This is a genomic window from Allosphingosinicella sp. (genome assembly GCF_036402135.1).
Classification (GTDB): domain Bacteria; phylum Pseudomonadota; class Alphaproteobacteria; order Sphingomonadales; family Sphingomonadaceae; genus Allosphingosinicella.
Genome location: NZ_DASWTN010000018.1, coordinates 1 through 53,520 on the forward strand (window position 1 = coordinate 1; position 53,520 = coordinate 53,520).

At 63.7% G+C, this 53,520-nt stretch carries 62 protein-coding genes and 1 pseudogene (1 of these 63 only partly in view); 24 read left to right on the forward strand and 39 right to left on the reverse strand.

All coding sequences use genetic code 11. The features are described 5' to 3' along the window. Together VGD10_RS04870 and VGD10_RS04875 are read right to left on the reverse strand one after the other, a co-directional pair. Positions 1-594 (reverse strand): Na+/H+ antiporter NhaA (locus tag VGD10_RS04870; RefSeq protein WP_331039677.1); only part of this gene is annotated, 594 nt, incomplete at its 3' end. Positions 595-633: 39 nt separating this feature from the next. After that, positions 634-819: a PspC domain-containing protein gene (locus VGD10_RS04875; protein ID WP_331039678.1), complete on the reverse strand. Its 186-nt coding sequence runs from the start codon at positions 817-819 to the stop codon at positions 634-636. A gap of 389 nt (positions 820-1,208) precedes the next feature. Between VGD10_RS04875 and VGD10_RS04880 the strand changes: the two genes are divergently transcribed. Continuing rightward, positions 1,209-1,487: a zf-TFIIB domain-containing protein gene (locus VGD10_RS04880; RefSeq protein ID WP_331039679.1), complete on the forward strand. Its 279-nt coding sequence runs from the start codon at positions 1,209-1,211 to the stop codon at positions 1,485-1,487. A 4-nt stretch (positions 1,488-1,491) separates the two neighbouring features. Then, positions 1,492-1,929, forward strand: coding sequence for a DUF488 domain-containing protein (locus tag VGD10_RS04885; RefSeq protein ID WP_331039680.1), 438 nt, complete (start codon positions 1,492-1,494; stop codon positions 1,927-1,929). Here VGD10_RS04885 and VGD10_RS04890 read toward each other — a convergent pair. The 5 genes from VGD10_RS04890 to VGD10_RS04910 form a co-directional block, all read right to left on the reverse strand. Continuing rightward, a complete protein-coding gene (locus VGD10_RS04890) occupies positions 1,926-2,672 on the reverse strand; it encodes a Crp/Fnr family transcriptional regulator (protein ID WP_331039681.1) in 747 nt (248 codons plus the stop codon). The two genes, VGD10_RS04885 and VGD10_RS04890, sit on opposite strands and share 4 nt — an antisense overlap. Continuing rightward, a complete protein-coding gene (locus VGD10_RS04895; protein WP_331039682.1) occupies positions 2,662-3,021 on the reverse strand; it encodes a DUF962 domain-containing protein in 360 nt (119 codons plus the stop codon). Before VGD10_RS04895 ends, VGD10_RS04890 begins: the two co-directional genes overlap by 11 nt. Next, positions 3,008-3,442 carry a hypothetical protein gene (locus tag VGD10_RS04900; RefSeq protein ID WP_331039683.1) on the reverse strand — a complete coding sequence of 145 codons (435 nt, stop codon included), beginning with the start codon at positions 3,440-3,442 and terminating at the stop codon, positions 3,008-3,010. Before VGD10_RS04900 ends, VGD10_RS04895 begins: the two co-directional genes overlap by 14 nt. 64 nt (positions 3,443-3,506) lie before the next feature. Then, positions 3,507-4,364 (reverse strand): SDR family oxidoreductase, encoded by an 858-nt coding sequence (locus tag VGD10_RS04905; RefSeq protein WP_331039684.1) that lies wholly within the window; start codon positions 4,362-4,364, stop codon positions 3,507-3,509. 5 nt (positions 4,365-4,369) lie between these two features. Beyond that, positions 4,370-4,588 (reverse strand): hypothetical protein, encoded by a 219-nt coding sequence (locus VGD10_RS04910; protein WP_331039685.1) that lies wholly within the window; start codon positions 4,586-4,588, stop codon positions 4,370-4,372. A gap of 184 nt (positions 4,589-4,772) precedes the next feature. Here VGD10_RS04910 and VGD10_RS04915 point away from each other — a divergent pair, with 184 nt between their 5' ends. After that, positions 4,773-6,878 carry a TonB-dependent receptor gene (locus VGD10_RS04915; protein WP_331039686.1) on the forward strand — a complete coding sequence of 702 codons (2,106 nt, stop codon included), beginning with the start codon at positions 4,773-4,775 and terminating at the stop codon, positions 6,876-6,878. On the opposite strand, the gene VGD10_RS04920 is transcribed toward VGD10_RS04915, so the two are convergent. Then, a complete protein-coding gene (locus VGD10_RS04920) occupies positions 6,875-7,138 on the reverse strand; it encodes a hypothetical protein (protein ID WP_331039687.1) in 264 nt (87 codons plus the stop codon). The two genes, VGD10_RS04915 and VGD10_RS04920, sit on opposite strands and share 4 nt — an antisense overlap. A 104-nt stretch (positions 7,139-7,242) precedes the next feature. Here VGD10_RS04920 and VGD10_RS04925 point away from each other — a divergent pair, with 104 nt between their 5' ends. Then, positions 7,243-9,054, forward strand: a complete 1,812-nt coding sequence (locus tag VGD10_RS04925) for an ABC transporter ATP-binding protein/permease (RefSeq protein WP_331039688.1) — start codon at positions 7,243-7,245, stop codon at positions 9,052-9,054. Position 9,055: 1 nt separating this feature from the next. Here the strand turns inward: VGD10_RS04925 and VGD10_RS04930 are convergent, their stop codons facing one another. After that, positions 9,056-10,018 carry an esterase-like activity of phytase family protein gene (locus VGD10_RS04930; RefSeq protein ID WP_331039689.1) on the reverse strand — a complete coding sequence of 321 codons (963 nt, stop codon included), beginning with the start codon at positions 10,016-10,018 and terminating at the stop codon, positions 9,056-9,058. A gap of 45 nt (positions 10,019-10,063) precedes the next feature. On the opposite strand from VGD10_RS04930, the gene recQ reads away from it, so the two are divergent. Together recQ and VGD10_RS04940 are read left to right on the forward strand one after the other, a co-directional pair. Then, positions 10,064-11,827, forward strand: a complete 1,764-nt coding sequence (gene recQ / locus VGD10_RS04935; RefSeq protein WP_331039690.1) for a DNA helicase RecQ — start codon at positions 10,064-10,066, stop codon at positions 11,825-11,827. Continuing rightward, positions 11,824-12,228, forward strand: coding sequence for a TIGR01244 family sulfur transferase (locus tag VGD10_RS04940; RefSeq protein WP_331039691.1), 405 nt, complete (start codon positions 11,824-11,826; stop codon positions 12,226-12,228). The genes recQ and VGD10_RS04940 overlap by 4 nt, the downstream gene beginning before the upstream one ends. Here VGD10_RS04940 and VGD10_RS04945 read toward each other — a convergent pair. The 4 genes from VGD10_RS04945 to VGD10_RS04960 form a co-directional block, all read right to left on the reverse strand. Continuing rightward, on the reverse strand, positions 12,225-12,416 hold the full coding sequence (locus VGD10_RS04945) for a DUF2007 domain-containing protein (protein ID WP_414639499.1): 192 nt from the start codon (positions 12,414-12,416) through the stop codon (positions 12,225-12,227). The genes VGD10_RS04940 and VGD10_RS04945 overlap by 4 nt on opposite strands. Before the next feature lie 8 nt (positions 12,417-12,424). After that, positions 12,425-12,964, reverse strand: coding sequence for a DUF924 family protein (locus VGD10_RS04950; RefSeq protein ID WP_331039692.1), 540 nt, complete (start codon positions 12,962-12,964; stop codon positions 12,425-12,427). After that, positions 12,964-14,394 (reverse strand): metalloprotease TldD, encoded by a 1,431-nt coding sequence (gene tldD, locus VGD10_RS04955; protein ID WP_331039693.1) that lies wholly within the window; start codon positions 14,392-14,394, stop codon positions 12,964-12,966. Before tldD ends, VGD10_RS04950 begins: the two co-directional genes overlap by 1 nt. Positions 14,395-14,709: 315 nt before the next feature. Continuing rightward, the gene (locus VGD10_RS04960; protein WP_331039694.1) at positions 14,710-14,997 is read right to left on the reverse strand and encodes a hypothetical protein; all 288 of its coding nucleotides are present in this window, start codon (positions 14,995-14,997) and stop codon (positions 14,710-14,712) included. 310 nt (positions 14,998-15,307) lie between these two features. Between VGD10_RS04960 and VGD10_RS04965 the strand changes: the two genes are divergently transcribed. Further along, on the forward strand, positions 15,308-15,577 hold the full coding sequence (locus tag VGD10_RS04965) for a hypothetical protein (protein WP_331039695.1): 270 nt from the start codon (positions 15,308-15,310) through the stop codon (positions 15,575-15,577). 292 nt (positions 15,578-15,869) lie between these two features. Here the strand turns inward: VGD10_RS04965 and VGD10_RS04970 are convergent, their stop codons facing one another. From VGD10_RS04970 to VGD10_RS04985, 4 genes are all read right to left on the reverse strand, one after another. Continuing rightward, on the reverse strand, positions 15,870-16,802 hold the full coding sequence (locus VGD10_RS04970) for a peptidylprolyl isomerase (RefSeq protein ID WP_331039696.1): 933 nt from the start codon (positions 16,800-16,802) through the stop codon (positions 15,870-15,872). A gap of 61 nt (positions 16,803-16,863) precedes the next feature. Further along, positions 16,864-17,625 (reverse strand): sulfite exporter TauE/SafE family protein, encoded by a 762-nt coding sequence (locus VGD10_RS04975; protein ID WP_331039697.1) that lies wholly within the window; start codon positions 17,623-17,625, stop codon positions 16,864-16,866. A gap of 79 nt (positions 17,626-17,704) precedes the next feature. Further along, on the reverse strand, positions 17,705-19,186 hold the full coding sequence (locus VGD10_RS04980) for a PH domain-containing protein (protein ID WP_331039698.1): 1,482 nt from the start codon (positions 19,184-19,186) through the stop codon (positions 17,705-17,707). After that, complete coding sequence (locus tag VGD10_RS04985) at positions 19,183-19,611, reverse strand: PH domain-containing protein (protein ID WP_331039699.1); 429 nt, start codon at positions 19,609-19,611, stop codon at positions 19,183-19,185. The genes VGD10_RS04980 and VGD10_RS04985 overlap by 4 nt, the downstream gene beginning before the upstream one ends. A 129-nt stretch (positions 19,612-19,740) precedes the next feature. On the opposite strand from VGD10_RS04985, the gene VGD10_RS04990 reads away from it, so the two are divergent. Both VGD10_RS04990 and VGD10_RS04995 read left to right on the forward strand, forming a co-directional pair. Continuing rightward, on the forward strand, positions 19,741-20,001 hold the full coding sequence (locus VGD10_RS04990; RefSeq protein WP_331039700.1) for a hypothetical protein: 261 nt from the start codon (positions 19,741-19,743) through the stop codon (positions 19,999-20,001). A 255-nt stretch (positions 20,002-20,256) separates the two neighbouring features. Beyond that, positions 20,257-21,621, forward strand: coding sequence for an amino acid permease (locus tag VGD10_RS04995; RefSeq protein ID WP_331039701.1), 1,365 nt, complete (start codon positions 20,257-20,259; stop codon positions 21,619-21,621). Here the strand turns inward: VGD10_RS04995 and VGD10_RS05000 are convergent. Continuing rightward, positions 21,560-22,735 (reverse strand): aromatic ring-hydroxylating dioxygenase subunit alpha, encoded by a 1,176-nt coding sequence (locus VGD10_RS05000; protein WP_331039702.1) that lies wholly within the window; start codon positions 22,733-22,735, stop codon positions 21,560-21,562. The genes VGD10_RS04995 and VGD10_RS05000 overlap by 62 nt on opposite strands. Positions 22,736-22,837: 102 nt before the next feature. On the opposite strand from VGD10_RS05000, the gene VGD10_RS05005 reads away from it, so the two are divergent. Then, complete coding sequence (locus tag VGD10_RS05005) at positions 22,838-24,931, forward strand: PBP1A family penicillin-binding protein (protein ID WP_331039703.1); 2,094 nt, start codon at positions 22,838-22,840, stop codon at positions 24,929-24,931. A 16-nt stretch (positions 24,932-24,947) separates the two neighbouring features. After that, a complete protein-coding gene (locus VGD10_RS05010) occupies positions 24,948-25,529 on the forward strand; it encodes a GNAT family protein (RefSeq protein ID WP_331039704.1) in 582 nt (193 codons plus the stop codon). Here the strand turns inward: VGD10_RS05010 and VGD10_RS05015 are convergent. From VGD10_RS05015 to VGD10_RS05025, 3 genes are read right to left on the reverse strand one after another with little or no spacing between them, the layout of a single operon-like run. Continuing rightward, positions 25,526-26,233: a SprT family zinc-dependent metalloprotease gene (locus VGD10_RS05015; protein WP_331039705.1), complete on the reverse strand. Its 708-nt coding sequence runs from the start codon at positions 26,231-26,233 to the stop codon at positions 25,526-25,528. The genes VGD10_RS05010 and VGD10_RS05015 overlap by 4 nt on opposite strands. Further along, positions 26,223-26,654 (reverse strand): YcgN family cysteine cluster protein, encoded by a 432-nt coding sequence (locus VGD10_RS05020; protein ID WP_331039706.1) that lies wholly within the window; start codon positions 26,652-26,654, stop codon positions 26,223-26,225. Before VGD10_RS05020 ends, VGD10_RS05015 begins: the two co-directional genes overlap by 11 nt. Beyond that, positions 26,651-27,253, reverse strand: a complete 603-nt coding sequence (locus VGD10_RS05025) for an SCO family protein (RefSeq protein WP_331039707.1) — start codon at positions 27,251-27,253, stop codon at positions 26,651-26,653. Before VGD10_RS05025 ends, VGD10_RS05020 begins: the two co-directional genes overlap by 4 nt. Positions 27,254-27,315: 62 nt before the next feature. Here VGD10_RS05025 and VGD10_RS05030 point away from each other — a divergent pair, with 62 nt between their 5' ends. Then, a complete protein-coding gene (locus tag VGD10_RS05030; RefSeq protein ID WP_331039708.1) occupies positions 27,316-27,915 on the forward strand; it encodes an ankyrin repeat domain-containing protein in 600 nt (199 codons plus the stop codon). On the opposite strand, the gene VGD10_RS05035 is transcribed toward VGD10_RS05030, so the two are convergent. Beyond that, positions 27,912-28,409, reverse strand: coding sequence for an MmcB family DNA repair protein (locus tag VGD10_RS05035; RefSeq protein WP_331039709.1), 498 nt, complete (start codon positions 28,407-28,409; stop codon positions 27,912-27,914). The two genes, VGD10_RS05030 and VGD10_RS05035, sit on opposite strands and share 4 nt — an antisense overlap. Positions 28,410-28,501: 92 nt before the next feature. Here VGD10_RS05035 and VGD10_RS05040 point away from each other — a divergent pair, with 92 nt between their 5' ends. Next, positions 28,502-29,653, forward strand: a complete 1,152-nt coding sequence (locus VGD10_RS05040; protein WP_331039710.1) for a M23 family metallopeptidase — start codon at positions 28,502-28,504, stop codon at positions 29,651-29,653. A 3-nt stretch (positions 29,654-29,656) separates the two neighbouring features. Here the strand turns inward: VGD10_RS05040 and VGD10_RS05045 are convergent, their stop codons facing one another. The 10 genes and pseudogenes from VGD10_RS05045 to VGD10_RS05090 form a co-directional block, all read right to left on the reverse strand. After that, on the reverse strand, positions 29,657-30,337 hold the full coding sequence (locus tag VGD10_RS05045; RefSeq protein WP_331039711.1) for a cell wall hydrolase: 681 nt from the start codon (positions 30,335-30,337) through the stop codon (positions 29,657-29,659). Between the two features lie 154 nt (positions 30,338-30,491). Continuing rightward, entirely contained in the window at positions 30,492-30,833 is a 342-nt protein-coding gene (locus VGD10_RS05050; protein WP_331039712.1) for a DUF1491 family protein, read from the reverse strand. Further along, complete coding sequence (locus VGD10_RS05055) at positions 30,833-31,300, reverse strand: PaaI family thioesterase (RefSeq protein WP_331039713.1); 468 nt, start codon at positions 31,298-31,300, stop codon at positions 30,833-30,835. The genes VGD10_RS05050 and VGD10_RS05055 overlap by 1 nt, the downstream gene beginning before the upstream one ends. Continuing rightward, a complete protein-coding gene (locus VGD10_RS05060; RefSeq protein ID WP_331039714.1) occupies positions 31,290-31,757 on the reverse strand; it encodes a PTS sugar transporter subunit IIA in 468 nt (155 codons plus the stop codon). Before VGD10_RS05060 ends, VGD10_RS05055 begins: the two co-directional genes overlap by 11 nt. A 106-nt stretch (positions 31,758-31,863) precedes the next feature. After that, positions 31,864-32,172 (reverse strand): annotated as a pseudogene (gene hpf, locus VGD10_RS05065) (ribosome hibernation-promoting factor, HPF/YfiA family); the annotation flags it as partial. 29 nt (positions 32,173-32,201) lie between these two features. Beyond that, entirely contained in the window at positions 32,202-32,933 is a 732-nt protein-coding gene (dnaQ, locus tag VGD10_RS05070) for a DNA polymerase III subunit epsilon (protein WP_331039715.1), read from the reverse strand. A 7-nt stretch (positions 32,934-32,940) separates the two neighbouring features. Beyond that, a complete protein-coding gene (gene coaE, locus VGD10_RS05075) occupies positions 32,941-33,534 on the reverse strand; it encodes a dephospho-CoA kinase (RefSeq protein ID WP_331039716.1) in 594 nt (197 codons plus the stop codon). Beyond that, positions 33,531-34,346 carry a shikimate dehydrogenase gene (locus VGD10_RS05080; RefSeq protein ID WP_331039717.1) on the reverse strand — a complete coding sequence of 272 codons (816 nt, stop codon included), beginning with the start codon at positions 34,344-34,346 and terminating at the stop codon, positions 33,531-33,533. The genes coaE and VGD10_RS05080 overlap by 4 nt, the downstream gene beginning before the upstream one ends. Beyond that, the gene (locus VGD10_RS05085; protein WP_414639500.1) at positions 34,346-34,885 is read right to left on the reverse strand and encodes a Maf family protein; all 540 of its coding nucleotides are present in this window, start codon (positions 34,883-34,885) and stop codon (positions 34,346-34,348) included. The genes VGD10_RS05080 and VGD10_RS05085 overlap by 1 nt, the downstream gene beginning before the upstream one ends. A gap of 19 nt (positions 34,886-34,904) precedes the next feature. Then, a complete protein-coding gene (locus VGD10_RS05090; RefSeq protein WP_331039718.1) occupies positions 34,905-35,735 on the reverse strand; it encodes a pyruvate, water dikinase regulatory protein in 831 nt (276 codons plus the stop codon). Positions 35,736-36,108: 373 nt separating this feature from the next. On the opposite strand from VGD10_RS05090, the gene hemE reads away from it, so the two are divergent. Both hemE and VGD10_RS05100 read left to right on the forward strand, forming a co-directional pair. Then, positions 36,109-37,134: a uroporphyrinogen decarboxylase gene (gene hemE, locus VGD10_RS05095; protein WP_331039719.1), complete on the forward strand. Its 1,026-nt coding sequence runs from the start codon at positions 36,109-36,111 to the stop codon at positions 37,132-37,134. Continuing rightward, positions 37,131-37,589: a CopD family protein gene (locus VGD10_RS05100; protein ID WP_331039720.1), complete on the forward strand. Its 459-nt coding sequence runs from the start codon at positions 37,131-37,133 to the stop codon at positions 37,587-37,589. Before hemE ends, VGD10_RS05100 begins: the two co-directional genes overlap by 4 nt. Positions 37,590-37,591: 2 nt before the next feature. Here VGD10_RS05100 and VGD10_RS05105 read toward each other — a convergent pair whose 3' ends face one another. Continuing rightward, positions 37,592-38,716 carry a vWA domain-containing protein gene (locus tag VGD10_RS05105; protein ID WP_331039721.1) on the reverse strand — a complete coding sequence of 375 codons (1,125 nt, stop codon included), beginning with the start codon at positions 38,714-38,716 and terminating at the stop codon, positions 37,592-37,594. Positions 38,717-39,015: 299 nt separating this feature from the next. Between VGD10_RS05105 and rho the strand changes: the two genes are divergently transcribed. Next, complete coding sequence (gene rho / locus VGD10_RS05110; protein WP_331039722.1) at positions 39,016-40,272, forward strand: transcription termination factor Rho; 1,257 nt, start codon at positions 39,016-39,018, stop codon at positions 40,270-40,272. Between the two features lie 27 nt (positions 40,273-40,299). Then, on the forward strand, positions 40,300-41,025 hold the full coding sequence (locus VGD10_RS05115; RefSeq protein ID WP_331039723.1) for a TerC family protein: 726 nt from the start codon (positions 40,300-40,302) through the stop codon (positions 41,023-41,025). On the opposite strand, the gene VGD10_RS05120 is transcribed toward VGD10_RS05115, so the two are convergent. Beyond that, positions 41,022-41,714, reverse strand: coding sequence for a dienelactone hydrolase family protein (locus VGD10_RS05120; protein ID WP_331039724.1), 693 nt, complete (start codon positions 41,712-41,714; stop codon positions 41,022-41,024). The two genes, VGD10_RS05115 and VGD10_RS05120, sit on opposite strands and share 4 nt — an antisense overlap. A gap of 79 nt (positions 41,715-41,793) precedes the next feature. Between VGD10_RS05120 and VGD10_RS05125 the strand changes: the two genes are divergently transcribed. The 6 genes from VGD10_RS05125 to VGD10_RS05150 are packed head-to-tail and all read left to right on the forward strand — an operon-like array spanning position 41,794 to position 47,515. Then, positions 41,794-42,024: a DUF6489 family protein gene (locus VGD10_RS05125; protein ID WP_331039725.1), complete on the forward strand. Its 231-nt coding sequence runs from the start codon at positions 41,794-41,796 to the stop codon at positions 42,022-42,024. After that, positions 42,021-43,301, forward strand: a complete 1,281-nt coding sequence (mnmE, locus tag VGD10_RS05130) for a tRNA uridine-5-carboxymethylaminomethyl(34) synthesis GTPase MnmE (protein WP_331039726.1) — start codon at positions 42,021-42,023, stop codon at positions 43,299-43,301. Before VGD10_RS05125 ends, mnmE begins: the two co-directional genes overlap by 4 nt. A gap of 55 nt (positions 43,302-43,356) precedes the next feature. Further along, positions 43,357-45,207 (forward strand): tRNA uridine-5-carboxymethylaminomethyl(34) synthesis enzyme MnmG, encoded by a 1,851-nt coding sequence (gene mnmG, locus VGD10_RS05135; protein WP_331039727.1) that lies wholly within the window; start codon positions 43,357-43,359, stop codon positions 45,205-45,207. Next, a complete protein-coding gene (gene rsmG / locus VGD10_RS05140; RefSeq protein WP_331039728.1) occupies positions 45,208-45,858 on the forward strand; it encodes a 16S rRNA (guanine(527)-N(7))-methyltransferase RsmG in 651 nt (216 codons plus the stop codon). Continuing rightward, entirely contained in the window at positions 45,855-46,637 is a 783-nt protein-coding gene (locus VGD10_RS05145; RefSeq protein WP_331039729.1) for a ParA family protein, read from the forward strand. The genes rsmG and VGD10_RS05145 overlap by 4 nt, the downstream gene beginning before the upstream one ends. After that, positions 46,634-47,515 (forward strand): ParB/RepB/Spo0J family partition protein, encoded by an 882-nt coding sequence (locus VGD10_RS05150; protein ID WP_331039730.1) that lies wholly within the window; start codon positions 46,634-46,636, stop codon positions 47,513-47,515. The genes VGD10_RS05145 and VGD10_RS05150 overlap by 4 nt, the downstream gene beginning before the upstream one ends. Before the next feature lie 43 nt (positions 47,516-47,558). Here the strand turns inward: VGD10_RS05150 and holA are convergent, their stop codons facing one another. Genes holA through VGD10_RS05170 form a run of 4 tightly spaced genes read right to left on the reverse strand, consistent with a single transcriptional unit; the run spans position 47,559 to position 52,085 of the window. Further along, positions 47,559-48,581, reverse strand: a complete 1,023-nt coding sequence (gene holA / locus VGD10_RS05155) for a DNA polymerase III subunit delta (protein WP_331039731.1) — start codon at positions 48,579-48,581, stop codon at positions 47,559-47,561. Continuing rightward, positions 48,578-49,075, reverse strand: coding sequence for an LPS assembly lipoprotein LptE (gene lptE / locus VGD10_RS05160; RefSeq protein ID WP_331039732.1), 498 nt, complete (start codon positions 49,073-49,075; stop codon positions 48,578-48,580). Before lptE ends, holA begins: the two co-directional genes overlap by 4 nt. Continuing rightward, positions 49,072-51,591, reverse strand: coding sequence for a leucine--tRNA ligase (gene leuS, locus VGD10_RS05165; protein WP_331039733.1), 2,520 nt, complete (start codon positions 51,589-51,591; stop codon positions 49,072-49,074). The genes lptE and leuS overlap by 4 nt, the downstream gene beginning before the upstream one ends. Positions 51,592-51,605: 14 nt before the next feature. Continuing rightward, complete coding sequence (locus tag VGD10_RS05170) at positions 51,606-52,085, reverse strand: DUF3576 domain-containing protein (RefSeq protein ID WP_331039734.1); 480 nt, start codon at positions 52,083-52,085, stop codon at positions 51,606-51,608. A 237-nt stretch (positions 52,086-52,322) separates the two neighbouring features. On the opposite strand from VGD10_RS05170, the gene VGD10_RS05175 reads away from it, so the two are divergent. Further along, positions 52,323-53,033, forward strand: a complete 711-nt coding sequence (locus tag VGD10_RS05175) for a porin (RefSeq protein WP_331039735.1) — start codon at positions 52,323-52,325, stop codon at positions 53,031-53,033. Here the strand turns inward: VGD10_RS05175 and VGD10_RS05180 are convergent. Further along, positions 53,030-53,520, reverse strand: partial view of a thiamine phosphate synthase gene (locus VGD10_RS05180; RefSeq protein ID WP_331039736.1) — the 3' portion only. 52 nt of this gene lie beyond the right edge of the window; only the last 491 of its 543 coding nucleotides appear in the window; its start codon lies beyond the right edge, outside the window — the gene reads right to left on this strand; it ends in the stop codon at positions 53,030-53,032. The genes VGD10_RS05175 and VGD10_RS05180 overlap by 4 nt on opposite strands.

Genomic DNA, 53,520 nt, shown 5'->3' on the forward strand with positions numbered 1-53,520 from the left:
CGCCGCGATGCCGAGCGCGAGCGTGTTGATGGAGGCCGTGTAGGCGACCGCAATGATTGCGACCGCACCCATATCATCGACGATGGCGACTGTGGTGAGGAAGAGCTTCAGCGATGTCGGCGCACGTTTCCCGAGCAGCGCGAGAACGCCGATGGCAAAGGCGATGTCGGTGGCGGCCGGAATGGCCCAGCCGTTTACGAGCTCTGCATCGTCCCAGACGATTGCGAGATAAATCGCCGCCGGCACTGCCATGCCGGTTGCCGCCGCGATGAAGGGGAGGCGCCGCTGGTTCCAGCTCGACAAGCGCCCGTCAACGAACTCGCGCTTGATCTCCAGCCCGACGAGCAGGAAGAAGATCGCCATCAGTCCGTCGTTGATCCAGAGGTGCGCGGTCATCGGCCCGAGCTTCGGCGTCAGCTCCGGCCCGATCTCCGCATGAAGGATGTGGTGGTAGGTTTCATAGAGGCCGCTATTGGCGACGATCATCGCCAGCGCCGCCGCTGCCATCAGCAGGATGCCGCCCGCGGCTTCGCTGCTGAGGAACTTGCGGAGGGCGGAATCCCTTTTCGGGCCTTGGCTGGGGGGCGGGGCCATGCCCTGCCCTAGACTCTGCCTCGCCCGATTGGAACCGCCTCAGCGGCTGTTGGCGATCAGTCCGGTGATGAAATAGGCGAGCAAAGTCACTGGCCCCAGCACGAAGAGTGCCAGAACGGCCAGAAGGCGCACGCCCAGCGGGTCCATCCCGAAATGATTGGCGATACCCGCGCAGACGCCGGCAATCTTGGCATTGGGCTTATCGAGAGCGAAGCGGCCGTCCATTTGTCTGTCCTTGGATTTGAGTGGCGGGCACCGGTCAGATGAGCTGACCGGCGGGTCCGACGGCGGCGGAAACGAACAGTGCGCTGGTGACGAGCGCAGCGACGATCGAGACTGCAAGCTGCTGCAGATTACCGAGATTGTAGGTCATCATTCTTACTCCCTGCTTCCGGGTGTCCGGCCGATCCGGCCCCGATGTCAGAGGTATTGCAGAGGGCGTGCCAATTGCCTGAAGTGGCGCAAATCTGCCGTTCTCGGGGAGCGAGAGGCAGCGAGTGGGCCATTTCCATCAGCGCCATTCCCAATTGTTGGCAGGAAGATTGGGATTTTGCGCCAGCTTGAAGAGCGGTGGCGGCCACCTAGATCGATTAGCAGAGAGAGGAGCCCCTGCGATGGCCAATGAAATGCTCTGCCCAGTCGACCGCACCCCGCTCGTGATGAGCGAGCGGCAGAATATTGAGATCGATTATTGCCCGACCTGCCGTGGTGTCTGGCTGGACCGGGGCGAACTCGACAAGATCATCGAGCGCAGCGCCTCGACCACGGCTCCGGCCCCGCAGGCGCCGCCGCCCAGCCAGTCCATGGGTCATGCGCCGCAGCCCTTCGGCCAGTCTTACGGCTACTCGCACAAGAAAAGGCGGAAGAGCTTCCTCGAGGAACTATTCGACTAAGGCGATGCCACGGCCGCTCTTCACCATCGGCTATGAAGGCAAGACCGTCGACGAGTTCCTCGGCGAGCTAGCCGCGGCCGAGGTCGACACGGTGATTGATGTTCGTGCGGTCGCGGCCTCCCGCCGTCCCGGCTTCTCCAAGACCGCCCTTTCAAATGCGCTGACGGAGCGGGGCATAGGCTATATTCACCTCCGCCCGCTCGGCACGCCTGCTGCCGGGCGAGAGGCGGCGCGGAAGGGCCGCACTGCCGAGATGCGGAAAATCTACGCGGTGCAGCTGGAGACGCCGGAGGCGCAACTCGCCATAGAGCAAGCGCTCGATGTCGCGGACGACAGCCGTGCAGCCCTGCTCTGCTACGAAGCCGATGCGGCGGGATGCCATCGGACGATGCTTGCCGAACGGCTGCTCGAGCGGCGGGCGTTCGATATCCGCAATCTTTAGCGGGGACGGCGTTCCAGATACAGGAAGGCGGCGCTGAATTCGGCCAGCCGCTGAAGCTGATCCCAATCGTGGATGATGACTTCGCCGTTGCGGAAGGTGAGCAATTGCTGGTCGCGAAGCTGCTTCAGCATGCGGTTCACGTGCACTGACGTAAGGCCGCTGGCGTCGGCGATGTCGGCCTGCGTAACCGGCAGCAGATAGCGGTGACCGCTGGCCAGGCCGACGATCTCCAGCCGCAGGTAAAGCTCGCAAAGCAGGTGCGCGATACGCGCCAAAGCCGACCGGCGCCCGATCGAAAGGATGCGCTCGCGGTGGATTGCGGCGTCTAGCAGGGTCGAGAACCAGAGCAGGCGCGCAAGATGCGGGTGGTTCTCCGTGATGTCGCGGATGCGGTCGTGCGGCACCAGTGCCAGGCTGATCGGCGTCAGCGATCCGACATTATGCTCCAGCTGCTTCAGGAGGAAGCTGTGGAGGTCGAGGAAGTCGCCCGGAACGTGCAGTTCCATGATCTGGCGTTGTCCGTCGGCAAGGTCCTTGTAGCGGCAGACGAAGCCCTGGACGAGCAATGTGCAGACGCTGAGCGTTACGCCCGCTTTCACGATCACCTTGCCTGCGGGAAGCGCCTTCTCCTCCGCGACCGCATCTCGGAGCACCGCCTCTTCTTCGTCGGATACGACGTCACGGGCGCGGAGCTTCATCAGCAAGGTGGCGACGGGATCGCCGACTTTGCCCTCACTCGCCAACGGGCCGCTCCACTGTTCCGTCGGGCCTGACCCCCGCCTCCCGAAGCGCGGGATCGATCCGGCCGGTCAGCCACAGCCACCACATCTTGAAATCGGCGGCGAGCGACCAGCCCGGATAGGTGAAGGTCGCCGGCCGGTTGCGCTCGATGGCGGCATGGCTTGCCCAGGCGAAAGCATAACCCGCCACGGGCATGACGATCAGCAGCCACCACTTGCCGGTGACGAGCGCGGCAAGGGCGATCGCCACGACCAAGGTCGTGCCCGCATAGTGAAGGGCGCGGGTGCCCGGCTTCGCGTGCTCGCGAAGATAGAAGGGGAAGAAGTCCGAAAAGCTCTTATAGGTCCGCATCTGCCGCCGTTTCGGCCCTATGCGCGTCGGTTGCCCGTTCGGCGACCAGCCGGTTGGCGATGAAGCCGCCGACGATCGGGAGCACGAGGGCCAGGATCCGCATGTAGAGCGGCATCGGCAGGAGGGCGACGCTCAGCAGTTGATAGAGGGTGATGAGCACCGCCACCGTCCAGGCGGCCCAGGAGCGGCCGGCAATCCGCTTCGCGACATAGGCGCCGACGAGGGCGCCGATGCCCCAGGCGACTATCCCGAGGAGCTGTGGCCCGACGCCGAGGGATGCATAGCTTTCACGGATCGTATCGGCATTAGACATGTCGACGCCGGTCGGAACGCCGACGATCAGCCCGCCGAGGAACGACACCAGCATCGCGGCCAGAACCGCGCTGACGAACCCGGCCAGAACCCCCAAAAATCCCTTCACGAGCATTCCCCCTTTTTTGTGTATCAGCCGTTCCTTAGCATAAATCCTTCGGACACAAACCTGCTCAGCTGCCGACGATGGTTCCCCCGTTCGGATGGAGCACCTGACCTGACATGTAGCTTGAATCCTCGCAGGCGAGGAACAGGAAGCTCGGCGCCACTTCGTTCGGCTGGCCGGGACGACCCATCGGCACGTCCTTGCCGAAATCGGGAATCTTCTCGGGCGGCTGACCGCCGAACGGGTTCAGCGGGGTCCAGATCGGGCCCGGCGCGACGGCATTCACACGGATGCCCTTCTCGATCAGGCTCTCCGACAGAGAGCGGGTGAAGGCGACGATCGCGCCCTTCGTCGATGCATAATCGAGCAGGATCGGCGCGCCTTTATAGTGAGTCACCGACGTGCAGTTGATGATCGCCGCGCCTTCCTTCAGATGCGGCCGCGCGGCCTGCGCCATGAAGAAATAGCCGAACATGTTGGTCTGAAAGGTGCGCTTCAGCTGCTCTTCGGTGATCTCGGTGATCTCCTCGTCCGGATGCTGCTCGGCGGCATTGTTGACGAGGATGTCGAGCTTGCCGAGTTTATCGACCGCGTCCTTCACCGCCCGCTCGCAGAAATCCTTGTCGCCGACGTCGCCGGCGATGGTGATCGCCTTCCGGCCCTCGGCCTCGACAATCTCCTTGGTTTTCTGCGCATCGTCATGCTCGCACAGGTACAGGATCGCCACGTCGGCGCCTTCGCGGGCGAACAGGGCCGCCACAGCGCGGCCGATGCCGCTGTCGGCGCCGGTGATGAGCGCCACCTTGCCCTTGAGGCGGTCCGAGCCGGGATAGCGCGGCTCCCAGTCCGGTTTCGGCTCCAGCTGGCTTTCATGGCCGGGAAGCTGGTCCTCATGGACCATCTCTATGGTTTGGGTGTCGCTCATGATCCTTACTCCTTGGCTGCGATGCCAGCGCCCTCTTCGCCAAAGGCTTCGATCGTGGATTGGTCCTGTTCGTCCTGCGGCGGCTTCTTCTCTGCAGGCGAGCTGCCGTCCTTGCCGGTGGTGAAGCTGTTCCGGCTGCCGTCGGCGGGATCGTCCGACATCTGATTGTTCTGGGTAAGCGGCCGCTCGTTCTGGTCCGGGTTGTGAAGATTTTGTTTGCCCATGGTCATTCTCCTGATTTGCAAGGAGAACCGATGCGCTCCGCCCCAGTTCCGCGTCCCGGCATGCCGCAGCGGCAGCAGATCGTTAGGCTGGCGTTCAGCTTCAGGGGTGCTACATATGTTGCAGCATTGCCGTTGCACGACAGTGGGGCGGCCGTGCAGAAGAACAGAAAAAGGGGAGATGCGGATGCCGAAGGGGATGCGGGCGAGCCGTTGCAGGAAGATGTGGTGGCTCGGTTCGGTGGCGGCCGTAGCCGTGGCGGCACCGGCGGGTGCGCAGGAGACAGGCGATGCACCGCCGCCCATTCCGACCCTTCCCGCGGCGGTCGAGGGTGCCAAAAGCTATACGCCGCAGGATTTCGTCCGCTTCGCGCCGAAGAACGCCTACGACATGCTGCAGCAGGTGCCGGGCTTCATCATCGTCGAAGGCAGCGAGCAGCGCGGCCTCGGCCAAGCTCGGGCCAACATCCTGATCAACGGCGAACGCTTCTCCGGCAAGTCGAACAGCGTCGTCACCGAACTCCAGCGGATCGCCGCGGGGGACGTCGTTCGGATCGACATCGTCGACGGCGCGACGCTCAACGTGCCGGGGCTTTCAGGCCAGGTCGCGAACATCTTCATCAATGCGCGAAAGCAGGTGAGCGGCCAGTTCAAATGGAACCCGCAGGCCCGCTTCAAACGCTTGCCGCCCCGCATGACCAACGGTCAGGCATCGATCAGCGGATCGAGCGGCAACCTCGATTGGACCCTCGGCTTCGTCAACGACAGCTTCGTCAACGGCAATGCCGGGCCGGAATATGTGACGAACGGCAGCGGCGCCGAGGTCGATCTTCGCCAGGAGCGGCTCGACATTTTCGGCGAGCAGCCGAAGATCAGCCTCGGCCTCAAGCATCGCGGAAGCGGCGGCAGCGTCGGCAACTTCAACGCTTCCTATCAAATCTATCATTTCGATGCGGAGGAGATCTCAAACCGCACCTATCCTTTCGGCGTGGATCACCTTCGCCATTTTCGGGAAGGGGAGCGGGAATATAATTACGAACTCGGCGGCGACTATGAGTTCGGCCTCTTCGGCGGCAGGCTGAAGCTGATCGGCCTCAGGCGCTTCGAGCATAGCCCTTACCACCAGCAGATCATCACCTCTTTCAGCGACGGGCGAGCCAATACGGGCTCACGCTTCGAGCAAAAAGCGGACGAAACCGAGACCATCCTCCGCGGCGAATATAGCTGGAACATGGGCGGCGCCGATTGGCAGCTTGCCCTCGAGGGCGCCTATAACGTGCTGGATGTGAAAAGCGGGCTTTTCAATCTTGACGGATCCGGCGTTTTCCAGCCGGTACCGCTTAACAACGCCGTGTCGACCGTGGACGAGAAGCGGGGCGAGGCTATGCTGAGCTACGGCCGACCGCTCAGCCCTGCGCTCACCCTTCAGAGCGCCATTGGCGGCGAATATTCGCAGCTCAGCCAGTCGGGCCCGCATGGGCTCACCCGCAGCTTCTTCCGGCCCAAGGGTTTTGTGTCACTCGCCTGGAAGGCATCGCCCCGGCTCGACGTCAGCGCAAAGATCGAGCGGAAAGTCGGTCAGCTCAACTTTTTCGACTTCGTCGCCTTCGTGAATGTCGGCGGCGGCTTCGGCAATGCCGGCAATCCGGAGATCGTGCCGCAGCAAAGCTGGGAGGGACAGGTCGAGGCCACCCGCAATTTCGGCGAGTGGGGCACTGCCACCGCGCGGTTATACGGCCGGCTCTACCAGGATGTCGTCGACGTCATCCCAATCGGGGAGACGGGGCAGGCACCGGGCAACCTCGATAAGGCGAGCCTCTACGGCTTCTTCTGGTCAAGCACGCTCAACCTCGATCCGATCGGAATCAAGGGTGCGAAGATCGATGTGGAAATGACGCTGCAGGACAGCAGGATCGAGGATCAGCTGACCGGCCGCTTTCGCGACATCAACAATATCACGCTGCGCGATATCGAGATCAACTTCAGGCACGATCTTCCGAACAGCGACTGGGCCTATGGCGGGTACTACAATGAGTTCGAACAGGCGTACGGCTACCGGCTCGATATCCAGGAGCGACCGTTCAACGATCCCGGAGGCCTCGGCGTCTTTGTCGAGCATAAAAACCTGCTTGGCCTCACTGTCAGGACTAGCCTGGACAATTTGCTCGGCACGCAGGAAACGTTTCGCCGAACCTTCTACGACGGCCGCCGGACCAATCCTGTGCTGTTCAGCGAGTATCGGGACCGCGATTACGGGCCGATCCTGACCTTCTCAATCAGCGGCGAGTTCTAGCGGCCGGAAAAGAGCGGCGTGCGCTCCGGATTCGGTAGGCGCACGTCGGAGCCGCGGACGATCTTCGGCGCGTTCGCGGCTTGGCATTGGGCGACGATCACGGGATAATCGGCATCGCCAAAGCGCATCACGGCTTCTTCCGTCGCGGCGGCGCATTGCGCTTGGCTTTCATAGCGGGTCTCAAGCAGGCGAAGCTGTTGGCACGGCCCATCGCTTTCGCCGCAACCCATTATGGCCATTACGAAAATTGCTGCCTGCATGTCCTCGCTCCTCGGCCTGCAAAACCCACATGTGGTGATGCCGTTCCAACTGTTTCGGAGGCGAATTTTGAAAGAAAGATAGGGAACCCTATCTAGGTATTTGAATGCAGATCGAAGAGACTAAGGAGGCGCGCCCAGAAGCGGGCTGGGATGCCCTGAGGCGCTTCCTTCCCTATCTGTGGCCGGCGGGCGAGACGGCGCTCCGAACCCGCGTCGTCATCGCGATGCTGCTCGTCTTCGTCGCCAAGGGTGCGACGCTGGTCATGCCCTTCGCCTACAAGGCCGCAATAGACCGAATGACGCCGGGCATGGAGGCGGCGGCGGGGCTCGCGGTCGCACTCGTCGCCGCCTACGCTGGTGCGCGGTTCGGCGGCGTCCTGTTCGACAATCTTCGCAATGCGATCTTCGAGCGGGTGGGGCAGGATGCGGCGCGCCGGCTCGCCGAAAACGTGTTCCGCCACGTTCATGCGCTGTCGCTCCGCTATCATCTGGAGCGGCGTACAGGCGCGCTCACCAAGATCGTCGAGCGCGGCACAAAAAGCATCGACATGATGCTCTATTTCCTCCTCTTCAACATCGCGCCGACTATCATCGAGCTGATCGCCATCTGCATCATCTTCGGTGTGAAGTTCGGCCCGGGCCTTGTCCTCGCGACGCTAGTTATGGTCGCGGCCTATATCTGGTTCACGCGTGTCGTCACCGACTGGCGCTCGCGGCTTCGCCGTGAACTCAATGATATCGACAATCACGCCATCTCCCGCGCGGTCGATAGCCTCCTCAATTACGAGACGGTCAAATATTTCAACGCCGAGGAGCGGGAGGCGAAGCGCTATGGCGAAGCGATGCGCGCCTTTGCGAACAGCTCGGTGAAGAACGAGACGTCGCTTGCCTGGCTCAACATCGGCCAGTCGCTGATCACCAATCTGATGATGGCGGGCGCGATGGGCTATACCGTCTGGGGCTGGAGCCGCGGCCAGTTCACCACCGGTGACGTGGTGCTGGTGAACACGCTTCTCGCGCAGCTCTTCCGCCCGCTCGACATGCTCGGTTGGGTGTACCGCAACATCCGTCAGGGCCTCATCGACATGGAGCAGATGTTCGGAGTCGTCGACACGCCTCAAGAGGTAAAGGACAAGCCAGGCGCGGCCGCCCTCCATGTCCAGCGCGGCCACGTTCGCTTCGAGGACGTGCATTTCGGCTATGAGCCGGATCGGGATATACTGAAAGGCATCGACCTGGACGTGCCGCCGGGAACGACGCTGGCGGTGGTGGGCCCCTCGGGCGCGGGCAAGTCCACGCTCTCGCGCCTACTCTTCCGCTTCTACGAGCCGACCGCCGGCCGCATCACCGTGGATAGCCAGGATATAAAGAGCGTGACCCAGACCAGCCTTCGCGGCGCAATCGGCATCGTTCCGCAGGACAGCGTCCTCTTCAACGACACGGTCGGCTACAATATCGGCTATGGCCGCGACGGCGCCGCGCAAGCCGAGATCGAGGCGGCGGCCAAGGGCGCGGCAATCCACGATTTCATCATGAGCCTTCCTGAGGGCTACGAAGCCAAGGTTGGCGAACGTGGCCTGAAACTCTCAGGTGGCGAGAAGCAGCGCGTCGCCATCGCCCGCACCCTGCTCAAAGACCCGCCGATCCTGATCCTTGACGAGGCGACCAGCGCCTTGGACAGCCGCACCGAAGCCGCCATCCAGGAGACCCTTAAGTCGGTCGAACGCGGCCGCACCAGCATCGTCATCGCGCATCGGCTCTCGACCATCGTCGACGCCGACCAGATCGTCGTGCTGGACCAGGGCCGCGTCGCCGAGCGCGGCACGCACGCACAGCTCCTCCGCAAGAACGGCCTCTATGCCGAGATGTGGAACCGCCAGCAGAATGAGCGGGAGCAGGCAGAGGCGGCGGAGTAGGTCAGCCGATCAGCTCAAACTTCATCAGCAGGGTGCGCTGCCATGTCTCGGGTTTAGCAGGATCGTTGTAGACGCCGAAATTGTCGTCCGAGATGATGTAGAGAAAGGTGCGGCCATTCTCCTCCCGAAGCGCTAGTCCTTCATAATTATCCACGGTTACCGGAGGAACGAACGTCGCGAGCGTTCGGCGGTCTCCCAAGGGGGAGCGGGTGACGAGTGCGACACGATTGTCGTTCCCGCCGGACCAGCTCCGCATCAGAATATAGAGGGTGCCGTCCGCCGCCCAATCCGCATCGACCGGGTAGGCGGTTTTCGGGTCGAGCCCGGCCGGTGGCGGCAGGTTCACCGGTTCAAACCTTCCCTTCCGCCGGAGATAGCAATTGGGCGCACCGTCCGATGCTAACCGTTCGGCGCAGAGGAAGAGGCTGTCGCCGCGGACGGCAAGCGTTTCGGCGCCCTGGTTCTTCTCCAGCGGCCCGAACAGGGTCTGCGGGTCCAGCATCGGCTCTGCGGGCCCGCCGAGGCTCCTGTACCGAAGAATCTTGTGGTCGTGCTCGAAGCCGACGATCCAACCGCTGCCGTCCCAAACCATCGCTTCGGAATCGCCGGTGGCGGTGCCTTCCAGCAATTGACCGTTGGGACCATGAAGGTCGCCCAGGGCGGCGACGCGAAGTCCCTCCAGCCGCCCCTGCCGCTCGATGGTCCGGAACGTCATCCAGTCACCGACATCGGTGATCGTGTAGAGTCGCCCGTTTCGCCACTTGAGCGAGGAGAAGCCGCCGAAGCGGGGGTCTGCCGAATCCAATTCGACGCCACCGAGATAATGGAGCCGGCCGAGGATTGTCCGGTCGGGAACGGCCCTGTCGAGCGGCACCGGCCGTGCAGAGACGGTCATCGGCTGCGGCGTATCGACGCTGGCGCAGCTGGCCGAAAGCAAAAGAATAAAAGCGGTGAGCAGGCGCATGTGTGGGCGCTAGCATGCGGCAAATGACATGCCTATGACGAAGCCGTGCGCGACCCCGCTTCGATCCTCCACCAGGTGTTCGGCTTTTCCGGCTTTCGCGGCGTTCAGGCCGATGTGATCGGCCGCGTGATGGCGGGCGAGCATAGCCTCGCCGTAATGCCGACGGGTGCGGGAAAGTCGCTCTGCTATCAGGTGCCGGCGCTTGCGCGGGAAGGCACCGGCCTCGTTATTTCGCCGCTCATCGCACTGATGCACGATCAGGTGCGCTCTGCCGCGGCCTTCGGCATCCGCGCCGCAGCGCTGACGTCTGCCGACGAAGGCCGGGAGGAGACGGTCACGAAGCTGAAACGCGGCGAGCTGGACCTCCTCTACGTCGCGCCGGAGCGGGCGAGCGGGGAGAACTTCCGCCGCCTCATCTCTTCGACTCCGCTGGCACTGATCGCCATCGACGAAGCACATTGCGTGTCCGAATGGGGGCACGATTTCCGCCCCGATTATCGGCTGCTCAGACCGCTGCTCGATGCCTTGCCGAATGTGCCGCGGCTGGCGCTGACCGCCACGGCCGACGCCCATACCCGCGCCGACATCCTCGTCCAGCTCGGCATTCCGGCGGAAGGCTTGATCCTAGCCGGTTTCGATAGGCCTAATATCCGCTACCATATCCGCCCCCGCGACGGCATCGGCGCGCAGCTCAAGCACCTTCTTGCCGAGCAGCCCGGCCCCGGCATCGTCTATGCCACGAGCCGCGACGCAACCGAGCGGCTGGCGGAGCAGCTCGCGGCTTCGGGCCGGAAGGTGCTGCCCTATCATGCCGGCCTCGACCCGCGCCTCCGCGCGGCCAACCAGAAGGCGTTCGTCGCGTCGGAAGATATGGTGATGGTTGCGACCATCGCGTTCGGCATGGGTATCGACAAGCCCGATGTCCGCTTCGTCGCCCATGCCGGCCTGCCGAAATCGATCGAAGCCTATTATCAGGAAACCGGCCGGGCTGGCCGCGACGGCGAGCCCGCCGAAGCACATCTGTTCTGGGGGGCGGAGGACTTCTCCCGCGCCCGCCGCCGTATTGCCGCCGAGGTTCCCGAGAACCGGCAGGCGGGCGAGCGCGACCGGCTGAATGCGCTCGGCGCGCTCGTCGAGGCGGCAGGGTGCCGTCGCGCGATCCTGCTCCGCCATTTTGGGGAGGAGCCGCCACAGAGCTGCGGCAATTGTGACAATTGCCTGTCGCCGCCGCAGGCGGTGGACGCGACCGAAGTGGCGCGAAAGCTGCTGTCCGCCGCCTTCCGCACCGAAATGCGCTTCGGCATCGGGCATCTGACGGACGTTCTGGCGGGCAAGGAGACCGACAAAATCCACAGCTTCGGACATCACCGCCTCAGCGTCTTTGGCATCGCCTCGGAGGAGGAACTGCACCTCGTAAAGCCGGTCGCCCGCGCCCTGCTCGCCCGCGATGCCTTGCGGGCCGACGATTATGGCGGCCTTTCCTTCGGCCCCGGCGCGAAGCCGATCCTGAAAGGGGGGGAGGCGGTGCCGGTGGTGATTCCGCCGAAGCGGCAGCGCCGCCGCAAGGGCGACACGCGCGACTATCCGCACGACCCCTTGTTCGACCTGCTCCGCGCCCGCCGCCGCGACCTCGCCACCGAGGCAGGCGTTCCGCCTTACGTCATCTTCCACGACATCACGCTCCGCGACATGGCCCACGCTAAGCCGACCAGCCGCGCCGCCCTTTCTCGGATCAGCGGCGTCGGCGCGGCCAAGCTCGACCGCTATGGCGACGCATTCCTGGAAGTGCTGCAGGCACACGCGGCATGATCCCGCTGGACGAAAAGGTGCTGGTGGCGGGGCAGATCCGGCCGCACGACATTCCCGCCATCGCTGCTGCCGGGGTGACGATGATCGTCAACAACCGCCCGAATGGCGAGGAGCCGGGCCAGCCCTTTGCGGCTGAGGTGGAGGTGGCCGCGCGCGCGGCCGGGCTGCACTATCGCCATGTGCCGGTGAGCGGCGGCCTTTATCCCGATCAGGTGCAGGCGATGGCCGAGGCGCTTGAGGCGACTGAAGGTAAGACGCTCGCTTTCTGCCGTTCGGGGACGCGCTCCATCTATCTATGGGCGCTCGCCCGCGCGAACGCCGGTGACGAAGCGGAAGAAATCGTTCGGAAAGCCGAGGCGGCCGGTTACGATCTGACGCCCATTCGCGCCTATCTCGGCTAGAAGGAGGCGAGCAGCGCTTCCGCCTGCGCCTTATCCTCTTCGTCCACCATCAGCCTGACCGGCGTCAGCGAGCCGATGCCGAGGCTAGCGAGCCCGTCGTCGAACAGCATCGCCGGAATGCCTTCGGAATCGAGACGCCCGCGCACGATCTCGGCGGCAATGCGGCTGTCGAAGCGGGCGACCTGCACCAGCGCCATCACCAGGGAAAGACGTCGCCGGCAGCCACCTCATCGGGACGGGGCGTCCGGCCGAGGATGGCGTTCCGGTGCGGAAAACGGCCGAAGCGTTCGATCACGTCGTGATGCTTTTTGGCGAAGCCCAGCTGGTAATCGTCGCTTAAGGCGGTGAAGAGCGCTACCGAACGCTGCTGATCCTCAAGATCCTCACTGTGCTGGAAGGGCATGTAGAGGAAGCCGCGCCGCGGCTGCTCGAAGGTCTCGTCATAGCCGCGCTCGACCGCCGCCTTCGCGATCTGAAGCGCCAGATGGTCCGTCGCAAACTGGTCGGCATGGTCCCTGAACATGTTGCGCGGAAACTGGTCGAGCAGGATGATCGCCGCGAGCGCTTCTTCCGCCGAGCCGAGGAAGTCCTCCGCCTGCCTGCCGCTCTGCTCCTCCCAAAGGGTGTGGAAGCGCTCACGTACCTCCGCGTCGAGTTCGGGATCGGGCTTCCACCATTGCTCGGGCTCAAGGCCGAACCAATAGTCTAGAACCTTGCTGACACAAGGCTCCGCCATCAGGCCGCGGTGCCGCCGACGGTGAGGCCTTCGATCAGCAGGGTCGGCTGGCCGACGCCCGCTGGCACGGACTGGCCGCCCTTGCCGCAAATGCCGATGCCCTCGTCGAGCGCCATGTCGTTACCGATCGCGGCGACGCGTGTGAGGACGGTGGGGCCGTCGCCGATCAGGGTCGCGCCCTTCAATGGCGCGCCGAGCCTGCCATTCTCGATCTTGTAGGCCTCGGTGCAGCTGAAGACGAACTTGCCGCTGGTGATGTCCACCTGCCCGCCGCCGAAGCTCTTAGCGTAGATGCCGTTCTTCGCTCGGGAGAGGATCTCGCCCGGATCGTCCTTGCCGGCCAGCATGAAGGTGTTGGTCATGCGCGGCATCGGCGCGTGGGCGAAGCTCTCGCGGCGGCCATTGCCGGTCGGCTCGACACCCATGAGCCGCGCATTAAGCCGGTCGTGGATATAGCCCTTGAGGATGCCGTCCTCGATCAAAGTGGTGCACTGGGTCGGCGTGCCTTCGTCGTCGATGGTGAGCGATCCGCGGCGTGCGCCCATCGAGCCGTCGTCCACCACCGTGACGCCTGGCGCGGCGACGCGGTCGCCGATGCGGCCTGAGAAGGCGGAACTCCCCTTGCGGTTGAAATCGCCTTCGAGCCCGTGGCCGATCGCCTCGTGGAGCAGCACGCCCGGCCAGCCGGGACCCACGACAACCGTCATCTCCCCGGCGGGTGCGGCGACGGCGTCGAGGTTCACCAGCGCCTGCGCCAGCGCGATGTCGATCGCGCGGTTCCAAGTCTCGGGCTGGAACAGATCGTCGTAAAGATAGCGGCCGCCAAGGCCATGATAGCCGCTTTCGCGCCTGCCATTCTGCTCGACCACGATCTGGACGTTGAGGCGGACGAGCGGACGCACGTCGTGGGCTACGAAGCCGTCGGCGCGGACGATGTCGATCACGCTCCAGCTTCCGGCAAGCGAGACCGACACCTGAGCGATGCGCGGATCGCGAGCGCGGGCGGCGGCGTCGATCTGCTGGCAGAGCGCGACCTTCTTCGCGAAGGGGATGAGGCTTAAGGGATCGGCGTCGGTATAAAGGCTGGCATTGGTTCGGCGCGGCGGCGCGGCGGGCGGAGACTTAGAAGGATCGAGCACCGCCATCGTCTCGGCGGCGCGGCGGATCGCCCCTTCGGAGATCTCGTTGGCATGGGCAAAGGCGGTGGTTTCGCCGGAAACGCCGCGGAGGCCGAACCCCGCCTGCGTGTTGAAATCTGCCGTCTTCAGCCGGCCGTCATCGAAGGCGAAGCTCTCGCTGGCCGTATACTGAAGATAAAGCTCACCATCGTCGCAGCTTCGAAGCGCTTCGGCGGTGAGCCGCTGCGCCAGATCGGGGTCAAGCCCGTCAGGACGATAGAGGAAGCGGCGGGGATCGGCGGCGATAGTCATCCCGAGGATATAAGGCGCACTGCGTGCGCCGTCGAGGCTGCCAGCCCGACTAAGCCGGATGGCTTACGGTTGTAATTGCATGCTCGTGTTTCACGAGCCAACATCGCGAAATGCTCCGCCTCCTCGCGACGGCGTGTGCGTTCCTCGAACGTCGCGGCGCGATCGGCCCTGTGAAGTAGAGTCACGGCGCGCCGCCGCCGGAAGGTAATATCCGGCTCCATGGAATGTCCCCGCCCCTGTCCGTGCGCCGGGATAGCTCGCGGACTTAAGTAGTTGTGGTGTAGTAGATTTTCCCGAACCGGCTGCTAACCAGGATCAGCGGGGCGCGGCGACCGGATCTCCTACGGAGGGATCGGCGGTGGTCGGGCGCTGGGCGGCGGGGCTGCTCTGGCCGGTCTGACCCGAAGCCGCTGGCGTGCCGCTTTCCTCGTCCTGCGCCTCGGCGATATTCTCCGCCCGCTGCTGCTGCGCCTCCGTCTTGTTAACGGTGGCTTCGATGGCGGCGGCGGGAGCTGCGTTCTCCTTGTCCGGAGTCGGATCGGAGCCACCTCCACACGCCGCGAGCAGGAGTGGAAGGAGGAGGAGGGCATGTGCGAACTTCATCGTCTTTACGCCTTCGAACATGGCCGCGCCCGCGACTCGGGGCCAGCGGCGGTCTTCACCGGTTAGACGCGGGAAATCCGCAGCCGTTCCGAAAACCGGCGGATCCCATGGTTAAGAAATTATTTCCGGCGGTGTGGCTTTTCAGCCCGCCGCATGGTTAACACGGCTCGTCGCTAGGCCCTTCACTCCTTAATCGGCAGGGTAAATGGACCGTTACTGAGCCGTACTGCACCCGTTTACCCAATATTCATGAAACCCTTCACGGGCAGCCTGCGTTATGAGCGCAAAGGTTGTTCTGGAAGGAGCCGTCATGGCCACGAGTATCTTGGAAGCACGGGGCGGATGTATTGTCCCCAAAGCGCATGAGCGCGGCTATCACATCGTTTATCGCGAAGAGCAGACGAACTACTGCCCCGGTTGCGGCAAGACCCACTGGTATATCGGCCGGGCGATGGCGGAATGCGCCTTCTGCTCCACGGCTCTGCCGCTTGAGAATGCGCCGATGATCGGCAGCCAGTCTATGGTCCGCACGATCCGGCGCGTTCCGATGCACGAAGAGGAACATGTGCTCGCCGCCTGAGGCGAGGCATGAGTGAAGCGTAAGCCGGCCGCCCGCCCTTACCCTTTCGGGCGGCGGCCGGACGGGAACCTCAACATAGATCAAGTGTTGAGACCGATGAAGGGCAGCGTACCCGCCCTGCTTTGTTCGAGTATGCGTATAGTGGGCGGCGCCAAAGGGCAGCCGCCGTCGCGCCGGCGCCTTCATTGCCGCCTCTCCCTTTGGCGGCGAAGGGCCGGCGCGTTAGTTTCTTCCAGCAAAGTGGTACTTTGCGGGCGCCCGACGAAAGCGGAAAAAAGGCAAGGCGGCGGCTTCAGCCGCCTTTTTTACGTGCCGGGACCGGGGCGTTGCAGAGGTCGGCGCCGCCGGCCGGGCGCTGAAAGAAGGTGCCGCCGCGATTGGCACGGCCGAGCACGAAAGCCGCGAAGGCGTCGCTGTCGGTGCGCATCACTTCGTAGGACGGGCGTTCGGCGGCGGGAAGATCGGCAGCAAGCCGCACCCGAGCTATGCCCATTTGGTCTTTCGCCTCCTTGATGAAGCCCAAGGCTTCGGTGCCGCGCTGGAGCGCCGTCATATGCTGGAAACCTTCCAGCACCCGGCCGACGGTGGCGATGTTTAGATCAAGGTGGCGCGGGGCGTGGCCGATCACCGCGTAAAGCTCACCGCCGGTGCCGGTGTCGGGCGCGAGATCACGGCCCACGCCTACCATCGCATAGCAATGGGTAAGCCAGGCGCGCCCGCTTTCCGGATCGTAGCCGACCGGCCAGCCGTTGGCGTGCCCCACCATCGGCGCGTAAGCGTCGGGGTAGCCGAGCGGCCGAAGATCGAGGCCGGCAAGGGCGCGGTCATATTCGGCGGGCGGCGCCTTGACGACGCCAGCGGGGAGCGGATTTTCCACGTCGCCATTCCCCCATTGCACCACATAATTGTCCTGCACCCGATAGATGGCGGCGTTGTTCCACCAGCCGGCGCGGGCGAAGGCGCGGATGTTGGCAACGTGGACGGGCGCAAATTCCGGCGCGAGCTCGATCGCGATCCGCGCACCGTTCTTAAGGTCCATGAGAAGGAGGTTTTCAGGTTCGACGTCGCGCCATGCCGAAGCCGGCGCGTTCTTGATCGTTTCCGAAGGCTCGACCGCGCCTGCGACGGGCGTCGGCCGCCAGGCGGGAGCAGGTTCGGGCGGAGCTACCGGCGCGCACGAGGCGAGAAAAGCCGATGTAATACCGATCAGTCCGGATTTGCGCATGTCTTGCCCCTTGCTTTGGCCTTGATCCTCGCTTGCAGCCTAGGCGCGGGTCAAGCGGCTTTCAGAGCGCGCGCCAGATGCCGTAGATGCTAGTCGCGGTGAGGACGATGCCGACCATGATCATCAGCGGGTTGGGCGGCACGCGCTTGGCGAGATAGGCGCCGAGCGGGGCGGCCAGGATGCCGCCGATGAGGAGACCCACAGTCGCCGCGCCGACCGCTTCCCAGCCCAATGTGGCGAGGAACGTCGCAGAGATGGTGACGGTGAGAAAGAATTCGGCCGTGTTGACGGTGCCGATTACCTTTCGCGGATTGGCACCCTGAACGAGCAGGTTCGAGGTTACGATCGCGCCCCAGCCGCCGCCGCCCGCAGCGTCCAGGAACCCGCCGGCGAGGCCAAGCGGCTCGATAATCTTCGGCTTCTTTTCCTCATGTTCGTGGTGAATGCCGCGCCAGAGTAGGTAGAGGCCAATGGCAGCAAGGTAGCCGAGCACGATCGGTCGAGCGGTATCGGCAGGAACCTCAGTCAGCACATAGGCGCCAAGCACGCCGCCGATCACGCCTGGAATGACGATGCGGGCGAAGAGGCGCCAGTCGAGGTTGCGGTGAATGATGTGGCTGATGCCGGACACGCCGGTGGTGAAGACCTCCACCGCATGGACACGCGCCGACGCAACTGCGGGCGGAACGCCAATGCTGATCAGCATCGTGCTGGCGATCGTTCCGAAGGCCATGCCCATGGCCCCGTCGACAAGCTGCGCCGCAAAGCCGATCAGGATGAAGGGGATGAGGTCGGCAAAGGAAAATGCCGAAAAATCGATCAAAGGCCCCTCCCCGGCTGCGCCAATCTGCGCAATCCATACGAGCGAAAGGCGGCAAAGCTCCCGCTCGCCGGAAAAACTGTCACGCGGCCAACTTCAGCCGAGCCCGCGCCGCCTTGTGACGAGTGAGAAGCGCGGCGGCGAGAGCGGCTGCAATCTCCGCGGGCAAGTTTGCGATCACCGGCATGCGAAGGAGCGAGGCGCCGGCTGTGTCGGCAGTGAGGCTGGCCAGCCCGAGGCGGCGCTGGAGCGGGCCCTGGTCCATCGCAAGCGTCTGAATGCGCTCGAAAGGGATGATCCAGAGCCGCCGGGTGAGGAAGCCGTGGCGGACATAGAGAGCATCGGCGGCCACGCAGTAACGATGATGCTTCCACTGGAGCGCGGCGGCGCCTGCAGCGAGGGGAAGGGCGAGTAGAAGCAGCGCCGCAGGCGGAAAGAAGACTGCTGCTGCGGCGATCGGCAGGATTAGGAAGGCGGTCCAGCGGATCGACTGCCGGAGGATGTGGCGCTTGGAGACGCGCACGAACGCACTGTCTTCCGGTAATGGTGCGGGACGGACCTCCCGAAGGACCCTCGTGAGTTCATCCATGCGGCCGAACGGCACCGCCACCTGATTGCCGGCTTGCCCGGCATCGGCGTTCAGCGTCTGGAATTCGAGCCCATGCCAGCCGAACAGCCGCGCCACGGCGCCGGAGCGGATGATCGAGACCTGGACCCGGCGGAGCGGGACGACAGCCTCAGTCAGCGTGAAGAGCCCCCGGCGGCGGCGAAGGCCGGCAGTCGAGCGGGTAAGGCGGAAGCGGAAGTCGCGTGCCAGGGTACGAAGCACGCCGGCAATGAGGCCTAGCACAAGGAGGAAAGCGAGACCGAGGGCAGTCACGCCCCAGGTCGCCTGCGCCGCCAGCGCGCGGGCGGGTTCGATCCATTCCATCTTCAGCGGATCGACGCCGAGGACCGGCTCCGCATATTCGAGCGCGCCGAAGATGACGGCAAGGAAGACGAGCGAGAAATTGAAGAGCCCCGCGAGCAGGACGCGGCCGAGCGGCATGTGGAAGATGAGAGGCTCGTCTTCAGCAGGCAATGCTGCCGCCCCCCAGGGGCCTTCGTGCACCTCGCCACGCGCGCCCCGGCGGAGCAGCTCGCGGAGGCGGTGCGCCTCGTCGAGCGCCACCGAATCGAGATTGCCTTCATCCTTGGCTGAACCGCCCGTCTCGATGCGGACCTTCGCCATCCCGAAGGCGCGGGCAAGCAGCCCTTGTTCGATATCGATGTCCTGGATCCGGTCGAACGGGATGACCCGCCTTTTCCGGTGAAGGATGCCGCTTTCGATCACGATCTCACGCGCGCCGAGGCCGTAGCGGAAGCGGCGCCAGTGGAGCCATGCGCCCGCCGCCGCTGCCAAAATGCCCCCCAAAGCCAGCAGCAGGATGGTGTCCAGACCGCTTTCGGACATGAATCCGACCGCGGCCGGAAGGCCGAGCGCATATTGCGGAAGCTGCTTCAGCGCGCCGGTAAGGAAGGTGGCGGGATGGAGCCGCCGGTCGGCGACCGTTTCCAAAGTCACACCAGATCCTGGCGGATCTGGGCGCGGATTTCATCCCGCATCCGCTCCGCATCGCCGAGCTCGAGCCCCGGCAGGGAAACCGCGCTTCCGCGCGTGCCGGCGGTGTGGAGCGTCAGCGTGCCGAGGCCGTAGCGCCGCTCGACCGGCCCCTGCCCCACGTCGATATGCTGAACGCGGCCGAACGGAACGACCGTGCGGGTCCGGAGCCAGATGCCGCTTTCCACATGAAGCTCATCCTCCGTCACGTCGTAGCCCCAGGAGCGGTAGCGGCGCGGCGGCGCGTAGAGGATCAAAAAGGCGGCGAGGAGCAAAGCTGGGCTCAGTGCGAAGCCGAGTGGCAGTCCGGCATCGCGAATAACCGTCTCGAAGAAAAGCGAAGCGGCAAGGAATGGCAATGCGGCGATGGCGCCCCTGATCCTCAGCACGGACTTCTGCGAAGGCGAGAGAGGCTTCATGGCCAAAGGGCTAATGCGGTTCGTCGCCGCGGGCAATTGTACTCCGCTAACTTATGTGTATTCCTCGGCGCCCCACGAACCGAACAGGGTAGGATATCTATGAAGATGACTGTGAAGGCGCTTCTCGGCGCGAGCCTACTGGCGCTGGCAGCCTGCGGCGGCCAGGGCGACGATGCGGCCGGCGACAATGTCGCGGACGCTGCGGAAAATCAGGCAGATGTGCTTGAGGCGCAGGCCGAGAACACGACCAACGAGGTTCAGGCTGACGCCCTCGAAGATCAGGCCGATGCCGTCGAAGATGCCGGTCAGGCCAAGGAAGAGGCGATCGACGAAGCTGACGTTCAGACGAACGGCCAGTAAGCCGAACTACCTTTTGAGTTTGAAGCCCTGGCCGGAAACGGCCGGGGCTTTTTCTTTGCCTTGAACTAGATGGGTCTTCAAAAACAACGGTTTACGCCTACATCAGCCCTGCCGGTATCCTCCTGCCGGCTAGGTCCTTTGAGACTTGAAAACCATCTCTAGGCCCGAACCCGCCCCGCCGTGTCCCCTTTCACGGCGGGGCACCTTCGTTCTCCCCATTTGATCCTGCAGCCACAGCGCTCTAGGCTGACATTCGTGAGCCGAGAGCCCGCCAACGCACCCGACCGATTGGGCCCGCGCGCGCTTGGCTTCTGGACCTGTCTTGCGCTCGTCATAGGCAATATGATCGGCTCGGGCATCTTCCTGCTGCCGGCCTCGCTCGCGCCTTATGGCTGGAACGCGGTTCTCGGCTGGACCCTCACCATTGCCGGATCCCTCTGCCTCGCCTTTGTCCTCGCGCGTTTGGCGCGGAGCTTCCCGAAAGAAGGTGGACCATATGCCTATAGCCGCCTCGCCTTCGGCGAAGGAGCAGCGTTCGCGCTCTCCTGGAGCTACTGGATTTCGATCTGGGTCACTAACGGGACGCTGGCGATCGCGGCGGTAAGCTATCTCAGCATCTTCGTTCCGGGCCTTGCCGAGGTAACGGCACTCCCGGCGATCGCCGCGATCACGCTCCTCTGGATATTCACTCTGCTGAGCATGGTCAGCATACGCGCGGCGGGCGGATTTCAGCTCGTGACGACCGTCCTGAAGCTGGTGCCGCTGGTCGCCGCGATCCTGATCGCTGCCGCCATCCTCGGGCGGGAAGGAAGCGGAGCGGCGGCGCCGTTCCGGCCGGAAGAGATCAGCCTGCCGGCGATCACCGCCTGCGCCTCTCTTACGCTCTGGGCAATGCTCGGCTTCGAATCCGCGACCGTACCGGCAGCACGCGTGACGGCACCAGAGCGGACGATACCGAGGGCGACGCTTTACGGTACCTTGATTGCAGGGGCGTTCTACCTCCTCGCGAGTTCAAGCGTTTCGCTGCTTCTTCCGGCGGCGGAGGCGGCGCAATCTAATGCGCCTTTCGCGGATTTCACCGGCAGATATCTGGGCGAAGGCGCAGGAATGCTGGTGGCCCTGTTTGCGGCGATCAGCTGCATCGGCGCTCTCAACGGCTGGATATTCCTCCAAGGCGAGATGCCGCTGGCAATGGCGCGGGATGGCGTCTTTCCTGCCTGGTTCGGCAGACTATCTAAGATGGGGACGCCGGTCGGCACCCAGATGCTCTCGAGCACCCTGGCGACGATCCTCGTCATATCGAACTATACCAAGTCGATCGGCCAGCTCTTCACATTCATGGCGCTACTCGCAACGGTCGCGACGCGCGTCATGTATGTGATGTGCGCCCTCGCCGCGTTGCGGCTGATGGGAAAGGGCGCGATGCCGCGAACGGGGGCGCTGACGCTTTCAGCCGTGCTCGGCGGAATTTACGGCCTTTGGACCTTCTACGGCGCCGGCGTCGAGGCGACAGGATGGGGGCTCCTGCTGTTGGCGAGCGGCCTACCCGTTTATCTTCTCATGCGCCGCGCGCGCTCCAGCCGGGCGGCGGCGGACGGTCGAGACGCGCCTCAGGAATAAGACGGCGGAGCTTCGAGGCGAAGCTCCTGAGGCAGACCTCGGTCTTGCCCAACGGACCAGCCTGGTAGCTTTGTGATTCCATCCCGAGCTGCACGCGCTTCACGAGCACGGTGTCCTCGGCGTTGACGCGGCGGTTGATGCGCCAGTTGAGATAGCGGGCGGCCGTCATTTCGCGGCGATCGTCGGGGATCGCATAAGCGATTTCGCGGATCAGCGTCTCGGTGGGGGAGATCGGCAGGAACTGCATGAAGTCGATCTGGTCGGGATAGATGTCGAAGGCGACGTTCGGCCAGAGCTTATAATAGAGCCAGCGTCGCTGCGCCTCTGGAGGCAGATGATCGACGCGGGGGAGCAGCGCCTGATAGGCGCGCTCGGAAGGGTTGGCGGAGGGCTTGTCCAGAAGCTCGCCGGTCATGCGGTCGACATGCGCCTCCGCCTCGATCCGGTAATTGCGGCCGAACAGGCGGGTGAGACCGGGATGGGCGACGTTGATGTGAAGCCCGTCCGAATAATTGTCGGCGATGTTCTTCCAGTTGACATCGCGCGGGCGGAGCGTGACCCGGCCGATCGCGCGCAGATCTTCGAAGCGATAGAGCGCGGCCTCGGCATCATAGGGCGCGATCATCTCAGTGACGGGCGGTCTGCCGCTTTCGAGGCGGACGAAGAGGAAGCCCCGCCACCGGTCAAGCTCGACAGGTTTCAGGCTGAGCTGGTGCAGCCGAAGGTCGGCATAACTGTCTTTGTGCGGAACGCCGATTAGCCGGCCATCGCTATGATAGCTCCAGGCGTGATAGGGACAGACAAGACGCCGCGAGCAGCCTTGGGCGCCGTCCACGAGCCGGGAGCCGCGATGGCGGCAGACATTATGGAACGCTCGAACCTCGCCGTCATCGCCGCGGATGACGATCACGCTTTCGCCGACATAGTCGAGCGTCTGCCAGTCTCCGGGCTGCGGAATATCGCTTTCGTGGCAGACGATCTGCCAGGAGGGGCGGATCACCCGCTCCATCTCGACGCGGAAATATTCCGGATCGTGATAGAGCCAGCCGGGCAGGCTCCAGTCCGCCTGCGGATCGGACGTGTCGAGTGGGAGCGGGACGACCTTGCTCTGCATTGGCGCAGTTTGCCGGAAAATCGGCCGCGGTTGAAGTCCCCGGAGACGGCGGCGCCGCTTGTTCTTGTGAGGTTCACAGACAGGCTCTATCGCTAGGCGCCGATGGCTAAAGCTGAACCGTCGCGTCTCCGGCAGACGCTCTCCACCCTCTTCAAATTTGGCGTTTACGGGACGTTCCTCGCGCTGGTCGCGCTGGGCGTGGCCGTGGCCGTCGCGATGAGCTCGCTGCCGAGCTATTCGGAGCTCGTCCGGCGCGATGACCTCGGGCAGACGATCCGCGTTCGCGGCGCCGACGGAACGATCCTGGTCTCGATGGGGCCGGTGTTCGGCGAGTGGCTCCGCTATGACGAGATCCCGCCGATCATGGTCGACGCGATGGTTGCCGTGGAGGACCGGCGGTTCCGCTACCATCCGGGGGTCGATCCGATCGGCATCGTCCGCGGCATCCAGGTGAGCGTCACCGACGGCGGGCGGGTGCGCGGCGTGTCGACGATCACGCAGCAGCTCGCCCGCAACATCTTCCTCACCAGCAAGAGGAGCTATGGGCGGAAGCTCCGCGAGGCGATCCTTGCGCTCGCCATCGAGGGACGCTTTTCCAAGGACCAGATCCTCGAACTCTATCTGAACCGCGTCTATTTCGGCGGCGGCGCTTATGGGATCGATGCGGCCTCGCGCCGCTTCTTCGGCCATTCCGCCGAGACACTGAACCTTTCGGAAGCAGCGATCATCGCGGGCCTCGTCAAGGCCCCATCCAATTATTCGCCGACCGCGGATGCCGAAGCTGCCCGGGGCCGCGCCAACGTCGTGATCGACCTGATGCGGCGGAACGGCGACATCAGCGCCGCCGAAGCTGCCTCCGCCGAACCGGCGGGCGTCGAGCTCGTCCCGACGCCGAAGCAGAACAGCGTCCGCTATTTCACCGACTGGGTGCTGCCGCAGCTCGACACGTTGATCGACGAGACGGTGGAGCCGATCGACGTCTGGACGACGCTCGATGTCGAAATGCAGAGGGCGGCGGACCAGGCGGTCAACGCTAATACGCCGAAGGGGGCGCAGGGCGCGCTCGTGTCGCTGGACCGGGACGGAGCGGTCCGGGCAATGGTGGGCGGAAGGGATTATGTAAGCTCGCTCTACAACAGGGCGACGCAGGCGCAGCGGCAGCCCGGCTCCGCGTTCAAATTGTTCGTCTATCTGACCGCGCTCGAGAGCGGCTATACGCCCACGACCACCGTAGTCGACGAGCCGGTCAACATTAATGGTTGGCGCCCGCGCAACAATAATCGCAGCCATTCGGGCGCAGTGACGATCCGTCAGGCATTCGCCCAGTCGATCAATACCATTTCGGCAAAGATCGGCGCCGAAGTCGGCTTCCGCACCGTCGCCGACATGGCGCAGCGTTTCGGCATCACGAGCCCCGTCAACACGCATCCGTCGATGGTGCTCGGCACATCGGACGTACGCCTGATCGACATGACCCGCGCCTTTGCCTCCGTGGCCGCAAAGGGCGTGGCGGTGACGCCTTACGGCATCCGCCGGGTGACGACCGCCGACAACCGGCTGCTCTACAATCACGAAGTGAATGAATCGCGGGTGCTTGTGGCGCCCTGGGTGGCGGCGCAGATGACCGACCTCCTCCAGTCGGCGGTGATGACCGGGACCGGCCGGGCCGCAAATATCGGGCGGCCAGTGGCGGGGAAGACGGGCACCACCAGTTCCAACAAGGACGGCTGGTTCATCGGGTTTTCGAGCGGGCTGACGACCGGTGTCTGGATGGGACGGGACGATGCGCGGGCGCTTCCGGGGCTCCAGGGCGGCACTTCGCCGGCGCGCGCGTTCCACGATTATATGGTGAAGGCGGTCGCAAAGCGGCCGGTGGAGCAGTTCGAAACCGAAGTGCCGCTGCCGGACTGGCAGACGGAGGAAGACGGGGTAGAGGAAGAGTATCTGACAAATCCGGACGGAACTCCCGTGCTTGGACCGGACGGCCAGCCGCTGATCCGACAGCCCGACATCCAGTCGGACCTCAGCCCTGAGGAGCGGGACGCGATCGAGCAGGGCGGAAGCGAAGAGCTGAGCCAGGACTGGCTGGACGATGCGATCCGGAGGCCCGCGCCGCCGCCGCGCGATCCGCCGCCGCCGCGACGCCAGCCGGCTCAGCCGACCGCGCAGCCCAGTAACGAACCGAGAGCGATCTGACCTGATGGGCGGGGGAATGCAGATGAAGCCGCGGGTGCTTGAAGGGCGGCATGTGCGGCTGGAGCCAGTGGAAGCGGCCCATGAAGAAGAGATGCGGGAAACGCTGAGCTCCGACCCCGACATCTGGCAGATCTATTCGCAGAGCGGCTATGGCGAGCACTTCCCAGCCTTCTGGCGGAAGATGATCGCTACGCCTGACAGGATCGCCTATGCGGTGCGGCACAAGGAGACAGGACGGCTTGCGGGCACGTCGAGCCTCCTGAAGATCGATCTGGATCACAGGAAGCTCGAGATCGGCTTCACCTTCTTTAGACCGGAGCACCGCGGCACCGCAGTTAATCCCGAAGCCAAGCTGCTTATGCTGGACGAGGCGTTCGGCGCCGGCGCCTACCGAGTGCAGTTCAGCGTCGATATGCTGAACGCGCGCAGCCAGGCGGCGGTGCTGAAGCTGGGTGCGACGCGGGAGGGCACGGTCCGCAGCCACCTCATCACCTGGACCGGCCGGCGGCGCGACACCGCTTTATTCTCGATCCTCGACGAGGAATGGCCGGAGGTCGAGCAGCGGCTGAAAGAGCGCTTGCTGAAGTTCGAGGCTTAAGGCTTTCGGCCCACCCGGTGAAGCGCTGCACCTTCGCGGCGAAGCCAATGGCGGGCGGGCGTGGGATCGCTGCCGAGGAGATCGGCCACCAAGGCATGGAAATGCGGGCCGTGGTTCATGTGGACGCGGTGCGCGACTTCGTGGGCGGCGGTGGCACGGCGCACCCATTCAGGCGCGAGGATAAGGCGCCAGCTGTAGCGGATCGTCCCAGATGAGGAGCAGCTTCCCCAGCGCGACATCGGATCGCCGATGTCGACGCGAGCGACGGTGACCTCGGCCAGCGATGCGAATTCGCGCGTTTCCCGGTCGAGCACCGTTCTTGCCTGCTGCTTAAGCCAGCGGATGATGCGCGCCTCCAGGCTGTCGAGCGGCCCGCCGACGAGCAGCCGTCCCGCTTCGGCGCGGACGAGGCGGGAGCGGTTCTCCGCCCAGTCGATCACGTGGGGCAAGCCCAGATAGGGAACAATGCCGCCCGGCTCGATGGCCGCCGGAGCGGGCACCTTTGAGAGCGCCGCCTCAACCCACGGCCGGTGGCCTTCCACCCATTTCAGTGCCGCCTTCCGGGAAGCGCGCTTCGGCACGGTGAGCAGGACGGCGCCGGTGCGGGGGTCGACGCGGAGCCGCATCACCTTGGCGCGCGGACTTACCTTGATGATGAGCGGCGAGACCAGATTGCCGCTGCGAAAGAGAAGCTCAGAGCTCACGGTCGATCAGGTGATGTTCGTAGCTTCCCGCTTCGTCCTCGGCCACCGTCCAGCCGCGGACGGACATGCCGGCATCGTGCACGCTGTCGCGGTCGCCGCTCTTGAGATAATGCCAGTCGGGAAGGGGCCGGCCTTCGGAGCGCAGGCGGTAGGCGCAGGTAGACGGAAGCCAGGAGAGCTTTCCCACATTGAGACGCGTGAGGCGAACGCAGTCGGGTACGAAGATCTTGCGGTGGCGGTAATCTGAGCAGCGGCAGCTTTCCCGGTCGAGCAAACGGCAGGCTATGTTGGTGGAAAGGACTTCGCCGGTCTCCGCATCCTCCGCCTTGTGAAGGCAGCATTTGCCGCAGCCGTCGCACAGGGCCTCCCATTCCGGCCGCGTCAGCGCGTCCAGAGGAAGCTCCCAGAAATTCTCCCTCATTTCACCCAGCGCTTAAGCTCCTCGGCAATGCCGCCCGCACCCTTTTCATGCGGGACGATGGCGATCGGTTCGCCTCCCGGTCCGAACAGCAAAGTGATGCGACTGTGATCGACCAGATAATCCTTGGCCCCCTCCTGCCCCTGCTTGGCTGAATAGACGCCGAACCTCTTCGTGACGTCCTTGATCTCCGCAGGCGTGCCGGTGAGGCCGATGAGGCGGGGATGAAAGGCGGCGACATATTGCTTTATCACCGCCGGCGTGTCGCGTTCCGGATCGACGCTGATGAATATGGGCTGCACCTTGGCCGCTATATCGGGATCACTCTTCTCGATCTGCCGAAGGCCCTGCCCGATCACCTGCAGGTCGACCGGGCAGACGTCAGGACAATAAGTGAAGCCGAAATAGAAGAGCCGGTACTTGCCCTTGAAGGCGGTGTCGCTCACCCGCCGCCCGTCCTGATCGGTAAGCGTGAAGGGGCCGCCGATGCTGGCCCCCTTCAGCGGCGGATCGCCGGCGCCAGAGGGCGAGCAGGCGGCCAGGAGCAGCGCAAAACCGAATAATAACAGTGAAAGCGGGCGGAAAGACGCGGTTTCATTCATGACTCCGGCAGCCTTGCTTTGCTATAGGGCCGCAATCAAGTGAGACTTACGGGGGCAGTAGGGTGAAACGGAAATTCGGCAGCATCCTGGTCGCGGCGGCTTTGGCGTCACTTGCTGCTCCTGCGGTCTCCCAAAACTTTTCGGACCATTACAGCTTCATCAAAGCCGTCAAGTCGCGCGACGGCGCGAAAGTCACGTCATTCGTGCAGACGCCGGGATCGGTCGTTATCAATGCGCGTGAGGCAGGAACTGGCGACGGCGGGCTCCACATTGTGGCTCGGGGCCGCGACTATACTTGGCTCGGCTTTCTGATTGGCAAGGGTGCCCGCGTCGATCTCCAGAATAATGAGGGGATGACGGCGCTTGCCATTGCTGCACAGCTCGGCTGGGTGGAAGGTGCGCAGTTGCTCCTCAGCCGGCGTGCAAACATCGACCTTGCCAACAGCAAGGGTGAGACGCCGCTGATCCTTGCCGTGCAGAGGCGCGACCTCGAGATGGTGCGCCTCCTCAAGAGCAAGGGCGCCAACCCAAAGAAGGCTGACCGCGTCGCGGGCTATTCTGCGCTCGATTATGCGAAGCGGGATGCGCGCGCGACCGCGATCCTCAAAGAACTGGAAGCGCCGGTGAAGGCGGACAAGCCCGCAATCGGGCCCGGCCTCTAATCCAGCCCCTGAAGCCCCGGATCGAGGCTTCCAACCAATCTGAGAGCAGCACGCCGCGCGAAGCGCAGCGTCTCCGCCTTGCGCCGCGCAGGCGCGAGCTTCCGCATCGGCGCGTCGCGCACCACGGCCGCGTCATAGCGGTCGGCAACGATGAGCCCGCACAGGCCGGGCGCGAACGCCTCCGTCTCGAACGGATCGAGGCTGAAGCCGGATGGCACCGCCCAGAAGAAGCGGTCGCAATAGTCGAGATAGTCGGTCCATTTCTGGTCGCCCATCAGGTCGGCGCGCGAGACCTTTATCTCGACGATCGTCATATGGCCCTTGGAATCGATCGCCATCATGTCGGCGCGCCGTCCATTGGGGAGCGGTACCTCGCAGAGCGCCAGCAGGTCCTGCCGGAAGAAGAGCCGCGTCACACCCCGCGCAACATCTTGCGCCGCAAGCGGAGCACCGTCGAAGCACAGTATTGAGGCGGGACTCGGAGCGGTGGCCATGGGTAGCCAATTAGAATGAAAAGAGAACGCGCGGAAGAGCCTCTTGCTCTTTCGTCTGCAAGGTGTACTGCTCTTGTAACACGGGGAGGATCATGGACAGAGCCTTGCTATTGCGCGCCCTGGCAGCCTGTACTTGGAACCTGACGCAGGCAGCGTTTGCGCAAGTGACATCGGGATCTCCGGCACCTCCAGCAGCTGCACCAGCGAATGTTCTGGTCTCAGTCCAGCCCGACCCCACCTATATTGAAGTGGGAGAGCAACAGCAGCTCAACTTCGAGTTCATCGTCGAGAACCTCTCAAGCGACACTCTCAGGCTCAGTAGCGTCGAGATGGCGATCTTCGACAAAGCCGGAAAACTCGTGCTTCGTCGCGATGTGACTGGAGCGGGCGCCAGCCCGGGCTTACTGACGATAATGCCCGATCGAGCGTTTCAACCCGGCGCGAAAGGGCTTTTCTACAACCCTTTTCACCAGTTGGCTCTTGATATCCCGCTCTACAAGATGCGGTACCGGATCACCTTCGACCGAGGCGGCGGCAAAGAACCTCTCGAGCGCGAAATCATTCTAACCCCGCGAGCGTGGAACCCCGTTGCAAAGCTTGTCCTGCCAAGCTCGAAACGCCTTTGGGTGAAACACGGCCATGACTTTCTGAGTCATCATCGCCGCTGGAATCCTTATCACCCAATTGCGGAGTCGTTTGGCGCCACCGCGATTTTCGCTCGGTACGGACTCGATCTTCTTGTGGTGGACCAGGACGGCAATCCCCGTAAGGGTCTGACGAACAGCAATGACGACTATCATGGCTGGGGTGCAGAACTTCGTGCTCCGGCCGCAGGCACTGTGGTCGCGGCCTACGACGATGATCCAGATGATGATCGGAGCACCGGCAAATCGGCCTTCGACCCGGAGCGCCTCCCGAAAGAGCCGCTTCACTTCTACGGCAACTACGTGATCATCGACCACGGCAATCGGGAGTTCAGCGTCCTCGGTCACCTGCAACAGAACAGCGTACCCGTCCGCGTAGGCGAGAAGGTAAGGAGGGGCCAATTCGTCGGTCGGCTAGGCACGTCTGGTAGCGCCGAATTCGAGCCCCATCTTCATTATGAGTTGCGGACCGGAGCCGGGATGAATGCCGAAGGCTTACCAGCCTACTTCACCGATTTTTCGCTGTTGCGAGGCGCGAGGCGCCAGCCGGTGCGCAGCGGGCCGATCAACTCCGGAGATATCGTCCTTTCGGACCGATAGCCCTCAGCGATAGAAGATGTGGTTGCCGATGCTGGCGACGCGGGTGAGGCGCCAGCGGGGCGAGACGTAGCGGGCGTGGAAGAACAGGGCGTTTTCCGCATCGCTGTCCGCGAGGTCCTTCTTGGCGATGTGCGCGATCGCGACTGCCTTCTTCCAGGCTTCGGAGCTGCGCGGAATGGCCGGGATGCGCCCGCCGCGTACGAAGGAGAACTGGCTTTTCTGGGTAACGACGCCGCAGATTGAGCGCGGATATTTGCCCGAGCTGGCGCGATTCAGGATCACTTCCGCCACCGCAAGCTGGCCGTGAAGCGGCTCGCCCTTCGATTCGAAATAGACGGCACCGGCGAGGCAATCATGCTCCGCATCCGGCGCTTCGGTGCTGGCATAGTCAGCAACCAGATCAGCGAGGGAGCGGCCGTTCTTCGGAGCCTCATCCTCTACAAGCGGCGCCACCACATGTTCAGCGACATCCGGCGTAAGGTTCGGATCGAAGGCCGGCGTCGCGAAGGTTTCGGCAATGCCGGGCTCCGCGCCGGGACCGGCAATGGAATGGTCGATATAGACCGGAGTGACCGGCACCACGGCTTCAGCCTCTTCGGCGAAAGCGGGGCCATCGTAGGTCGCGCCGAACGCAACCATGAGTGATGCCACGGCGTAGGCCGCGGCACGAAACAGACGAGACATTCAAACTCTATGCTATGCGGTTGGCTGATCCACGCCGGCACCCGTAAGAAAGGCTGGGTACCCTGATCGCCCCCCGACTGGCGCGGCCGCTAAAACTGGCGACCCCCCGCTCTCGGATGTGCTGGAGCCGGAATGATTGTGCAGCGCAGCGGAGTCAACGCGCCGAGTTCATTTCAGCGGCGAACCGTTCGGCTGATGCGACGTCCAGTTCTATTAACCATAAATCGGGGTCGAAGCTGCGGCGGCGGGCCAGAAGCGCGGAGATTTCAGCATCATTATCAATATCTTGGCCGATATTATCCTGCCAAAGATACTGTCCGCCGGGCTGCAGCACCCGCTCCAGAATCCGCTGTTTTCTGCCCTTTTCGTTAAGAATTATGAGGATAGCGCCGGCCGTCTCATCACCTTTCGCCAGCACCATGCCGGTGCCTCCTTCCGATTCGGCGCGGCGGATGAGCCCGCTTACAAAGATGGAGGTGGCGAGCCGCGGCTCCATCAGCCAGCGCGGTAGCCCGGCAGGGTGGATAGAGGGATGTGGGAGCGCATGAAGGTGCCGGTGCCGCGCGCCGCTTCCTCGCCGCTGCTGTCGATCAGGCGCGCGTCGGCGACGAAGACGCGGCGGCGGCCGCTCGCCCAGCGCCCCTCCGCAACGACAGGTCCCTCGCGTAGCGGCTTGGTGAAGAGGAGGTTGAAGGCAGTGGTGAGGAGGAAGCGGTCCGTCACCAGGCTGTTGCAGGCGTAGAAGGCGGCGTCGTCCAGCATCTTGAAGTAGAGCGTGCCGTGCGCAGCGCCAGCCGCATGATAGAGATCTGGTGCCACTTCGAAACGGATGCGGGCGAAGCCTTCCTCAAGGATCTCAAGATCGGAGCGGAACAGGCTGTTGATCGGTGCGTGGGCGTAAAGCGTTTCGAGTGCGCGGAAATGCGCCTCCGCACCGATTCCGGCCACGGCCTCAGGCGGCATTCAGTGCTTCCACGCCCGTCAGCAGGGCGAACAGAGCGTCCTTGGACCGGGCGCCGCGCAGTTTGGCCACCGTCTGCCGGTCACGAAGGAGGCGGCTGACGCTGGCAAGCGCCTTGAGATGATCTGCGCCTGCATCGGGCGGCGAAAGGAGCATGAAGACGAGATCGACCGGGAGCCCGTCGACGGCCTGGAAGTCGATGGGGAGCGTCAGGCGCGCGAAATAGCCGACGACCCTGTCCAGCCCCTCCACCTTTCCATGCGGAATGGCGACCCCGAGGCCGAACCCGGTGGAGCCGAGCCGTTCCCGGTCACCCAGCGCAGCCGCGATCTCCCGCGCCTCCATTCCGGTTTTCCGCGCCATGGCGGTGGCAAGCTGCTGGAACAAAGCCTTCTTGTTCGAGACGGTAAGGCCGGCATCGAGCCGGTCTATGGAGAGGATGTCACTAAGTTCGGTCATCGATCTGTACCAGAATGCAGGCGCTGCCTGCCTAACGAATGGAACGGCTTTCGGGCCTGTGAGCCAGCTATTCCCCTCGTCGACCGCCCTCTTCGGCAAGCATGGGCGCCTCGGCATGACGATCCTTGAGGCGCCGCATATGCCTTCGAAGCTGCTTTTCGACATGCTCGGCGGCCTGGTCGAAGGCGGGATGCGCCTCAGCGCCCTTGCCGGAGCCCTTGAAAATCACGCCCTGCATGATGTGGGCGACGATATCGCAGGTGAAGGCGTGGTCGTGCGGCCCTTTCCCAAACGTGACATGGGCCGAAATCGCCCGCTCGAAATATTTGCCGGCGATGCCGCTCATTCGGTCCTGGACGTGCTGCTTAAGGGCTTCGCCGGTATCGACCTGATGTCCAGAGACGCGGATTTCCATCACTCACTCCAGCAGAAATTGCGGCTGGATTAGGCCCCGCTCCGGCTTTCCGTCAACCGATCCGCGTCCAGCTTCGCCCATATGGGATCGGCAATCTCGGCAAGGAAGAGGGCATGCGCCTGAAGCTCCTCCTCGGTCGGCGCATGAGGCCGTGGCGGACGCAGTTTGAGCGTGACCGCCGCCTGCTCCGCAACCAATTCCATAGCATCGGCCACGGCCTTGCCGGTCGAGGAGAGGGAGAGGCCGATCTGCCGGCCGCCGGTCAGTTCAACATAGACCTGCGCCAAGAGCTGGGCGTCGATCAGCGCGCCATGCTTCACGCGAAGGCTGCGGTCGACGCCGAAGCGGGTGCAGAGCGCATCGAGGCTGTGCTTGGCGCCGGGGTGACGCTGCCGCGCCAGGCTGAGCGTATCTACCATCCGGGTCATGCAGACGAGCGGGCGCCCGCAATTGTTGAGCTCGTGATTGAGGAAGCCGAAGTCAAAGCTGGCATTGTGCGCGACGAGCGGCGCATCGCCGATGAATTCCAGCAGCTCTTCGCAAAGCTCATGGAAAGCGGGCTTATCCGACAGGAAGATGTCGGAGAGGCCGTGCACCGCCTCGGCCTCGCTCGGCATTGGTCGGCCGGGATTGAAGTAGGCGTGGAAGGTGCGGCCGGTTTCGACGCGGTTCACCAGCTCGACGCAGCCGATCTCGACCAGCCGGTCGCCGTTCAGCGGGCTGAGCCCCGTAGTCTCGGTGTCGAAGACGATTTCGCGCATGGCATGCTTATGAATCGGTGGCGGGAGACAGACAAGCGACGATGCGGCGAACGGAGGCCTTTGTTTCTTCAATGCTTCCGCCGGTCGGGATGACGAAGTCGGCGCGGGCGCGCTTCTCCGCATCCGGCAACTGGAGCGCGAGGATCTTCTCGAACTTCTGCTTGGTCATTCCAGGCCGGGCGAGCACTCGAGCGCACTGGATATCCGCAGGAGCGGAAACGACGGCGATCTTGTTCACTTGGCTATGCCCGCCCTTTTCGAAGAGGAGCGGGATATCGAGCACGACCAGGGGCGAACCCCGGTTTTGTTCGAGAAAGGCTTGCTTCTCCCTCGCGACGGCCGGGTGGATTAAGGCCTCGAGGCGCTGCAGGGCCTCGTCATCGCCGAGCACGCGTTCAGCCAGGCTGGTCCGGTCGACGCCCTGGTGAGACGTGGTGCCGGGGAAATGCGCCTCGATTTCCTGCACCAATGCCCCTTCCGCGCCCTGCAGCCGGTGCACCGCCGCGTCGGCGTCGAAAACCGGCACGCCTTCTTCCTTGAACATCCGTGCCACGGTCGACTTGCCCATGCCAATCGAGCCGGTGAGGCCGAGGACGATCATCCCTCCAGGAGCCTTCTGAGCTCCGCGTCATACTCGCGCGGGGCGGGAGCGCCGAAGAAGAGCTCGAAGGCAGGAGCCGCCTGGCCGATCAGCATGGTGAGGCCGTCGATCGCTTGCGCGCCTTCCTTCCGCGCGCGCTTCAGCAAAACGGTTTCGACGGGGGCGTAGACCATGTCGAACACGGTGCCGGTGACGGAGTCCAGTACAGATGAAGGCATGTCGGCCGCGCCCGCCATGCCGAGCGGGCTGGCATTGATCAGGAGCGATGCTTCGCCGAGGGGGACGGCAGCTTCGTTGAAGGTTGCAATGCGGACCTGAGGGCCCAGCCGCCGCAACGGTTCTGCCTTGGCCGGATTGCGGACGATGATCGTGATGACGCCCGCCTGCTCTTGAAGAAGGTGGCAGAGAGCCGCTCTGGCCGCGCCGCCGGCGCCGATGAGACAGACTTTTGCGTTCTTGATAGCTACATTCTTCACGGCTTCGGCAATGCCGGCAACATCCGTGTTGGTGCCGATGAGGCAGGTGAGCGGCGTCCGAGTGATACAGTTCACAGCCCCGACGAAGCCGCAGACGGCTGGCGGCGCTCCGACAAAGGCCGCGGCGTGTTCCTTGAGGGGCGCAGTCACGTTGCAGCCGCGCCAGAATGTGTCGCGGCGCCTTTCTTCCAGGTACTTAGGCAGGTTGCGCAGGAGTACCTGTCTCTTCCGGTATTCCCCGGGAAGGCCGAGCTTCTCCAGCCAGAAGCCGTGGATCAGCGGCGACTTGCTGTGATCGATCGGATCGCCGATCACTTCGGCATAGGGGATGGCCATTAGCTGGGCAGCACTCCTCGCGCCCTTAGATAGCCGAGGAGCGGGAGCAAGGGGAGGCCAAGAATGGCAAAATGGCTGCCCTCGATGCGGTCAAAGAGCTGCACGCCCGGACCTTCGATTCGGTAGCCGCCGACACTCCAGCGGATCGCCTCATATTCGGCGTCGAGATAAGAGCCGAGGAAATCATCCGAGAGCGGTCGCATGGTGAGGGAGACGCTTTCGACATGACGCCATATCGCGCCACCACTTTCGGCAATCACCGCAGCGGAGTGGAGTTGGTGCGCGCGACCGCTGAGGGACTTCAGCTGCCGGAAAGCATCTCCGCGGCTGGCGGGTTTGCTCAGCATGGTGCCGTCATCCCTCTCCAACGTCTGGTCGGAGCCCAGGACCAGCCCGTCTCCAGAGGCGGAAAGAGCCTTCCCCTCAGCCAAGGCTAGAGCAAGTTCGGGCGGGCTGAGTTCGCCAAACCGGAGCTTCGCCTGCTCCTCATAATATGGTGCATCCACGACTTCGAACGGAACACCAGCCGCTTCGAGCATTGCGCGACGGGCGGCGCTCTTAGATGCGAGACGTAAGATCACAATCCTCGCGCTCGTTGCAAAGTTTGATGATGGCGAAAGCGGTTTCCTCGATCGAGCGCCGGGTGACGTCGATCACCGGCCAGCCGTTGTCGGAGAATATACGTCGGGCGAAGGCGAGTTCGGCGGCGACCGCTTCGGCATCGACATAATCGGTCTCCGGTGCCTGATTCAGCGACAGGAGTCGGTTGCGGCGAATCTGGATCAGGCGGTCGGACCCAGTGGTGAGGCCGACGACGAGCGGATTTTGTAGCGTAAAAAGCGAAGGCGGAGGCGGCGATTCCGGGACCAGCGGAATATTGGCGACCTTGTAGCCGCGGTTAGCGAGATAGATGGCGGTCGGCGTTTTCGAGGTGCGCGAGACCCCGGCGAGGATGACGTCGGCTTCCTCCCAGTTCTGCGAATTGATGCCGTCATCATGGGCGATGGTGAACTGGATCGCGTCGACGCGGGCGAAGTAGGCTGCGTCCAGGACGTGCTGCCGTCCAGGACGGGCCTTCGCCTCCTGCCCAAGGAAGGCAGAAAGCGCGTCCACCACCGGATCTAGCGCTGAAACGGCGTGGATGCCGCGGCGCCGGCACTTCTGCTCGAGTTCGCGGCGGATATTGTTGTTCGCCAGCGTGTAGAGAACGAGGCCCGGCCGCCGCTCGATATCATCCAGCACCCGATCGAGATGGCCTTCGGACCGCACCATCGGCCAGAAATGCTTCAGCGCCTCGACCTCATCGAATTGAGAGAGGCAGGCCTTGGCGATCAGCTCGAGCGTTTCGCCCGTCGAATCCGACAGGAGGTGGATATGGACTTCGCTCAAGCCCCAAGCGCTTTCAGCAAAAGTGGGTACCGGTCTTGAGGTTCGAAAGCGCGACAAACGCGGGAATCTCGCCTGTGGAAAACCATGTTGAAATCGCTAGCGGAAGCCTGGGCGCGGATTCAAGAAAAGGATTCGTCCCCGGCTTTCCGGATCGATCCACAGTTCCAGCAACATTGGAAAAGTTCCAGGCCAGACCTGTGGATTTCGGGGATAAGAGATGCGAATCCGCGGACGCCCGTGGGGCACCTCAAGTCAAGCTGTTGGCATAATCCGGTGAAGCCAATAAACCCCAGCTTCAGCCTGCCAACTATCTTCAACAGACTCTCTTATAAATAAGACTCTTTTATAGGGGAGGGTGACCGAGCGGAGTTTCATGCCCGATAGCCATAAGCCTTTGCTGACCGTGCTAAAGGGCGGAAAAGCTGACGTTTTGCCCATCTGGCTGATGCGCCAGGCAGGGCGATACCTGCCTGAGTACCGGGCGCTGCGAGCTGAGAAGGGCGGCTTCCTCGACCTCGTCTATGACGCCGATGCTGCGGCCGAAATCACCCTGCAGCCGATCCGCCGGTTCGGCTTCGACGGAGCGATTTTGTTCTCGGACATACTGATCGTGCCCCATGCGCTGGGTCAGGAGCTTCGATTTGAGGCAGGGGAAGGGCCGCGGCTTAGCCCCACCATGCTCGAAGCCGATCTCGGCGCTCTGGAGGCCGTCCCAGCCCGTCTGGAGGCCATTTACCGGACTGTGGAGAAAGTGAAGCGGGCGCTGCCGCCGGAAACCACCTTCTTGGGGTTCGCGGGCAGCCCGTGGACGGTTGCGACTTATATGGTGGCGGGGCAGGGAAGCCGGGAGCAGGCGGAGGCCCGGCGGCTCGCTTACAGCGATCCGGTGCGGTTCGGCGCCATCATCGATGCGATTGCGGACATGACCGTCGATTATCTGTCCGGGCAGGTTCAGGCAGGCGTGGAAGCGGTGCAGCTGTTCGACAGCTGGGCGGGGAGCCTTTCGCCCGCGCAGTTCGAACAATGGGTGATTGCGCCCACCGCGCGGATCGCGGCGGCGTTCAAAGCCCGGCACCCCGATGTTCCGGTGATCGGCTTCCCGAAAGGCGCCGGCGGCAAGCTCCCGGCTTATGCGCGCGAAACCGGCGTGGACGCGCTTGGCCTCGATGAGACTGTCGATCCACGCTGGGCCGCGGCGGGGCTTCCCGAAGGCCTGCCGGTGCAGGGCAATCTCGATCCGCTGGCGCTGATCGCCGGCGGCGAGGCGCTTGAAAAGGCGGTCGCCTCCATCATATCAGCGTTCGAAGGGCGGCCGCACATCTTCAACCTGGGGCATGGCATCTTGCAGGACACGCCGATCGCGCATGTCGAGCAATTGCTGAGACTGGTGCGCCGTTGACCCCTCTCGACTGGGACACAGCGCTGCAATTGTCTTACGAGTGGATCAAGGCCGGCCACGTCATCTTCGTGATCTTCTGGATCGCGGGCCTGTTCATGCTTCCGCGTTATTATGTCTATCATCAGGAAGCGGCGGTCGGCTCGGCCGAAGAGAAGAAGTGGATCGACCGGGAGCGGAAGCTCCGCAATATCATCATCTCACCCGCGATGATCCTCGTATGGGTGTTCGGCCTTACCCTCGCCTACATTACCAATGCCTGGGACCAGACCTGGCTGCAGGTGAAGATTGCCATCGTATTTCTGCTTTCCGGCTATCACGGCTGGATGGTCGGCTACGGCAAGAAGCTTGCCAAGGGTGAGCGGCCGGTGAGCGGCAAAGCGCTCCGCATCATGAACGAGGTGCCCGGCATTGCGACTGCGATCATCGTCATCCTGGTGATTGTCCGTCCCTTCTGACGCTACTGCGTCTTCAGCTGCTCGCTCGTTTTCATGCTTTGGCGAATGGTCTGCTGACCCTGCTTCGCTAGCGCATTCGAGCGCTGGCGAATTGAAGCTCTTGCGGCGTTCCGCTCGGAAAAATGCTGCATGATTTTGCCCCGCATCGCGCCGGCCTCTGCATAGGCTTGCTGGTCGCCTGATTGCCTGAAGCTTTGAGCCTGGCGGTTGATGGCGCTTATCGCGGCATTCTGAAGCCGCCCGTCACAGAGCATCGCTTCATTGTTGCGTTCCATCTCGCAGACCGCGTCCCCCAGGCTCTGCGCCGCCGCGAGGTTCTGCCGTCGGAAATATTCGTCCAGTTCGCGGTGCGTGCGCGCATTGAAATATTCGCCTCCGCCGGCTTCGGCGATCTGACGAAGCGCGGCTGCGTCAGCCGACTGGACATCGAAGCCGACGACGTCCACGCGTACATCGAGACCTTGTGTTTTCAGCTCCCGCGCCACCGCGACCGGGTCTCCTCCGCAGGTTTCGAGGCCGTCAGACACGAGGATGATCCTGTTACCGGCTTTTCCAGCGAAGGCAGTGCGTGCCGCTTTCAAACTGTCGCCGATCGGCGTCCAGCCCCTCGGTTCGAACCGCGCCAGCAGTTGTGGCACGGCTGCCTTGTCGACGGCGCCGATCGGCGCGAGCAGTTCAACGCCAGCGCAGCTTTCCGCCTTGCCTGCCGGCGTGTTGTTGCCGCGGTGGCCGTAGACCATGAAACCGATGCTCGCGGCATTAGGCAGACCCGACATGAAGCTGTTCAAGGATTGCTTGGCGAGGTCGATCTTCGGCCGTCCGCCGAGCCGCGCCGCCATGGAGCCCGAACTGTCGAGGATCAGGAGGATATTGCTCGCAACCTTCAGGCTCGATCCGGCGGCGCCGTTCCCGCAGGCGCCGTTTACCGGGCAATCATCAGCAGTGGGGCTGTAGCCGATCTGCTGTTCGATGAAGTCGGGAATGAAGTTGCGGTCCGCATCGGCATACCATTCAGCTGGAAGGTTACGAGGCGCATCGGACGCCGAGGCTGCAGCACTCCCGTTTCCGGCCGGCTCCTCCTGGGGGCAGGCAGTGAGCAAGGCAGCGCCCCCGAGCAAGAGCAGCATCTTGGCTGTATTAGACGATGTCCGAAGATGGTGCATCAGATCCCCTTTTCCTGCCCAGCGATTGTGCCTCTGGGGCAAGAAATTGCCTGAGCTTGAAAAGTTGCAGGGGCGAAATCACATAATGCCGGTCGGCATCACTTTCTGCCGTTTCGCGGTCAGTCCGCTTGACTTGATTTTTGACGGAGCCTAACCGGCTTCCAAGTCGTTAGCCCGCAGTCCTTGCGGGGACATCCAGCCGCTTCGAAACACTTTCGCGCTTCGGACGACCCACATCCAAAATCCCTCCCGAGTTACTTCCCATGCATCTCAAAGACCTCAAGAAGAAAACCCCCGCCGACCTCGTCGCCATGGCCGAAGAACTCGGCATCGAAGGCGCCTCCACGCTCCGCAAGCAGGAGCTGATGTTCTCAATCCTCAAGGTCCAGGCCGAAAACGGCGAAGAGATCATGGGCATGGGGACGATCGAAGTACTGCCCGATGGCTTCGGCTTCCTCCGTTCGCCCGACGCCAATTACCTCGCCGGACCCGACGACATCTATGTGTCGCCGAACCAGGTTCGGAAGTTCGGCCTTCGTACCGGCGATACGGTCGAAGGTGAGATCCGTGGGCCTAAGGATGGCGAGCGCTATTTCGCGCTGACCCGCCTCACCCAGGTCAATTTCGATAATCCTGATGCCGTCCGTCACCGTGTCAATTTCGACAATCTGACGCCGCTCTATCCGACCGAGAAGCTGCGGCTCGACACGCTAGATCCTACGGTCAAGGACAAGTCGGCGCGCGTCATCGACATCATCTCCCCGCAGGGCAAGGGTCAGCGCGCTCTGATCGTCGCACCGCCGCGTACGGGTAAGACCGTGCTCCTCCAGAACATCGCCAAGGCGATCACCGACAATCATCCGGAAGTCTATCTGCTTGTCCTCCTGATCGACGAGCGGCCGGAAGAAGTCACCGACATGCAGCGTTCGGTGCAGGGCGAGGTCATCTCCTCGACCTTCGACGAACCCGCATCGCGCCACGTCCAGGTCGCTGAGATGGTGATCGAGAAGGCGAAGCGCCTCGTCGAGCATAAGAAGGACGTCGTCATCCTGCTCGACTCGATCACCCGCCTCGGCCGCGCCTACAACACGGTCGTGCCGAGCTCCGGCAAGGTGCTGACCGGCGGTGTCGACGCCAATGCGCTGCAGCGGCCGAAGCGCTTCTTCGGCGCTGCGCGCAACATCGAGGAAGGCGGCTCACTTTCGATCATCGCCACCGCGCTGATCGACACGGGATCCAAGATGGACGAGGTGATCTTCGAAGAGTTCAAGGGCACCGGCAACTCGGAAATCGTGCTCGACCGCAAGGTTTCCGACAAACGCATCTTCCCGTCGCTCGACGTCGGCAAGTCCGGCACCCGCAAGGAAGAGCTGCTGGTCGACCAAGCGACGCTGTCGAAGATGTGGGTGCTCCGCCGCATCCTCATGCAGATGGGCACTGTGGACGCGATGCAGTTCCTTCTCGACAAGATGAAGGACGCCAAGTCGAACGAGGATTTCTTCGCGTCGATGAACCAGTAAGCGGCAGCAGGCGTTCGGGGGCACATCATGATCGACTTCCTGCTGACTATTTCCGCTTCCGCCGGTGCCGTACCCTTGGGGATTGGCGGCATCTGGGACGCCATCGTCACGGATTTTTCGAAGCTCAACACCGCCGATGCTTGGGTCGTCTTCGGCCAGGTGCTGATGATCGACATCATGCTGGCGGGCGACAACGCCATCGTCGTCGGCGCCTTGGCCGCTGGCCTTCCGCCGGAGCAGCGCCGCAAGGTCATCCTTATCGGCATTATCGCGGCTCTGGTGCTCCGCATCGCCTTCGCGCTCGTGGTTACGCAGCTGATGCAGATCGTCGGCCTCACCTTTGCGGGCGGCCTCCTCCTCCTCTGGGTAAGCTGGAAGATGTGGCGCGAGCTGAAGCATTCTGGTCAGTCGGGTGGATCTCCTGAAATCGAAGGCGACGAGGATAGCGGCCTAAAGCCGGCCAAAAGCTTCGCCGCGGCCGCTTGGGCCGTCGCCGTCGCTGACGTTTCGATGAGCCTCGACAATGTTCTGGCCGTGGCCGGCGCGGCGCGCGAGCATCCCGGCATCCTGATCATCGGTCTGCTGCTCGCCGTGGCGCTGATGGGCGTCGCCGCCAACATCCTCGCCAAGTATATCGAGCGCTATCGCTGGATCGCGTGGATCGGCTTGGCCGTGATCGTCTATGTGGCGATCAAGATGGTCTACGAAGGCTACATTGACCCTCAAGTGGGCCTGGGCACACTCTTCGCCTAGCCTAGGTTGCGCTCGAAGAATTCGGCCGTCCGCTGGTCCGCCAGCCGGGCGGCCGCTTCGCTTCTACGCTTGCCCATCTCGGCCGCGAAGCCGTGATTCTCGCCAGGATAATCGTGCAGCGTCACCGCCGGGTGGTCGTCCAGCGCTTCGTGCATCTTTCGCTGCACCTCGGGCGGGACGAAACCGTCGTCGCCAGCAATGTGGAGCATTAGCGGCTTCCTGATCCTCTCCTTCTCATGAAGGATGTTGTCGAGACCGACGGCATAATAGCCGACGCTCGCATCAACATCGGTGCGAGTTGACGTCATGAAGGCAAGCCGACCGCCAAGGCAGTAGCCAACGCAGCCCACTTTTCCGCCATTTACAAGCTGGTGCCGCGCTTCGTTGATCGTGGCTTCGATGTCGCGAACGCCTTGATCCTGGTCGAAGCGGCCCATCAGCTCCAGCGCCTGCTTGAATTCAGGCTCAACGTCTGGATCGAGCTCTACCCCCGGCCCGAGGCGGAAGAAGAGGTCGGGCGCAAGCGCGAGATAGCCTGCCTCCGCCCATTTGTCGCACTTCTGCCGGATGCCGGCGTTGACGCCAAAGATCTCCTGGATGACGACAATGGCGGCGCGGGGCCTGCCTTTCGGCTCGGCCATATAGGCGTTGAAACGTGCACCGCCTTCCAGCGTCTCGACTTCGATCATCCTCTCTCTCCCTCTCCGGCTTGCAGCCTTGCGCATCTATAAACATAACGCGGGCGAGCAAGCCAAGGAGCCTCGCCCCATGAAAGTCACCGTCGATATAGACTGCACGCCCGAAGAAGCGCGGCGCTTCATGGGCCTCCCCGATCTTAGCAGCGTTCATGACGTCTATGTCGAGAAGATGAAGGCGATGATGGCGGACGGTCTTAGCCCCGACGTCATGGGGGAGATGATGAAGAATTGGGCGCCGATGGGGGAGGCGGGAATGAAGATGTGGAGCGACATGCTTGGCCAGATGAGCGGCAAGAGGTGACGCCAGACACAATTTTCGCTCTTTCTTCCGGCAGTCCGCCCGCAGCGATCGCGGTGGTGCGGATCAGCGGCCCACATGCGCGTGAGGCGCTGGTGCGGCTCGGCGGGCGCTTACCGGAGCCGCGGGTGGCAACGCTGCGGACGCTAAAGGAGCCGGATACCGGTGAGATGTTGGACCGGGCGCTCCTGCTCTGGTTTCCTGGACCTGCCAGCGCGACGGGCGAGGATCTGGCGGAATTGCACCTTCATGGCGGTCGCTCCGTCGTTGCCGCGGTGCTGTCGCAACTCTCGGATTTCGAGGAGCTGCGCCAAGCGGAGCCGGGGGAATTCACACGCCGCGCGTTCGAGAATGGGCGGATAGACCTGACGGAGGCGGAGGGTTTGTCCGACCTGCTGATGGCGGAGACGGAGGGGCAGAGGCGTTCGGCGCTCGCCATGGCGGGCGGCGCTCTCAGCCGCAGAATAGAGGAATGGCAGCGCCAGATCCTCGCTTTAGCAGCTCAAGTGGAGGCGGCACTCGACTTTTCGGACGAGGACGATGTGGAAGCGGAGCTCTCCTCCGGGTGGAGGGGTGCGCTCTGCGACCTTGTGGCCGAGATTAGGGCGCTGCTGGAGCGGCCGCCAAGTGAGCGGTTAAGAGAGGGTGTTCGGGTTGTGATCGCCGGGCCTCCCAACGCCGGAAAATCTACTTTACTCAATGCTTTAGCGGGAAGGGAGGCGGCTATTACCTCTCCAGTTGAGGGAACTACGCGCGACGTGGTGGAGGCTCCTACCGCTTTGGGCGGGGTTCCGTTCCTCCTCACCGATACTGCCGGCCTAAGAGAAAGCGGTGATGAGGTGGAGGTGATTGGCGTGGCCCGCGCTCGCGAGAGGCTTGCCGAGGCCGATTTGGTTCTGTGGTTGGGAGACTTGGCGGAAAGGCCCCCGGGGAATGTCATCGCCGTCAAATCCAAGGCTGATCTCGATCAAAATCGCGGACCAGAGGATATTGCCGTTTCTGCTGTCACTGGAGAGGGGCTGGATGAGCTCACCGCCATGCTGCGGCAGAGAGCGGGCGACCTTCTGCCTCAGGAGGGTGAGGTGGCTCTCAATCGCCGGCACCGGCGACAAATCCTTGAGGCTGTGCAGGCGCTTGAAGAGGCACGGGAGGCGCATGATCTTATCGTGACCTCCGAGGCACTGCGGCAGGCGCGGCTGGCGCTCGATCGGATTACCGGCCGCGCCGGGGTTGAGGACATGCTAGACGCGCTATTTGGGACGTTCTGTATCGGGAAGTGAGGTGTTCCACGTGGAACATTTTGACAGCGGCGGCACCCGAGCCTAGCGGACAAACATGAGCGGCAGCTTCGATATCATCGTCGTAGGTGGCGGACATGCGGGCTTGGAAGCGGCTGCCGCGGCAGCACGCATGGGCGCATCGGTGGCCTTGGTCAGCTTCTCCCGTGATGCGATCGGGGCGATGTCCTGCAACCCGGCGATCGGTGGCCTCGGCAAGGGCCATCTGGTGCGGGAGGTGGACGCGTTCGACGGCCTTATCGCTCGCGCTGCGGATCATGCCGCCATCCATTACCGCATGCTCAATGCAAGCAAAGGTGCCGCGGTGCGTGGGCCGCGAGTGCAGGCTGACAGGCGGCGCTTCAAGTCCGCTATTCATGCTCTGATCGACGCGGAGCCGGGTCTCACAATCATCGAGGGAGAGGTTACCTCGCTCCGCCTGAATGGCCGGACGGTCACGGGGGTGGAACTTGGTGACGGGCAGAAGCTGACTTCAGCAGCGGTGGTGCTGGCTACTGGCACGTTCCTCGGCGGAAAGCTCCATTTCGGCATGACGAGCTGCGCCGGCGGGCGCGTGGGCGAGCGCGCTGCGACCGCGTTGGCGGAGCAGCTCAAGGAGCTTGAGCTTCCTCTGGCCCGCCTCAAGACGGGGACGCCGCCGCGGCTGGACGGTCGCACCATCGACTGGGGCGCACTTGAGCGGCAACCATCAGATGACGGCGACTGGACTATGTCGTCGCTCAGCGGCGGACGTGTGGCGCCGCAGCTCTTCTGCGCCATCACCCGTACCAACCAGAATACCCACGAGATCATCCTCGCTTCGCTCGACCGCTCACCGCTTTTTGCGGGGGAGATTAGCGGCGTGGGGCCGCGTTACTGCCCCTCCATCGAGGATAAGGTGCACCGGTTCGGTGATCGGGATGGGCACCAGATCTTCCTGGAGCCGGAGGGGCTGGACGACCGTCTCGTCTATCCCAACGGTATCTCCACCTCCCTGCCGGAAGATGTGCAGCTTGCGATAGTGCGGTCTATGGCCGGTCTCGAGCGGGCGGAAATCGTAAAGCCCGGCTATGCTGTCGAATATGACTATGTCGATCCACGTATTCTTGAGCCGACGCTGCAGGTTCGCGATGTGGAGGGGCTTTATCTAGCCGGCCAGATCAACGGCACAACCGGCTATGAGGAGGCTGCGGCACAAGGACTGGTCGCCGGCGTCAATGCGGCCGCTGCAGTGGCGGGTCGGGCGCCCATCATCTTCGACCGGAGTGACTCCTATATAGGGGTAATGGTGGACGACCTTGTTCTTCAGGGTGTCACCGAACCTTACCGCATGCTGACGGCCCGTGCGGAATATCGGCTGCGTCTTCGCGCGGATAATGCCGATGCGAGGCTGACGCCAAAGGCAATAGATGCCGGCTGCGTTTCCGAGGAGCGGACGCGAGCCTTCGAAGCATCTCGCGCGGAGCGGAAGGCAGTAGAAGACGCTCTCACGAGGCTGGTTACCGCCGCGCAGCTCTCTAACGTCGGGGTCGCAGTTCGTGAAGATGGCGTCAGGCGATCGCTCGCGGAATGGCTGCGTTTCCCGGAACTCGACGCCGAAGGTCTGCTCCGGGTCGCGCCGGAACTGAGGGGGCGCAACTTGCGCGAGCTGGAGGAGGCGATACAGGATCATCGGTACGCACCCTATGTCGCGCGCCAGCAGGCAGAGATTGTGAAACTGCGCGCAGATGAGGCGGTGCGAATTCCCGCTGATCTTGATTATGCAGCAGTGGCGGGTCTCTCAAATGAGATGGTTGAGCGACTCAGTGTAGCGCGCCCCTCAACGCTCGGAGCGGCTAGCCGCATCCGCGGCGTAACTCCGGCGGCGCTTGCGGCAATCCTCGTTCATTCACGTCGCGCCGCTGCCTGAATGGATGAAGCTGCTGCCCGGGAGCGTCTCGTTACCGACTATAATGTTTCACGTGAAACACTTGAGCGGCTGGAGCGATTTGCCGCTCTTTTGGCCCAAGAGAATGAGCGGCAAAACCTTGTTTCACGTGGAACATTAGGCTCGCTTTGGAATCGTCATATACTCGATTCTGCGCAGCTTTTGCGATTTTCGCCCAATCCTGATGCAAGTTGGATAGATCTTGGGACAGGTCCTGGTCTGCCCGGAATAATCGTCGCTCTGTTGCATTCGGGTCATGTAACGTTGGTGGAAGAGCGGAGACGACGAATAGAATTTCTCGAAATGGCCGTTGAAGAGCTCGGCCTTGGCACAACAACGCGGGTCGTGGGGTCCAAAGTCGAGCATATGTCTGCTGAGCCTTTCGACGTGATCAGCGCGCGCGCCTTCGCGCCGCTCGATAAGCTGCTCACCGTCGGAACACGCTTTTCCACAGAAAAGAGTCGGTGGGTGCTGCCGAAGGGACGAAATGCGGCGGCCGAACTGGATGCGGTTCGATCTTCATGGCAGGGTGACTTCCGGCTCGAGCAGAGCCTCACCGACCACGATGCCCAGATCATCGTGGCGGAACGGGTGAGGCCAAAGGGCTCAGGGAAGGGGAGCGGCGCGCGATGATCCGGATAGCAGTTGCCAATCAGAAGGGTGGTGTCGGCAAAACGACGACCGCAATCAATCTTGCCACGGCGCTTGCCGCGACCGGCCTGAAGGTGCTGCTGGTAGACCTCGATCCGCAAGGCAATGCATCGACCGGCTTGGGCGTGGATCAGGCGCAGCGAGTGCGCTCAAGCTACGAGTTGCTTACAGGCGAGTGCAGCCTTGCAGAGGCGGTAATCGCCACCCGAGTGCCGCGGCTCGATCTCGTCGCCTCCACCGTGGATCTTTCCGGAGCCGAAATAGAGCTCGTCGAATATGAGCAACGGACGCACCGGCTCGACAAAGCCCTGAACGAGGGCGCTTCGGCACGCTGGGACGTGTGCCTGATCGATTGTCCGCCCTCACTGGGGCTTCTGACGATCAACGCACTTGCCGCCGCACAGTCCATTCTCGTCCCGCTTCAGGCGGAATTCTTTGCGCTGGAGGGGCTAAGCCAGCTTCTGCAGACGGTGGAGCGGGTCCGCGCCCGCTTCAATCCGGAGCTGTCGATCCTCGGCGTCGCGCTTACCATGTACGACCGGCGCAACAATCTGTCGGCGCAGGTTGCTGAGGATGTGAAGGCCTGCCTCGGCGCGACCGTCTTCAATACGGTCATTCCGCGCAACGTCCGCCTCTCGGAGGCCCCGAGTCACGGCATTCCCGCGCTCATCTACGATATGCGCTGTCCCGGTTCCGAGGCATACATCGCCCTTGCGCGTGAGCTGATCGACCGTCTGCCCAAGCCTGCGGTGGCTGCATGAGCGACGAACAGCGCCGCCGCCCGACAGGTCTCGGCCGCGGCCTTTCTTCACTTCTGGGGGAGGTGGCGCAGGAGGCGCCGCTTTCCGGCAATCCGCGAGGGAGCATCCAGATGCTGCCGGTGGCCAGCCTTGAGCCGCGCCCCGATCAGCCGCGGCGCCACTTCGACGAGGCGGCGCTGACCGAGCTTGCCGGATCGATTCAGTCGCGCGGGCTGATCCAGCCGATCGTCGTCCGGCCGCATAACGGCCGCTACCAGATCGTGGCCGGCGAGCGGCGTTGGCGCGCTGCGCAGAAGGCGCAGCTGCATGAAGTGCCGGTCATCGTCCGTGCGCTCGACGATGTCGAAACGCTCGAGATCGCGATCGTCGAGAATATTCAGCGGCAGGACCTCAACGCGATCGAGGAAGCCGAAGCCTATAAGCGCCTGATCGACGAGTTCGGCCATACGCAGGAAGAGCTTGGCAAGCTTGTCCACAAGTCGCGGAGCCATGTCGCCAACCTGTTGAGGTTGCTTGATCTTCCTCCCGCCGTGCGCGGTCTCGTCGCATCGGGCGATCTCAGCATGGGTCACGCTAGGGCGCTGGTCACCGCCTCCGACCCCGCCGCGCTTGCGGAAGAGGTCGTGAAGCGCGGCCTTTCCGTTCGCGAGACCGAGAAGCTCGCCAAGGATGCGAAGCCGCGCAAGGTGGACGAGCCGCCGATCGAATATAAAGGATCGAGCGCGGACATTGAGGCGCTGGAGCGACAGCTTGGGGATATTCTCGGCCTCAAGGTGAAGATCAGCCATGCACCGACGGGCGGAAGCGTGACGCTGAGCTATTCGACGCTCGACCAGCTCGACATGATCTGTCAGCGCCTCAGCGGCGAGAAGATTTGAAACGGGCGAGCACGGGTGCTCGTCTGTCACAAATCTCTAGCCTCTACCGCAGCCGCGCTGCCTGGCGGCAGATGGCGAACAGCTCCTCGTCCACGGCAACAGCGCCAAGCGCGCCTGACGCCTTCACCTGCCGCTCCGCCTCCAGGAGCCGCCCCATACCCTTTACGAGCAGATCGGAGCGCCAGCGGCTAAGCTGCTGAGAGACAGCATCCTTTTCCTTCCAGAATATGGCTTTGCCCTGTGACGTCATGACGGCAGAAACGCTGTTGCCCCGTTCAACCTCCGCCCGAAGCCTCGCCAGCAATGCCATACGGCGGAGAACCGCGCGGATCAGGGGAATGCCCTCGATGCCCTCGCTCCGGAGCCGCAGAAGCTCCGCCTGAAGCGTCTCGGCATCGCCGCCGCTGACACTGTCCACCAAACGCCCGAGGTCGCCGCCTTCACTTGCCGCGCCGAGCAGGTCGACGACGTCATGATCCAGCTCGCGCGGCCGTTCGGGCGCGGCATCGAGGAAAAGCCCGAATTTGGCGAGCTCCAGCTCGACGACCGCGCGGTTGCCGCCGGCAGCCTCAGCGATGCGGCGGGCGATGTCAGGGCGCATGTTGACGCCTTGGCTGCGCCCCATCTCCAGCACCATCTGGTCGGCCTCGCGCCCTTCGGGGACATAGCTGGCGAAGGCGAGGGCGGAGGGTTCCGCGAGAGCGAGCTTCAGCAGCCTTGACGCCGGCTTTAGCGCACCGGCGATAATTGCGACGGGATTGCTGGCGGCGGGCGCCTCAAGCAGCGCCTCAACCGCTGCAGTGACTTCATCGCCATTGGCGTCGACAAGGATGTAGCGGGCGCCGCCGAACAGGGAGATTGAGGCAGCTTCATCGGCGAGACGCGCAGGATCGCTCTTCAGTTCGGCGCCGCTTAGCTCCACGCGTTCGGCCTCAGCCCCCATGGCGTCACCAAGGATTCTTGCCAGGGCGCGGGAGCCCGCCTCGTCAGGACCGTGAAGCAGGAAGAAGCGGGTATCGGACGGCGAACGGAGCGCCCGCTCGACTTGCTGGCGGCTTGCCTTCACCGCCCGTTCTGGGTGCGCGAGGCGTAAAGCGCGACGCGCGCGACGATCTGGTCGGCAACTTCCTTGGCGAGGCGCTCGAGCGCGGTCTGTTCGGCGGCGACCGTGGCATATTCGGAGCTTACCACGTCGATTCCGGCGTCGGACCCGGCGGTGGCATCAAGAAGCGTGGTGCCGACCTGCGCATCGACGAGGCGATAGCGGGCGCGGAGGGTGCGCCTTTCGCGCGTGACGGCATCGTCGGAGCGGATGCCGAAGCCGCTGATATCGTCGTCCAGTTCGACTTCGAGCCGGTAGCGCGGATCGGCAGGGGTGGCGTCACCGAGCCGGTCCTCTAACGCCGTTCGCACCAGCCAGCCGGCGCGGCCTTCGATGGGTGCCACAGAGACAGATTGGAGCGTCTGCGCCACCGGCCCCGCCGCACCGCCACCGTAGAGCGGGCGTAGGCCGCAGCCGCTCAGGACAAGAAGCAAGGGGAGGAGGGCGGTGCGGATCATGCGACGAGGTTCACCAGTCGGTCCGGCACCACGATGACCTTCCGCGGCGGCTTGCCGTCAAGAACGCGGACGATCTTCTCGGACGCGAGCGCCATTTCCTCCAGAGTTTCCTTCGGAGCGCCCTTGGGGGCAGTGAGCGTGTCGCGGAGCTTGCCGTTTATCTGCACGGCGATGGTGACTTCATCTTCGACCAGCAAGGTGGGATCGACCTCCGGCCAGGCAGCATCGGCGATGAGGTTTTCGCGGCCGAGTGCGGCCCATGCCTGTTCGGCGAGGTGCGGCACCATGGGCGCGACGAGGAGGAGCAGGGTTTCGACCGCTTGACCGCGCGTGGCGGATGGGGGCGCCTTTTCGATGGCGTTCGCCAGTTCGTAGATGTTCGCCACCGCCTTGTTGAAGGCGAGCGATTCTATGTTGGCGGCGACGGCGGCAATGGTCTGGTGGAGCTTCCGGGCAAGCGCCTTATCCTCGCCTTGGCCGCTCTGCTCGTCAGCGGCCATGCGCCACAGGCGCTGCACGAAGCGCCAGGCGCCCTCGATCCCCGCCTCGCTCCAAGGAAGATCGCGCTCGGGCGGGCTGTCGGACAGCATGAACCAGCGCACGGCGTCCGCGCCATATTGGTCGACGATCGGCTCCGGATCGACCGTGTTCTTCTTGGATTTGGACATCTTCTCGACGCGGCCAACCTCGACCGGCTTGCCACTTTCGAAGTGCACCCAATCGTCGCCGTCCCGCTTCACCTCGTCGGGCGAGAGCCAGCTGCCGTCGCCAGCGCGGTAGGTTTCGTGCGTGACCATGCCCTGGGTGAAGAGACCCTTGAACGGCTCCTCGATATCAAGACGGCCGATCCGCTTCAGTGCGCGAGTCCAGAAGCGGGCGTAGAGAAGGTGCAGGATCGCATGCTCGACGCCGCCGATATACTGGCCGACGGGCAGCCATTTTTCCGCATCCGCCTTTTCGAACGGCTGGTGGCCGGGCTGGCTGGCGAAGCGGATGAAGTACCAGCTGGAATCGACGAACGTGTCGAGCGTGTCGGTTTCGCGCACCGCCGCCGCGCCGCAGCGGGGGCAAGATACGTGCTTCCAGCTCGGGTGGCGATCGAGCGGGTTGCCTGGAACGTCGAAGGTCACATCCTCCGGCAGCACCACTGGAAGCTGGTCCTTCGGCACGCCAACTGGGCCGCATGCCTCGCAATGGATGATGGGAATGGGCGTGCCCCAGTAACGCTGGCGGGAGACGCCCCAGTCGCGAAGCCGCCAGACGGTGGTGCCTTTGCCCCAGCCCTCGCTTTCGGCGCGGCGGATCACTTCGGCCTTGGCAGCCTCGACCTCCATTCCATCGAGGAAGCGCGAATTGACGATCACGCCGCCGCCTGTCTCCGCCTCGCTTCCGATCGGCTCGCTCGCCTCCTCGGCCGAGGCTGCGACAACGCGGTTGATCGGCAGACCGTATTTGCTGGCGAATTCGTAGTCGCGCTGGTCGTGCCCGGGCACCCCGAAGACGGCGCCGGTGCCGTAATCCATCAGCACAAAATTCGCGATGTAGAGTGGCAGAGTCCACTCGCTGTCGAGCGGGTGGACGACCTTGATGCCAGTGTCGAAGCCCTTCTTTTCCGCAGTTTCCAGCTCGGCCGCCGTCGTACCGCCTCGCTTGCATTCTGCAATGAATTCGGCCGCGGCCGAATCCCTATCAGCCAGCGCCAGTGCGATCGGGTGATCTGGGGAGACGGCGGCGAAGCTTGCCCCGAAAATGGTGTCGGGGCGGGTGGTGAAGACCTCGAGCTCGCCCATTCCGGCGGCTTCCTGGGTCAGCCTGAAGCGGAAGCGGAGGCCCTGGCTCTTGCCGATCCAGTTTTCCTGCATCAGCCGTACCTTGTCCGGCCACTGATCCAGCGTTCCGAGGCCGTCTAGCAGTTCCTCGGCAAAGTCGGTGATCTTCAGGAACCACTGGCTAAGCTTGCGCCGCTCGACGAGGGCGCCGGAGCGCCAGCCGCGGCCGTCGATCACCTGCTCGTTGGCAAGCACGGTCATGTCGACCGGATCCCAGTTCACCTCGCTCTGCTTGCGGTAGACGAGACCGGCTTCATAGAGGTCGAGGAACAGCGCCTGCTCATGCCCGTAATAATCGGGCTCACAGGTGGCGAGCTCGCGGCTCCAATCTAGCGCAAACCCGAGCCGCTTCAGCTGCCCGCGCATGGTGGCGATATTGGCCCTGGTCCATTCGCCGGGATGGACCTTCTTCTCCATCGCCGCATTCTCGGCCGGCATTCCGAAGGCGTCCCAACCCATCGGGTGGAGCACTTCGAAGCCCTGCATGCGCCGGTAGCGGGCGAGCACGTCGCCCATCGTATAGTTGCGGACGTGGCCCATGTGGATGCGCCCCGAAGGATAGGGGAACATCTCGAGGACGTAGCTTCTGGGCTTGGCGCTGTCGTTGGAGGCGCGGAAGGAGCCCTGCTCCTCCCAGACTTTCTGCCAGTGCGCGTCGGCCTCGAGCGGGTTGAAGCGCGCAGCCATGAAGGAAGGCTCCTTTAGCCGGCGATGGCGGCCCGGCGAAGATCGCGCGCCTTAGTGAGGATGATTTCCTCCAGCTTCTGAACGGTCGCGGCGGCGACCGGGGCCTCGATCCACTGGCCGCCCTGCATCACCTGGCGCGAGGCGGCGACGCGAAGCGCATCGGCGCGAAGATCCTGGTCGAGAATGGTGGCAGTCACCTTCACCCGCTCGCCGGGCGAGCTTGGGTTTGCATACCAGTCGGTGACGATCACGCCGCCGGCCGAATCGGTCTGGGCGAGTGGCGCGAAGGAGAGCGTGTCGAGCGCCGCCTGCCACAGATAGGCGTTGACGCCGATCGTGGTCACGCGGCTGGCGGCAAGGTCCGCCTGCTGGCGCGCATCGCCCTTGCCGCTCAAGGCATTAAGCGACTTGTTGATGTCTTCCTGGATGAACTGGCAGCCGGAAAGGGTGACGGCGGCGGCGAAGGCCAGACCAAGGGAAGCAACACGGGCCATTTGAAATCCTCGAAAAACTGAACGCTAGTCGCCTGCCGTTATAGATTGTCGTGGCGGCGCGGCAAGCAGTCTCTCGCGCGGGACTCGCGGAAAGCCGCCGTTCATGCGGCGCTGCTATCATCCCGCTGTGGGGAACATGCAACATATTCTGGCGATTCGAGCCTTTTGCCTGAACCCCTTCTGGAAGGCGGTGCGTATTAGCACTACATGCCGTTCGTTACGGAGTCGCACGAAGTGATGAAACTGGGGGCAATGGTCGGATTGGGAGGCGTGTCGCTTGTCGCGTTGTCGCTCGCCCTTTCACCTGTGCTCGCCGCCGCTTCCTCACGCGAAAAGGCGCCGAAGCGCGCGCCTCTGTCGATCAGCCGGAACATCGTCAGCTCCTTCACGCCATCCGTTGCTGATCCGCGGCTGGCCGCAGAGTTTGCGCGCCGGGGCTTCTCGACCGGCAGCTTCCGCTTCACGCCGCCTTCCGCCTCGCCGGACAAGAGCAAGGCGGTTCGCGTCGCCGTGCGGACGCGCGGCACGCCGGCCGAGGTCAAGACCAGCGGCGCTTCTGCCGCCGCCGTCACCGCAATCACACCGACTGCCTATAATCTGGGCGTTGCTGTCGGCTGGAAGCGCTTCGCTGTCGCTGGCGACTTCGAGAAGATCGAGAATGGCGTTCTTCCCGGCGCACGCCGCGGCGCCGAGCTTGGCCTCAGCTATTCGGGCAAGAAATTCGGCGGCGGCGTCAAGGTCGCGGCCGAGCGTGCCGAGGGTGCGCAGCGCCTGGTCGGCGCGGATGCGAGCTACTCCCTCGATGTCGGCGGTTCCTATTCGATCGCGCGCAACGTCGATCTGACCGGCGGCGTCCGCTACAAGATCCAGCGCGAGCGGCTCGAGCCGCTCGTCGACGAACGCCGCGACAGCCAGGCCGTCTATATCGGCACCGCGTTCCGCTTCTAAGCTTCGCTCCAGGCGTCGATCGCCGCCCAGCCGTAGATTCCTGTTCCTTCCAGCAGCTTCGCTCGCTCTGCATTCATGCCGCCGAGCGCGATCACGGGCATCTGCGCCTTGGTCGAGAGGCGCGTGAGCTCCTTCATGCCCAGCACTGCCGCTCCGGGGTGGGAGCGCGTTTCGAAAACGGGTGAGACGAACGCCAGATCAGCGCTGAAACGGTTCGCTGTGAGCATTTCTGCTTCGTCATGGACTGACACGCTCCTGAGCAGGCCGGAGGTTGCCGCGCCTTCCCAGCCGTGGCTGCCGTCGGCGCCCCATTCCAACGCCACGGCAGGAGGGGCTGCAAGCAGCATGATGCTGCCCACTTCCCGGGCGATAGTAAAAGCTTCATCGAAAAGCGCCCGCCGCTCCTCCGAAGGCAGGGAATAGTGACGAAAGACGATGCCCGCACCCGGCGGCAGGCGCCGGAGGGCCGGCAGCAGGCTTTCGCCCT

What these genes read in the sequence shown, in the direction of transcription:
- tldD (WP_331039693.1), bottom strand. Translation starts at nt 14,394, where the DNA reads ATGACTATCGCCGCCGATCCCCGCCGCTTCCTCTATCGTCCTGACGGG.
- VGD10_RS04930 (WP_331039689.1), bottom strand. Translation starts at nt 10,018, where the DNA reads ATGCGCCTGCTCACCGCTTTTATTCTTTTGCTTTCGGCCAGCTGCGCC.
- VGD10_RS05060 (WP_331039714.1), bottom strand. Translation starts at nt 31,757, where the DNA reads ATGACCGAACTTAGTGACATCCTCTCCATAGACCGGCTCGATGCCGGC.
- VGD10_RS05045 (WP_331039711.1), bottom strand. Translation starts at nt 30,337, where the DNA reads ATGTCTCGTCTGTTTCGTGCCGCGGCCTACGCCGTGGCATCACTCATG.
- mnmG (WP_331039727.1), top strand. Translation starts at nt 43,357, where the DNA reads ATGAGCGGCAGCTTCGATATCATCGTCGTAGGTGGCGGACATGCGGGC.
- leuS (WP_331039733.1), bottom strand. Translation starts at nt 51,591, where the DNA reads ATGGCTGCGCGCTTCAACCCGCTCGAGGCCGACGCGCACTGGCAGAAA.
- VGD10_RS04965 (WP_331039695.1), top strand. Translation starts at nt 15,308, where the DNA reads ATGGCCACGAGTATCTTGGAAGCACGGGGCGGATGTATTGTCCCCAAA.
- VGD10_RS05105 (WP_331039721.1), bottom strand. Translation starts at nt 38,716, where the DNA reads ATGCTGCTCTTGCTCGGGGGCGCTGCCTTGCTCACTGCCTGCCCCCAG.
- VGD10_RS04905 (WP_331039684.1), bottom strand. Translation starts at nt 4,364, where the DNA reads ATGAGCGACACCCAAACCATAGAGATGGTCCATGAGGACCAGCTTCCC.
- VGD10_RS05020 (WP_331039706.1), bottom strand. Translation starts at nt 26,654, where the DNA reads ATGAGGGAGAATTTCTGGGAGCTTCCTCTGGACGCGCTGACGCGGCCG.
- VGD10_RS05005 (WP_331039703.1), top strand. Translation starts at nt 22,838, where the DNA reads ATGGCTAAAGCTGAACCGTCGCGTCTCCGGCAGACGCTCTCCACCCTC.
- VGD10_RS04925 (WP_331039688.1), top strand. Translation starts at nt 7,243, where the DNA reads ATGCAGATCGAAGAGACTAAGGAGGCGCGCCCAGAAGCGGGCTGGGAT.
- VGD10_RS05050 (WP_331039712.1), bottom strand. Translation starts at nt 30,833, where the DNA reads ATGGAGCCGCGGCTCGCCACCTCCATCTTTGTAAGCGGGCTCATCCGC.
- VGD10_RS05055 (WP_331039713.1), bottom strand. Translation starts at nt 31,300, where the DNA reads ATGCCGCCTGAGGCCGTGGCCGGAATCGGTGCGGAGGCGCATTTCCGC.
- VGD10_RS05035 (WP_331039709.1), bottom strand. Translation starts at nt 28,409, where the DNA reads ATGGCCACCGCTCCGAGTCCCGCCTCAATACTGTGCTTCGACGGTGCT.
- VGD10_RS04920 (WP_331039687.1), bottom strand. Translation starts at nt 7,138, where the DNA reads ATGCAGGCAGCAATTTTCGTAATGGCCATAATGGGTTGCGGCGAAAGC.
- dnaQ (WP_331039715.1), bottom strand. Translation starts at nt 32,933, where the DNA reads ATGCGCGAAATCGTCTTCGACACCGAGACTACGGGGCTCAGCCCGCTG.
- VGD10_RS05150 (WP_331039730.1), top strand. Translation starts at nt 46,634, where the DNA reads ATGAGCGACGAACAGCGCCGCCGCCCGACAGGTCTCGGCCGCGGCCTT.
- VGD10_RS04885 (WP_331039680.1), top strand. Translation starts at nt 1,492, where the DNA reads ATGCCACGGCCGCTCTTCACCATCGGCTATGAAGGCAAGACCGTCGAC.
- VGD10_RS04880 (WP_331039679.1), top strand. Translation starts at nt 1,209, where the DNA reads ATGGCCAATGAAATGCTCTGCCCAGTCGACCGCACCCCGCTCGTGATG.
- hemE (WP_331039719.1), top strand. Translation starts at nt 36,109, where the DNA reads ATGCCCGATAGCCATAAGCCTTTGCTGACCGTGCTAAAGGGCGGAAAA.
- VGD10_RS05170 (WP_331039734.1), bottom strand. Translation starts at nt 52,085, where the DNA reads ATGGCCCGTGTTGCTTCCCTTGGTCTGGCCTTCGCCGCCGCCGTCACC.
- VGD10_RS04950 (WP_331039692.1), bottom strand. Translation starts at nt 12,964, where the DNA reads ATGGCGGAGCCTTGTGTCAGCAAGGTTCTAGACTATTGGTTCGGCCTT.
- VGD10_RS05115 (WP_331039723.1), top strand. Translation starts at nt 40,300, where the DNA reads ATGATCGACTTCCTGCTGACTATTTCCGCTTCCGCCGGTGCCGTACCC.
- VGD10_RS05145 (WP_331039729.1), top strand. Translation starts at nt 45,855, where the DNA reads ATGATCCGGATAGCAGTTGCCAATCAGAAGGGTGGTGTCGGCAAAACG.
- VGD10_RS05080 (WP_331039717.1), bottom strand. Translation starts at nt 34,346, where the DNA reads ATGGCCATCCCCTATGCCGAAGTGATCGGCGATCCGATCGATCACAGC.
- VGD10_RS05120 (WP_331039724.1), bottom strand. Translation starts at nt 41,714, where the DNA reads ATGATCGAAGTCGAGACGCTGGAAGGCGGTGCACGTTTCAACGCCTAT.
- VGD10_RS05085 (WP_414639500.1), bottom strand. Translation starts at nt 34,885, where the DNA reads ATGCTCGAAGCGGCTGGTGTTCCGTTCGAAGTCGTGGATGCACCATAT.
- VGD10_RS04940 (WP_331039691.1), top strand. Translation starts at nt 11,824, where the DNA reads ATGATCCCGCTGGACGAAAAGGTGCTGGTGGCGGGGCAGATCCGGCCG.
- VGD10_RS05010 (WP_331039704.1), top strand. Translation starts at nt 24,948, where the DNA reads ATGCAGATGAAGCCGCGGGTGCTTGAAGGGCGGCATGTGCGGCTGGAG.
- VGD10_RS04895 (WP_331039682.1), bottom strand. Translation starts at nt 3,021, where the DNA reads ATGCGGACCTATAAGAGCTTTTCGGACTTCTTCCCCTTCTATCTTCGC.
- rho (WP_331039722.1), top strand. Translation starts at nt 39,016, where the DNA reads ATGCATCTCAAAGACCTCAAGAAGAAAACCCCCGCCGACCTCGTCGCC.
- VGD10_RS04960 (WP_331039694.1), bottom strand. Translation starts at nt 14,997, where the DNA reads ATGAAGTTCGCACATGCCCTCCTCCTCCTTCCACTCCTGCTCGCGGCG.
- coaE (WP_331039716.1), bottom strand. Translation starts at nt 33,534, where the DNA reads ATGATCGTCCTCGGCCTCACCGGCTCGATTGGCATGGGCAAGTCGACC.
- VGD10_RS04910 (WP_331039685.1), bottom strand. Translation starts at nt 4,588, where the DNA reads ATGGGCAAACAAAATCTTCACAACCCGGACCAGAACGAGCGGCCGCTT.
- lptE (WP_331039732.1), bottom strand. Translation starts at nt 49,075, where the DNA reads ATGATCCGCACCGCCCTCCTCCCCTTGCTTCTTGTCCTGAGCGGCTGC.
- VGD10_RS05040 (WP_331039710.1), top strand. Translation starts at nt 28,502, where the DNA reads ATGGACAGAGCCTTGCTATTGCGCGCCCTGGCAGCCTGTACTTGGAAC.
- VGD10_RS05125 (WP_331039725.1), top strand. Translation starts at nt 41,794, where the DNA reads ATGAAAGTCACCGTCGATATAGACTGCACGCCCGAAGAAGCGCGGCGC.
- VGD10_RS05025 (WP_331039707.1), bottom strand. Translation starts at nt 27,253, where the DNA reads ATGAATGAAACCGCGTCTTTCCGCCCGCTTTCACTGTTATTATTCGGT.
- VGD10_RS05000 (WP_331039702.1), bottom strand. Translation starts at nt 22,735, where the DNA reads ATGCAGAGCAAGGTCGTCCCGCTCCCACTCGACACGTCCGATCCGCAG.
- VGD10_RS05175 (WP_331039735.1), top strand. Translation starts at nt 52,323, where the DNA reads ATGAAACTGGGGGCAATGGTCGGATTGGGAGGCGTGTCGCTTGTCGCG.
- VGD10_RS04970 (WP_331039696.1), bottom strand. Translation starts at nt 16,802, where the DNA reads ATGCGCAAATCCGGACTGATCGGTATTACATCGGCTTTTCTCGCCTCG.
- rsmG (WP_331039728.1), top strand. Translation starts at nt 45,208, where the DNA reads ATGGATGAAGCTGCTGCCCGGGAGCGTCTCGTTACCGACTATAATGTT.
- VGD10_RS04875 (WP_331039678.1), bottom strand. Translation starts at nt 819, where the DNA reads ATGGACGGCCGCTTCGCTCTCGATAAGCCCAATGCCAAGATTGCCGGC.
- VGD10_RS04990 (WP_331039700.1), top strand. Translation starts at nt 19,741, where the DNA reads ATGAAGATGACTGTGAAGGCGCTTCTCGGCGCGAGCCTACTGGCGCTG.
- VGD10_RS04915 (WP_331039686.1), top strand. Translation starts at nt 4,773, where the DNA reads ATGCCGAAGGGGATGCGGGCGAGCCGTTGCAGGAAGATGTGGTGGCTC.